This is a genomic window from Botryobacter ruber, from assembly GCF_003347595.2.
Taxonomy (GTDB): domain Bacteria; phylum Bacteroidota; class Bacteroidia; order Cytophagales; family Hymenobacteraceae; genus Pontibacter; species Pontibacter ruber_A.
On the sequence record NZ_QCZK02000047.1, the window covers coordinates 57,672 to 114,781 of the forward strand.

Below are 57,110 nucleotides of genomic sequence, written 5' to 3' on the forward strand. Positions count from 1 at the left end.
CTGGAAACCCGCACCACCTGGGCCTGGCACTCCTTCCCGAACACCGAAAACCTGAAGCTGGAAGACGCCATGAAAGAAAGCGATTTCCATGGACGCAAAATATCCTACGCCAGCCTCCAGCACAGTCCCGCCGGCGAGTATTTCCGCAAAAACCCGCACCCGATACCGATGGGGCAGATCAGCCTGGTAAGGCAGGACGGTTCCGCCCTCACCCTGGACGCCATCAGCCAGATTAATCAGACGCTGGATGTGTGGCAGGGCCTGCTGATCAGCCAGTACAACATCGACGGGCAGCCGGTGACGGTCGAGACGGTGAGTCACCCGGAGCTGAGCCTGGTGGCTGTCAAAATCAAATCGCCGCTGCTCAGGTCAGGCAAACTGAAGGCTGCTTTCCGGTTCCCCTACGCCTACGACCTGGACATCAAAAACAAACCGCCCTTCGACTGGAGCAAACCCGAGCGGCACCAGACCACCATCGTCAGCCAGAGCAAAAACGAAGTGCAGCTGAAACGGGCACTGGACGACAGCCTGTACTATGTGCGGGTGCAGTGGCAGGGCGCGGGGAAATGGGTACAACAGAGGCCGCACCGCTTCCTCCTGGACAGCAAAGGCGCCGACAGCCTCGTGTTTGTCTGCAGTTTCGCCCCCACCCAACAGAAACAAGCGCTGCCAACTTTTGCCGGCACCAAAGCCGCCAGTGCCGCCTCCTGGAAGAACTACTGGACCCAGGGCGGCGCCGTCGACCTGTCGGGCAGCACCGATCCGCGTGCGGCAGAACTGGAGCGGCGCATCGTGCTGTCGCAGTACCTGATGAAGGTTAACTACAGCGGGCATTTTCCGCCGCAGGAAACAGGGCTGGCGCATATCAGCTGGTACGGCAAACACAACTCCGAAGTATACTGGCTGCACGCGGCCCAGTTTTACCAGTGGAACCGCACCGGGCTGCTCGAAAACGGGCTGAAGTGGTATAAAAAAATTCTTCCGGCAGCGCAGGCAGATGCCGCTGAAAGCGGCTTCGAAGGCGCCCGCTGGCCCAAGATGGCAGGTCCTGACGGCCGTCCGACACCAGGAACGATCAACCCTTTCATCATCTGGAACCACCCCAACCCCATTTACCTGTCGGAGCTGGTGTACCGCGCCAAACCGACGGCTGCTACCCTGGAGCAGTACAAAGACCTGGTTTTTGAGTCGGCAAAATTCCTGGCTTCCTATGCTTATTTCGATACCAAAACCGGGCGCTACATTTTAGGTCCTCCGATAAAAAGCGTGAACGAGAGCACCGAAGAAAACACTACCCAAAACCCGACCTTCGAGCTGGTGCAGTGGTACCACGGGCTACAAGTGGCGCAACAATGGCGCGAACGGATGGGCATGAAACGGGACCCGCACTGGGACGATATCCTGCAGAAGCTGGCACGTCCCACCATACAGGATGGGAAATATGTGGAGATTGAAACCGACCCGGAGATGTACAACCGCAAAGGCGGCTTCTCCTCTGCCATGCTCATGGGCCTCGGGTACCTGCCCCAGACGCCCATGATCGACAAAGATGTAATGGAGCGAACGTTCCAGGCCATCCTGCAACGCAACGGGCTGAACAGTTTCGTCAGTTGGAGCATGGGCAAAGGCGCCCTGACAGCAGCCCGGCTCGGCGACCGGGAAACAGCGGTGGCTATAGTCTGCAACGACTTGCCCCAGGCGCATTTCCATAAAAGCGGTTATGTGCAGCGGCCCAAAGAGCCGATGGCCTGCCCGGCCTACCTGCCGGTAAACAGTTCTTTTCTTTCCGCTGTGGCGCTTATGGCAGCCGGTTGGGATGGTGCGCCCGACGGTAACGCACCCGGCTTTCCGCAGGATGGCAGCTGGCAGGTGCGGGTCGAGAACCTGAACAAGCTGCCGTAGTAGGCGCTGCCCCAACACTTGCCAAAGTTTGTTAAAAGTAAGGCTAATTCGCTTATCTGCACCTGCCACCATTGCCTCTGCAGCTCCTGTAGTGTTGCAAGCCCAATTCACACTGACCTGTTTCTGTAGTAGAACTGCAGCGGCTATGGTGGCAGGTACAGCAGAATAAAACAGCATGAAAATGTGCTACAATGCTTTGGCTACCATTACCATTGAATTAAAAGAGCCGTGACTGCGAACAGCACGGCTCTTTCGTTGTAGCCTGAAAGTTAAATTCCAGCCAGAAGCTGAAACATGTTGTTTTTACTTCTCCGAAGGATAGTTTTGCAACAAAGGCTGGCAAGCTTAAACTGCCTTGCCAGCCCTTGTGCATACCAAAGCGATGGCTACTACTTCACCACGATCATCTTCAGGGTTTTGGCAAACGTACCGGCGCTGAGTTTATAAAAGTAAACTCCACTCGGCAGCTGTCCGGAGTCGAAGGACACCTCATAGTTTCCTGCAGCCTGGTTTTCATCAACCAGTACCTTTACCTCTTTTCCCAGTTGGTCATACACCACCAGCTTTACAAGCTGCGCATCAGCAATAGAATAGCTGATAGCAGACAGCTGATGGAAAGGGTTCGGATAATTCTGCTCCAGGTGATACCCTAAAACATCGGCATCAATTTTTAGGGCAAAAGGAACCTGCACACTGCCAGTCATTTTATCCGGGCTGAAGGTTACTGGCGAACACGCCACCTCATACTCTTCCAGGTCATTTTTATCTGTTACCTTAAACTGTATTTCCTTCCCGGCATCCTGGATGTTCCCGTGAATGGTAAAAAAGGTACGGTACAGCTTCAGGTCTGGCAGGTACTCCTGCTGCGCAACACCGCGGCACACGCCATCGATAAAAGCGCCCAGCTGGAAGTTGTCCTGTGCGGGCTCCGTTCCATTTGTGTTAAGCAGGGCGGTTACCGTCATGTTGTACTCGTACTGACCGGGCTGTGTATCGTAACTTCCGGCTACTTTGGCGTTTTGGGTATAACTCAAATTTCCGGTGCTTCCCAGTTTCAACTTATAGCCAGAGCCGGGGTACATGAACTTCAGGCTTCCAATCCAGGCATCTTTGCCTGTGTCGTAGGTCGCAAAGGAGGTCTGGCTTTTGAGTTCGGCGCCACTTGTGGCGGTAAGCGAGGCCAGCGCTTCTTTTACATCGCCACTCTTATTCCGCGGATACCCGATCCAGTTCCAGGTATTTGCCAGGTTAAGCGGCGCAATGGTCACCAGTTTAGCACCTACCACCCGCAGGGTATCCGGCTTGTCGGACAGGTGGATCAGGTAACCGGACTGGTTGTCGAGGGTGCGGAGCGTGCCTTGCCAGCCGGTAGCAGAACTGTACTCTGCATACTTCGTCTGCGATTTAATGGTAACCCGGTTGTTCACTTCAGCGGACAACAGGCTGCTGAGCACATTTTCGCGCGACATGTCACTGCTTTCCACGTTAAACGAAACCCAGTTCCACCCTTTGGCCAGCGGGATAGTCTGCACCACGCCCTCCAGGTGCAGGATGTAAGGATTGCTTGCTGTCCCGAGTTTTCCGTCCGGCACAAAAAGCGTGGTTTCCTTTGCCCCATACTCCACCCCTGTCAGCGCATTCCACATCCTGAAACTGAGGGTTTCCTTTTTAGGGGGAGCTTCGTTGCTGTACACGGTAATAAAGGCTGCATATTTGTTGAGCTCCGGAATAAACACTATCCTGGCTGCGCCACGGGGCGTGCCGTTTACAAATACCCCAATTACGTCCCGGTTATCTTCAGACAATGGCGCATCTGCATCGGTTTGGCTATACTGCGCTACAATGCTCATGCTGTACTCAAAGTCACCGGCTTTAACTGCCCAGCCCGGAGGAATGGCCAGCAGCTCGTACTGCACTGGCATGGCTACTTCTTTTCCGTCTACTGTCGCAATAACGGTTCCGGTGTATACTCCCGGCACCAGGTCCGCCTGTGGTGTAAACCGCATTTCATAAGGCCCTTCAGGCAGCATAGCGCCGGTGGTAGCCGTTGGCGTAAGCCAGGCAGGGTGGCTGGTTATATGGAAGATCTTCGTGATTTTGGAAGCATTCTTCAGGTCGGCACGCAAGTCCTGCTGATTTCCGAACTGGGCGGAGGCCACTAATTCTCCCGGATCCCAGAACACCGGCGTGGCATTCACTTTAAACGTCCATACAACCGGGTACTTCTGTACATTTTTACTCAGGTCCTGCAGGTTACTTACTGTGGCTGTCAGCTCTACCCCTTCCAGCTCGTCGATCAGCGAAAAAGGATCGGTTTTGATGATGAGCGTTTTGCCGGAGCACTGGGTAGTGGTGGGGATAACTTCGCCATTGTCTTTGCGCACCAGCGTTACTACCGGCTGCGAAGCATACTGGCCGTAGGAGTCGAAAACGCAGTTGATGTCCTTGTCGAAGGTCACGCTGATTTCCTCGCCTTTGCGGAGGTAGCCATCGGAAGGCGTAGGTGTACCAAAGGGAGCAAGCGAACTCCTGTCGATAATGCCGCTCTGGATACTGGAGGTTGAAGTGCCTCTCTCGCCGCAGGAGCTTATGGCCCGCAGGTCGTATTCCCCGTCGGGCAGGTTGCTCACATCCCACTGGAAATCAATGAAAGGCTCATCAAAAAGCCCGCTGTTCTCGCCGTTGCGCAGGTACGTAACAGGCCGTGACCAGCCTTCGCCTTTACGCCGGTACTCGAAGCTCACCGACTCCAGGTAGGGGTTGTTTTTGTCGTAGCCGGTTAAGGCCACATTGAGCTTGTTGTCGTTATCCTTGTTCAGGTGCCAGTTCTCGCCGGGCAGCGACAGCGCTACATTGCTGCACTCGCTCTGGAAGGTTACATTGATCAATTCGCTCACGGAAGCGCCGCTGCCTACTTCCTGGCAGGTCGGATACATGAGCAGTTGAATTCCTTCGTACACCGAAGCCAGTGGCCCCCGCTCAATTGTGAGCGTGGCATTCAACACCTGGTTGTACTCGAGCCAGAAAGTTGCCGGGTCGCTGTTGATGATCTGGCCGCCCAGTTTTACAATGGCCCCATCCGGGTTGGTGGTGGAGATTACTTTTACCTGGTATTCCCGGGCTTCGCGGCTCTCGCTCTGGTTGGTAAGGGCCGCCCGCATAACTGCAGGAGAACCCAGCGGCACATTGCTCACCACAGGCGGGAACACCTGGATGCGGGAATTGTCGCGGCGCTGGGTACCTTCTTCGTGCGGACAGCTGGTGGTACCGGATTTAATGCGGAAAGCAGGCACGCTGCGGGCTTTATCCTTCAGCACATCCACGCTCACAAAATCGCCCTTGTCATCGTCCTCCAGGTGGTAGCCAACGGTATAGCTGTTCGTTACATCGTCGCCGGTATGGGTAGCGGTAGACCAGCGGAAACTAGCTGTTACCCCGATCGAGCTGTCGAACCAGGCGCCGCCTTCGTTGTCTATTTTGGCTCCCAGGGCCAGGTCGAGGTTGACAAAACTGTTGTACTCATACGACTCGGAGGTGGTAATATCGGAACTGGTGGTGCGGGTATAAGGGGCGCCGGCGCTGAAGGAAATGTTTTCCTGGAACTCCGCTTTCTCGTTCCGGTTTTCTTCGTTCTTCTTCAGGATATTTTGCCAGGCCAGTATAGCATAAATATTCCGGTTTGCCTCCAGGGTATCGCCGGCAGCAACAAAGGTATCGCGCAGGTCTTCCAGCAAAGGGAGCAACGTTTCCTTGATATGCCGTTCCGTGTAGATAAAGGTAGTGGCAAAGTCGGTCATGTCCATCGAAGCTGTTTCTTTCAGTTCTACCTCACACTCTTGTTCGTGGTAAATCAGCTGCTCGGCAAACGAGAATTCCTGGTTGAAGGCAGCGCCAATATACACATCGCCCTGGTTGCCTACATAATCAAACTCAGAAGAGGTAGCATAATCCTCGTTAAAGGTGATGGTGGTAATCATGCCATCCCGGTTAAAGTTGTCGCGGCCAGCAACGGCTTTAAAGTCGATGGTGGTACCAAAGCCGTGACCCGAAAATGGCGTTTTTACCTTGGCTCCGATCAGCAGGTTGGCATAGGCACCGGCTTCTCCCCCTATCAGCACCTCGGTGGTCTGGAAATGGGTAAAGGTGGAGCCTTTCGAAATAAAGCTGTAGCTGTTGTCGCCTGGCGGGTCGTGCAGAACAAGCATGGGCAGATCGGGTGAGCGGGTTACGAAGGAAGGGGCCAGTACTTTGGCTCCCGTCACCAGTACCCAGCTTTCGTGCGTTACCGGCTCCAGGAAACCAATATCTGCTTTCAGGTAGAGCAGCTTCTGATGGCGGTGCAGCGTGCTGATAGCCGTTTCGGGTTCGCCTGCCTCCAGTTCGTAGTAGGCATAGCCATGCTCGTTAATCTGGAGCGTGATGGGACTTGGCTCATCGCCCACAAAATCATAAATCGTAACGGTGCCCGAGTTGATGGGGCAGCCGGGAATATCGCCTTGTGCCCGCTCGGCAAAATAAAGCGCCAGTTTGTATTTTATTCCTTTTTCCATCAGGGGCACCTGTTCGTTATCGAGGCAGGCCATTTCAGCACCGGCAGCTTCGTAATCGATACTGACAAGGATGGGAGCCCGGTAAATAAACTCAGCTGTTGGCTCTACCACGGTGGTGTAGGTGCTGACGGTGTAGGACGTGTCGGTAGTGGCAGGAATTGTAATGACGGTACCGTTGGGCAGGGTTTCGTTCCTGGCAGGCACATCGGTCACCACCGCAACCGAGTCTTTGGTAACAAGGGTGTCGCGCACACTCAGGTCTACTTTTATCACCTTGTTGGCAAACTGGTGCATGATGTTGGAGTTGGTGCTGCCATTGCCGGTATCGATGCTTTTCACCCGTACCTCATAGGGCCGCGCCGGCAGATCCGGGATGGTGAGTACACCTGTTTCATCCACGGTATGATCAACTTTGTAGCAGATTACCCCTCCGTCGGTGTTGGTAAGTTCAATTACAGCCGATTCGGCAATGGAACGCTCGCATCCACCCTGCACCACCACCTTCAGGTCATCGGTCTGGGTGTCTTTAAAATCAAGCCTTGTGAGATCGCCTGTTACATTCAGTGCATACGAAGCCTGCCCTGTTGCTCCGGACTTTGTCGTTTCAAAGGTGTGGTGCAGGTACTTTGGCGAAATCGTATAGGTGCCTTCGTCCTGCAGCACGAGCTGGTACTTTCCTTCCCTATCGGTCAATATTCCGCGCTTCTCGCCATTCACCAGTATCTCTACTCCCTTTATGCCGCAGGAGCTGGGCCAGCTCACGGTTCCCTGCAGGGTAAAGACGGTTTCATCGGTAAAGTCGATGCCTGTAACCGTGGGCGTGTTCAGGTCGAGCTTCCGGGTGATGGTGCTTTGCGTGAACACATGGTTTGTTTTGGAGGCGACAATATTGAATTCGGCTTCGGTGTAATAGTAGATGTCTTTTATCTCATAATAACCGGTCTGGTCGGTGGTGGTAGTATAGGTGGGCTGGGTGATGCCGGACGACTGGATCGTGTTCTTCAGGCTGGCCGTGACCGTAACACCCGAAACACCCGCGCCGAACTTGGATTTGACATAGCCTTTCACAATACCGTTTGCCTTACGGTAACCATCGCCCTTCGAGGGTTTATAGTCCATGCCATCGGTTAGCGGAAAGATGTAGTAGGAGTATTTAAAACCGGGAATGGCCTCGTAGTCGTTGAAGGAGGTGGCATTTTTATTCAGCACATCCAGTTCTTCCAGCTGGCTGAGCAGCACCGGGTTGCCGGGAGTAACGCCAGGCTTGCTGCGCATGATCTTTATGTTTTCGGCAAAAGCCGACATGTTGGCCCAGGTAATATTGGCGCGGTTCGTAAATGTACCCTGCGACACCACCACGTTGGCAGATTTGGTGGAACCGGTAACAGCAGTTGTCTTTCCGGACTCGTGTGTTCCCCAGTCAGTAGTGTAGGAAGTTATCTGGTAGGTATGTGTTTCACCAGGACTCACGTTGGTGTCGCGCCAGGTCATATCAGCGCCGTTGGCATTTATTTCGGCCACAGGAGTGCTGCCTCCGTCGCGGTAAATCCGGTACTTAAGCCGGCGGGTCTCGTAATTTGGGTTCCAGTTGCCTGTGTAGTAGCTTGGATGGCTAACCTGATCCGGAATGTGCGAGCCTTTTTTCCAGCTTACCTCAATATATTCAAAAGCAGCGGCACTGGAAGCTGTTACGGTGTGGGGCCTGTAGATGGCGTCGGTGGTAAAAGAGTAAGGGCCGTTGTTAAAGATTACATCGTTGCCACAACCGGCTGAGTAATCAGCAACAACATAAAAACTCACAGACCTTCCAGGTCCGATAGGCCAGTAAACGGTGCCACTTGCGGCAGTTCCGATTTCCTGCTGCCACCACTTCAGGTGGTCAGGCTCACTATTCCCGTTCGGCCCTCCAATGATCTCAAACCAATGATAACAGTCGGTGCGCCAGCCATAAAAATCTATTTTGTGGTAGTAATCACTCCTATCCCCTGTTCGGACGATATGGTGGCCGCCATGGTCGGCCAGTGCTCCGTTGGGAAAAAGGGCAGCGAACAGCAGCAGGAGTAGCAGCCACCTGTAGTGACTACTCTTTTGCCTTGGCAATGGGAAAAAGTAGTTGTTTTTCATACTTCATTAAGTTTAAAGTGAAAACTGAGCAACTGGAGCTTTAAATGAAGTTCCAGTAAAAGAAAGGGTAAAGGAAAGCTACAGCAGCAAGAAAGGTTTCTCTGCTTTTGAATTGAACAGTTAGTTTATTTTTCGCCGGAAAGCCAGGTAGTCATACTGCAGCTCATAAAACCGGGAAGCTATTTTCCAGTTCATCAAGGCATTGGCTTTGTCGCCCATAGCGAGGTAGGTGTTGCCGATAAGGTAAGAGGTGCGGGGACAGTGGGAATCAGCCAGCGACAACTCCTGAAGCGCTTTCTCAAACTGCTTTTCTTCCAGTGCCAGCACTCCCTGGAGCAGGTGCGCCTGCTGTAACTCGGCAGCAGCATTACGGCCGGCAGCTTTCTTCTGGTACTCAAGCGCCTTCTTCCAGGCTGTGGCCAGGTCTTTTGTTGCTAAAGCCAACCGGGCTTCCCTCAACAGGTACTCCTGGTTTGCCTGAGTTTTAGCCGCACGCGGGAGCGGCATGGTATCGCAGACCGCCTGCGCCTGCCGGTAACTTGCCAGCGCTGCTGCCGGGTTTCCTGCTTCCAGCCAGATATCTCCTAAAAGATAATGATCGGCAATAAGGAGCTGCGGCACCTTGCTTTTCTGTGCCAGTTCCAGGCGCTTCCGTACTTCTTCTGTGGCTTTTTCAAAATTACCCTCGTCCAGGTAGGCAGCACCGCTTGCGTAGAGGGCCTGCCGCCGAATCTCATCATTTGGAGCCAGATCAAACAACTTTTGCGCCTGCTCCCGGGCTTTGTCTCCTTTCTTCTGAAATAAGTAGCCGGCGCTCAGGCCCAGGTAGGCCTGGTAAAACTCCGGATCAAGGTGAAGGGCCATCTCAAACGCGGCAGCGGCCTTTTGCCATTCCCCCTGCTTCAGCAGCAACTGGCCGGTTGCCACAAAACCATACGGTTCCTCTGGCAGCAGTTCCTGATAAGCGGCCAGCGCCTGTTCGGCATCGCTGAAGCGGCCCGCTGCCACCAGGGCAGCACCCAGCAAAGCATAAAACGGGGGAAAACCGGGCATTTGTGCTACGCCCTTCCGAAGCTCCGCTATGGCTGCCTCCCGGTTCTGTTGCCGCAGGTAAAAAGACGCCAGCGCCAGCCGTGCCTGCCTGTCTTCCGGGAAACGACTTACAAGTTTCATTAACAGTTCCTGCTCTTTTTCCGGCTGCCTCTCCGTTTGAGCCACGGCCGCTTTAATCAGTAGTTGTTCGCCTTCGCTTACGGCGTTTACCAGTGCGGTCGCTTTCTGCAGGTTTTCGGTTTGGGCTGCACTATACGTCGGCGACACCTGCGCCAGGTACAGATAAGCCAGTGCAAAGGAAGTATCCCTGGAGACGGCTTTCACCAAATAAGACTTCGCACGCGCCATATCCTTGTTTTCGGCCCTTTCGCGACCAGCCAGAAAAGCCGCCAGAGCCTCAGGTGAGCGCGTGGTTACCTTCAAACCCGCTGCCAGGGCCGAGGTTGCCAACAACAGTGTACACACAAATGCCAGGAGCAACAACTGAAACTGGCGCGATAATGGGATGGCGATGGGGCGCATAGGATTTCCTTTTAAGTGATAACCAGGAAAAGTACTTGACCGGATTGGGAAGAAAAGTAGTTAACTGACGCAGCAGAAGTTGTGCAGCAGTAAGTATATGGACGGTAGCGGCTCTCATGATGCGTTCTTTACAGGTATAAAAAATGCATGCGCACCAACCGCGAAGGATGCCGGTGTGCAGAAGCTACTCGGATGAAGGGAAGGTAAAGATGAAAAGAAAAAAAAATAGTCGCAGAAACTGTATGAACCGAGATGCTTCTCCGTTTGATGTTGAATTATATTTTCATAAAGAAAACTGTACATATTTAACAGCTAAGCAACAGATAAAATAACGTTACAACATGCAATATATATACTTTTTATTGTATTCCACTGATCATTTAAAAGTATTTTTAAACTTATACAGCAAATAGTGCCAAACCACAATCAATTCCTACCTGGAAGCACGCACTATGTCCTATGACGGAAGCTGCTGCCTGGTCCCCTTCCTGTTCCGCCGTACCTGAAGCACGATGCGTTACAGCTGTTTGTTTTCAAAGCAAAACGTATTCAGTCCCGATGCGTTAGAAAGGTTGAATAACTAAACATGAATATATATGGAAAACGGAGCAGAAGTATTTTTTGGATTAGGAATATTGGGGCTGATACTCGGATTAATCGGTTTAATCCTGTATTTCTGGAGCATTATCTGGGCCTACAAGGATGCTGAACGAAGACGTAGATCCGGTATCCTGATTGCCCTCCTGGTTGCTTTTGTTGCCTGGCCGTTAGGTTTGATCATTTGGCTGCTGATCAGGCCAAGCGTGTTCGAAAGAAATATATAGCCCTCTGATTTAAATTGAACAACAAATAAAAACTTGTTTCAAGAAAAGGCGTTTCAGATTACTAAAGGACATAACCTAACAACTAGAACTATGGACAAATTGGAATTAAAAGGTAACTGGAATGAACTGAAAGGCAAGGTAAAACAAGCCTACGGCGACCTCAGCGACGACGATCTGAAATATGAAGAAGGAAAAGACGATGAGCTACTCGGGCGCCTGCAGCAGAAAACAGGAAAAACCCGCGACGACCTTGTTCGCTGGTTGAGAAGCCTGTAGACAGCTTCAGAGAATTGTTCGAAACATCACTTACATCAAAAAGCCCTTGCTGCGACCGCAGCAAGGGCTTTTTGATGTTTTTGTCTGAATCAGGATTTACAGGATTAGGTTTGTCTGAACACGATTAAGAAGATTTAAGGAATAACAGGATTGGATTTGTCTGTGGTTCGTGCAGGAGACGCGGTGCCCGCGTCTCTACAGCCTTACCCCCAACCTCTCTGCCTTTCTGTTACAGGGTTGAAAATTAAAGGATTAAAAATGTTCAACCCCTACACAATAACTACCTATCTCTTAAAGGGTTGAAGATTTTCAACCCCTACAAATTGTACCTTTCTAACTTTCTAACTCCTAAGCTTTTAACTGCCAATCACAGCGGTTGCTTCACCTCGAAGGTAAAGGTTTTACTGCCCGCCAGGCCCTTTTCGGTAATGCCCTGCACCACCACCAGGTATTTTCCTGCCTGGTCGGATGTATAGAACGCCACGTTGCCCTTACCGTCTGCTTTTGTTTTAACATCGGGTACCCAGTGTAGCAGGTTACGGAAGTCCGGCAAACGGCTTTGTAGTTGTTCGGGAGTAGCATACGCAGGTGCGTAGAACTCCCGCTCCAGTTGCAGTCCTTCGTACTCCAGCAGCAGCGAGCGTGGGTCCAGCTGAAGGCTGCCCAGGTCGCCTTTGTAGGTTGTGAAGCTGACAATGCCGCTGTAGGTCCTGGGGCCAACGAAGTACTTCTGCGTCACGACCTCCAGTTGCTTCACTTTCAGCGGATCAATGGCCATTACCCTGTTCATATCGAACACCGGCACCCCGTCCAGCAGCACCAGCGGGTTATCCGAAAAAATGCCCCTGTTCGGGCGGTCCAGCACCATCAGGTGGTAGCCTCCTTTTCTTTTCCGGGCCTGCACCGGCGTTACATACTCATGCAGCACTTCTTCCATGGTTTTGAAACGGATGTAGTCGTCGAGCAGGTAGCGGTCGTCGGGTTTGCCATAGAAAGCCGTGCTGTCGATGCCGGGTGAGTAGAAAACATCGCGGTACGTTTCGAAATAGGCGTTCTGCACCTGCACTTCCAGGTGGCGCTGCGCGACTTCGGGCTGCAGACTTTTGGCTAAGGCCAGCTCCGGCAGTTTGGTCGCGGCAAACTTTTCCGAAAACGGACTGAACACCCGGAAATGGTAGGTGCTGTCTTTGGTGGTATTGGTCTGCAGGATAATCTCTTTATAGCCGTAAAAATCCTTTACCTCATGCTGCACCATTCCGTTGGCGGCGCTGGTGCCCTGGTAAAAGCGCACATGCTTGCCGGGCGCAGCCAGGTAGGTCGTAATGCCCTGTGCCGGAGTGCCGGTAGCGGCATGCGTCACTTTGCTGCGGACAAGGTGGCCGTTAACTTCCGGCTGATATTCGAACACCTGCGGCCTGTTACGCAGCACCTCTTGCCAGCGGAAGCGGCTCCAGCCATGGGTCAGCATCAGGTTGTCGAGCGCCTGGTCTGCTACTGTGCCTGTGGCTGTTAAGTAGTATTCCGGTTGTTCGATGGTACCTTTCAGGTCGGAGGTCAGCCACAGGTAACTGGCAATGTCCGTAGCTACAGGTCCCTGCAGCGCGTCGAGCCGGTACACGGCCAGCGACAAATCAGCGGGTACGGCAGCGCCTGTGGTGGCTGCAGTAGTCATATCAATCGTAACTTTCTGGCGGGTGCCGTAGCTGTTTTTGTCTGTTGTCGCCGCTATTTCCAGCCTGGCTGCCGGTCGCTTGAAATATAGCCGCTCGCACACCGGCTTCTGCCGGCTGTTGAATACCGTGAGGTGGTTGATGCCGTCTGCCAGTGCCGCTTTGCGAAAGACAAATGTAGCTTTACCGTTTTGCAAGGTGCCAGCCTCAGCCACACCAATCTGCTGCCGCGCATGGCCCAGCAGGTACACCTGTTCAGACTGCAATCCTTTTGCTGCTACTGTCACCATAACCTCTGCGGCACCTTTTTCTTCCACCTGTACCGTGTACCCCTGCTCCTGGATGGCAGGCAGCTGGCGGGTGAGCACCTGCTGGTTTGGAAGCGTGATTTTAGCGGTGTATTTGCTTGCGCGGGAAGGCGTAAAGGTAAAATGCCCGATCCCGAATTTCAGCGGCTCGAACTGCGCCACCACATTCCCCTCCTGGTCCACAATCTCTCCCTGGCACGCAATGCCTTTTCCACTCTTGCTATCAGTTCCTTTAAACGCCACTTTGCAGGTCAGCCCATCCACCAAATTTCCACCTTCGGGGAAGAACTGAATGTCGTAAGCTGCTGCCTCTTTCGCAGGTTTTAAACCGGCATTTTTAAAAGTGTTGATGATCGTAACCGGCTGCTCAAAGTAAAAGTCCGGGCTGAAGTTTTTCATCCAGTTGGTATAGGCCCGCACGGTGTAGTTGCCGGAGCCAAGCGTAGGCGGCAGTACAAAGGAACCCTTTCCTGTACCTGCTTTCAAGGCAAATTTCCCTTGCAGCACCGGCCGCTTCGTCTCATCGAGTACCTCCACATACGCCACCTTGCTCATGTCGAGCGGCTGGTGCTGCGTGCCGTCCAGGTTGTAAAGCTTGAACCACATGGTTTCGCCGCTGGCATACGCAGGACGGTCCAGGTGCAGGAACAGCTTCTCCTGCAAGGTATTGCTCCTGAACTGGTCGAAGCTGCTGCGGATGGCAGCAAAATTGCCTGACTGCCCAACGACAGCACCTCCTGCCGTACTGAGCAGAAGGCACATGAACAGGCAAAGTTTTACGAGCACCTGCTGCCGGTTGTAAGAAGAAGTCTCCCATTGAAGCACATCATACAAGGAGATATTATTTGTACCTGTTACCATTGCTTTTATTCATAAAAGAAAATACTGCTCCAGGTTGGAAACTTGAAGCAGAAATAAATTTATCGCTACAACACGTGTGTCACTTTTACTGCGGCCAGAACTCCGGTTTCACATTGGTGCCGTAAATCCTGCAGTCCACGCAGCCTTTGTACTTTACTTTATAGCCTTCCAGCTTATTCAGTTCGCCATACACGGCGCCTTTTAGGCCCCAGTACGGATCGTTGTTCTTCACATAGCCAATCGCCGTCTCCATCGACACGGTTGCCGAATCGCCCTGGCACAGGGGAGGCGGCATGTACCACTGCTGCGGCAACTCCTGCCTGCCGATAAACAGCCTTTTCTGCTCTACCGAATAGGCGCTCAAAAAGCCTATAACAGGCTCCTGGCTATCGGCCACGCTACGGATATTCCCTTTAAACTGCGACGGCAGCGGATCGAATAAACCGCCTACGCTTTCGGTGGTTTTCTTCAGCGCTTCCCAATATGCATAGGCCTCCTGCGTCTGAGCGTACTGCTTTACCAGGATGCTGTACCCGATGCGCAATTTTTCGGACGACGGCGCCAGCTTTTGCAATGGAAATTTGCTGATGAGATCCTGGTTGTACCTGGAAGAGGTTCCAATTTTGATAGACGTGGAGGGCTCGGTTCGCCAGCACTGGTAAATGTTCTCGCTTTCGGCCGTACGCCTGACAATGGTATCGCCCACCACCTCCCCGGTAGCTCTTTCGGAAGCGGTAAACTCCCAGGTTTCTTCAAAATCCCAGCGATAGTAGCGGGTGTTGTCCTGTGGGTCGTGGGTGCTCACCTGCAGCTGCAGCCCGTCGGGTTCTGCTTCCCAGGTAAGTGCGTCTATAGCAGGCGTCATCTTCACCGGCACAAAATCTGATATGTAGGCCCTGGTTTTGGAGGTTTTGATATGCAGGCGATAGCGTTTGGTTGGATTTACCGGGATGGTATTGATGCTATAAACGCCCGCGCCCGTTTCTTTCAGGCTGAACCTGGCTCCTCCTTCTTCTTCTATAGTTACCGTAGCGCCTGTTTCGTTTCTGGGATTTTCATCGTCGCCCAGGTTCTGCGTGCGGGTCAGCTTAAAGGTGGTTGGGCCGTTGCCGGTATTGATAAACCCGTCGACAACCAGGTAGTTGTTGGGCATCTGGATTACTTCGTGCTGATAAGGCTCTATGCAGCTGCCCAGCATCAATAACAGAACCCAGAAAAAGTGTCTTTTTATAGAGCGTTGCATGTTGCTTAAAATCTGAAGTTATAGGTAATGGTCGGAATCGGGCTGCCGAAAATGGAAAGCTTGTAGCCTTTCACTTTGCCTTCTTCCGATTTAAAATAAACCGAGAACGGGTTATTGCGACCGGTGACGTTATACACGGCAAGGGTCCAGGAACTGTGCGCCAGCTTTTTTGCTTTGTGGTTGCCCTCCAGGTTCATGGCTACATCGAAACGGAAATAGTTCGGCACACGGTACGCGTTGCGGTCGGAATACAGGAGCCGTTGCGTATCGCCAAAGGTGTACTTGGCAATAGGCAGGGTAATAGGTCGACCGGTGCTGTAGGTAAAGTTGAACGAGGTGCTGTAGCGTTTGCTGAACTTGTAGTTGCTGATCAGCGTCAGGTCGTGCGGCTTGTCGAAATTGCTCGGGTAGTAGTTGCCGTTGTTGATCACTTCTCCCCGCTCCGGGTTGTTTACTTTGATAAGCGAACGGGAGTAGGTGTAGCTGATCCAGCCGTTCAGCCTGCCGCTCAGCTTTTTCAGCATGATTTCCATGCCGTAGGCTTTTCCCTCCGCATTGGCCACGTCTGTTTCGATGTGGTGGTTCATGAAAAGCGAAGCGCCGCTTTTGTAGTCCAGGAAGTCGCGCATGGTGCGGTAGTAGCCCTCCACCGACAGCTCAACCGTATTGGCTTTGAAGTTCTGGTAATAACCCAGCGCCACTTGGTTGCCCACCTGCGGACGAATTTTCGAATCGCTCAGTTTCCAGAGATCCGTCGGCGACATCGAAACGGTGTTCGACAGCATGTGAATGTACTGGCGCAGCCTGTTGAAGCCAATTTTCACGGAGGAATGATCGCCCAAGCCATACCGGGCAGAAAAGCGGTACTCCGGTCCGTGGTAATTGGCAAACGGACTGCCGGATTTGTAGAAAGTTGTATCTTCTACTGTATTTTCTGTTCGCGGCATGTTCTCTGCATACGTCAGCACCTCCCGCGGCCCCAGCGCATTGAACAACGAATACCGCAGCCCCGCCTCCACCGACAGGCGCGGTGTTATCTCGAACTGTTCCGAAGCATACACTGCCGTCTCCAGCGCCTGCTCGGACTGCAGCCTGTCCAGCGTTACAATAGACTCGCTGCTGTTGGGCTGGAACGAACCAGGCGAAATGCTGTAGTGGTTGGTACTGACGCCAAAGTTAACGGTATGCTTTGCGGTCGGGTAATAATTGAAATCGGCCTGGAAGTTTGCCTGGTTAATACCGAAATCCAGCGCAAAGGCAGTTACCGGGTTTTTATCACTTTCGACGCCATAGCCGTAGTGGCTGTAAGCGCCGGTGAACTTCCCGAACAGCTTTTCATCGAAGGTATGTTTCCAGCTGATGCTCGCGTTCTGGTTGGAGAAGGTATAGAGGGAGTCGGCGCCCAGCCGGAACTTGTCTTTGCTCAGATAGCCGCTTAGGATAAGCGAATTGTTGTCGTTTATTTTGTGGCTCAGCAGCGCATTTACATCATAAAAAGAAGCGGTGCTTTTGCTGAAAGTCGGGTCCGGAATTTTCTTCAGCAGCCAGTCGGAATAGGTGCTGCGGCCGCCGACAATGAGCGAAGTTTTGTCTTTCACCAGCGGCCCCTCCAGCGTCAGGCGGCTTGTCAGCAGCCCGATGCCACCGGAACCGGCAAACTTCTGCTTATTCCCCTCCCGCGACGTGATCTCCAGCACCGATGATAAGCGCCCGCCGTATTTGGCCGGAATCGCACTCCGGAACAGCTCCGCCGACTCCACCACATCAGGGTTGAAAGCAGAGAAGAAACCAAACAAATGCGAAGGATTGTAAATAGGTGCATTGTTGAAGAGAATTAGGTTCTGATCTGCCGAACCGCCGCGCACGTTCATCCCGGTGCTGCCCTCGCCTGCCGACTTCACGCCCGGCAGCGTCAGGATAACCCGCAGAATATCGGTTTCGCCAAAGGCGGTAGGCACTTGTTTGATAGACCGGATGTCCAGCTTCTCCACCCCCATCAGCAGGCTCGACACGTTTTTATCTTTATCGGCTTCTACGATTACTTCTTTCAGCACCCGCGCATCTTCCTGCAGTTCGATGTCCAGCCTGCCGTTGCCGTAGAGCATCACCTGCCGTTTGGTGGTCTGCATGCCAATGCCCCTGATCCGGAGCTGGTGGTGCCCCACCGGGAGCGAGAGGGTGTAGTAGCCGGACTGGTCGGTAGTGGTGCCGATCAACGGCGACTCGATATAAACAGAAGCCCCGAAAATGGGTTCACCGGTTCCTGCAGCACGCAGGTAGCCCGAAATGGTGGCTTTGCCGCTGGGGTTGTTTCGCCGGTCGCCGATCTCGTACAACTTAATTTCAGAAGCAGCACGCTTACTGCCCTGGTCATCAGACTGTTCTGCTCCTGCCACCATTGCTTCTGCACCTGCCGGTGTGGGCTCAAAGAAGTTCTCCGGCAGGGCCAGCTGCAGTTGTTTGCCTTTGGTGATAAACACCCGCTGCTGTGCATCAATGGCAAACCTGATCCCGGTATTGCGGAACAGCGCTGCCAGCACGTCCTCCAGCGGCTTGTTTGTTACCTGCACCGTTACCCGCACGCTGTCCACAGCAGCAGGATCAAAGTAGAATTTGTAGCCAGACCTTGCCTCCACTTCCCGGACAAATTCTTCGAAGGCCAGGTTGTTGAAGTTTCCGGTTACAGGCGCTCCTTTCGTGTGCTGGGCACTGAGGGAATGGAGGCAGCAAAAGCTGGCCAGGAGTAGCAGCAGGATGCCCCGGTAAAGTGAAGCCATTAGTTTGTTTTCAGATTTGATCTTAATATTGTCTGCCAGGAAACGCTGGTGCGGTTAGCAGGAAGTTATTTTTGAAGGGAAGCATAAAACCTGGCGGCCTCTATGATCGCCTCTTCTTTCTGCTTGTTGAATCTGAGTTTTTTTGCCTGCAGGTGCTTCCGGACCTGTTTCTTCTTATCCTGGAACACGTCGAGCAAGGTGCCTTTGCTGTTTACCTGGTAATAAGTGCCTGCTTTCCAGATGTAGTATTTGTCCGTAACTTCATACTCGCCCGTTACCTGCCCCCGTTCCACGCGCTCCTGCGCCAGCTTACTTCGTTTGGCAATAACGGAAACCGTATCCATGAACAGCAGGTCGTAGTAACCCGTTTGCATGGAGCCGCCGGCCAGGCTGTCTCTTTCGAAGCGGACGAAGGTGTGACCATTTAGTATAAAAGAAGCGAGCTTACCCGGAAGCAGTTTTTGCAGAGCGCCGCCGTTGTCTGTCATCACTTCGTCGGTGATCACGTCGTAGCGGATAGGCACCTGCCGGAACCAGGCGCCATCGTAATACACATCCCCCTCCGTCAGCTTATCCGTCTCGAAAAACGGATGCCCCTGCAGTTGCGGCTTCCGGTACTCCACATACGACGGGCCGTTAAACAAATGTGCCTGCCTGCCGACCGCCTGTTTATATACAGCAACAGCTGCTGATTTGGCACTTTGTAAGAAAGCAGTGTCCGCCTGGACAACCTGTGCCCGGACTGTACCGGCAGCACCCAGGAGCAGCAGGCAAAACAGAACCGGTAGTAGTTTACTTTTTATCATAGAGGTAGTATAAACGGATACTCATCTTACAGGTAACGCATTAACAACCTGTTAATATATGAAGATTTAATTTATTAGCGAACAAACATACGGTAATAATTTTAACTTTTGTTTAAACTTCAAAAAAATTATCTGGTGCTGATTCTCTACAAACAGATTTTGCAGACTAACCTGATAAATAAGCCCTTACAAAAGAAAGCAACATCCCTGTTCCATATTATTTAACCTTGTCCTGTTTCCCCTTCGGAATTGTGGTAGAAACAGCACCTCGCTCAGCTCACAAAGGAAGAGCAGAAGCTGTGGTGGCAGGTACAGCAGAATAAAAAAGGCGGTTTTTCCTCTGAAAATATTCTACTGCTCCTGCCACCACACCCGCTGCACATCATATGCCTATATATAACATATCACTACCACAGAAAACAGCTTAGCTTTAGCTATTGTAATAAATTTTCACCGCTCCTGGGCAACACTATTTGCCAGGTGCACAACTTGACACGCCACCTGTTTGAGGCGTTCAGCCGAGTTTGGAGGGTCTTGATTTTTTTGGTTCTTTTTGTATCAAGACCATAGCCGTCAGGCTAAGAAGTAAAAAGAAGTGATATCTCCTTAAGCTAAGGATGTTACACATGAAATACATTAGGAGAAAAGTCCCCCTTTGAAGGGGATAGGGGGATGATGCGCGTGCTGAAGGAAAAAATTTGTTCGCAGGTGTAAATCATCCCCCAACCCCCTTCAAAGGGGGACAACGGAATCGCTTTACTAAACAGCAGTCTCATCAGTTAAACTGCCTCGAAAGGAAAAATAGCCTGAACCTACTTAGTTTTTTGATTTTACTTCTTAGCCTGACGCCTATGGTCTTGATACAAAAAGAACAAAGACAAGGACAATAAAACAGCTGCTCCTGCTATCAAAGTCAAACTGGAACCTATGCAAACTTGGACAGAAACGCCAATAGCAATGGCTTTTACAACTTTCCCATAAGATCATTTCAGGCGAACAAAAGGTAGATGCCTCTTCGAGTAAACTTCATATATAAATAAAAAATTCAAAAATAAATATTACTTCTAACAAACAGTTGTTATTTTAGCATTTCAGTTTAATTTGCGACCTGAAAAAACGACTTCAGTCTGTCCGAATAACGACACAAAAAAGAGAAAAACAGCCCTGTCAGGGCAACAACTATGGAAAGAATAACAGCCAGATACTTAATCGAAACCCCTATAGCGGTGGAGAAGGCCGCAGCAGTATTAGCCGGAGAGCAGTCTTCGGGCACCTTCGTGGCCGTACCCGGCGAAACCGACGAGCTGAAGCAACGCTTCGCCGCCCGGGTCGAAGCCATCACGCCCATCGAAACCGTTTCGCAACCGGCTATCCCGGGCATTGCGACAGAAAACGGAACCTATCACCGGGCGTTTGTGGAGGTGTCGTGGTCGATCGAGAACTTCGGCTACAACCTGCCGGCCATGATCTCTACGCTGCAGGGCAACCTCTATGAAATCACGCAGTTCACAGGGCTCAAGCTGATGGACCTGGAGGTACCGCCTTCCTTTGCCGACCAGTTTGCAGGTCCGCGCTTTGGCATAGAAGGCTGCCGCAAACTGACGAACGTGTACGACCGCCCGCTCATCGGCACCATCATCAAACCCAGCATCGGCTTGTCGCCGGAGCAAACCGCAGATATGGTGAAAGTGTTGGCCGAAGCCGGTATCGATTTTATCAAGGACGATGAGCTGCTGGTTGCATCGGCCAACTCGCCTTTCGAAAAGCGCCTGGAGGCGGTCATGCGGGTGATTAACAACCACGCCGATAAAACGGGCAAACGCGTGATGTACGCCATCAACATCAGCGACGAAGTGGACAACATGCTGCGGAATTATGAAAAGGTGGTAGCATCGGGTAATACCTGCGCCATGGTCAGCATCAACAGCGTGGGCTTGTCCGGCGTGAAGAAAGTATGTGACCAGGGGCAACTGGCCATCCACGGGCACCGCAACGGCTGGGGCATGCTGAACCGCCACCCGCTGCTGGGCATCGAATTTCCGGCTTACCAGAAAATCTGGCGCCTGGTGGGGGTAGACCAGCTGCACGTAAACGGGATTCAAAATAAATTCTGGGAATCAGACGATTCGGTGGTACGCTCTATCGAATCCTGCCTCAAGCCGATGCTGGGGGGCTATTCCATCTTACCGGTGGTGTCGTCCGGACAATGGGGTGGACAGGCACCCGAAACCTACCGCCGCACCCAGACGACCGATTTGCTGTACATGGCAGGCGGCGGCATCATGGCCCATCCCGATGGTCCGGCCGGCGGCGTGGTAGCCCTGAAACAAGCCTGGGAAGCGGCCGTGGACGGGTTGTCGGTAGAAGAAGCAGCAAATAAATACCCTGAGTTTGCCAATTCAGTTAAAAAATTCGGTTCTAAAAAATGACAGCACAACCACACCGCCTCCTGCTGGCCTACTACGGCGACGACTTCACGGGCTCCACCGATGCGCTGGAATTCCTGAGCCGTGCCGGCGCCCGCACGGTCCTGTTCATGGAACCGCCTATGCCCGAACAGCTCGCACGCTACGAAGGGCTGCAGGCAATAGGCGTGGCCGGCATGACGCGTGCCATGGCGCCCGTTAAAATGGAAGCAGAACTGCGCCCGGCTTTTGCAGCGCTGCAGCGCCTCCAGGTGCCGCACGTGCATTACAAAGTCTGCTCTACCTTCGACTCCTCTCCCACCGTCGGGAGCATCGGTAAGGCAATGGAGGTAGGTGCAGAACTCTTTCAGGCGCCTTATATTCCCTTAGTGGTAGCAGCACCTGCCTTGGGACGTTACTGCGTGTTCGGCAACCTGTTTGCGCGCATGGGTATCGGCAGCCAGGGCAGCATCTACCGCCTCGACCGGCACCCGTCCATGAGCCGCCACCCGGTTACTCCCGCCCACGAAAGCGACCTGCGCCTGCACCTGGCAAAGCAAACATCAAAACAGTCGGGGCTGCTGGATATTTTACAACTGGAACGACCGGAAGCGGAGTCGCTTGGTGTTCTGAAAAAAATGATTGCCGAAGGCGCCGAAGTGGTGCTGTTCGACGGGCTGTACCCGGAGCAGATGAAGACGATTGGCTTCCTTGTGGACAACACTGCCGAAGCTGGAAAGACCTTGTTCTCGGTAGGTTCGTCCGGCGTGGAAATGGCCCTGGGCAGTTACTGGACACAGCAGGGACTCCTGCAGCCACCGTCGGAATGGCCTGATCCGGGAGAAGCAAAACCGCTGCTGGTGGCCTCTGGAAGCTGCTCCCCCGTCACTTCCGGACAAATAAACTGGGCGCTTGCAAACGGTTTTGCCGAGATAGCCCTCGACACGACGGCCATTGCACAGGCTGCTGATGATGCCGCTTCACTGCTGGAAAATTATGTCGTAGAAGCCGTCACGCAGGTAAACGAAGGCCGCAGCGTCATCCTCCACACCAGCCGTGGCGCTGACGACGAACGGGTAGGCAAATCCACATCCCTGTTAGCCGGGAAAGAAACCTCCACATCGCAACTTTACGGCACTGCGCTCGGCCGCATCGTGCGGGAAGTGCTGGCGCAAACCGAGGTGCAGCGCATCGTAATAGCCGGTGGCGATACCTCCAGCTTTGCCGCCCGCGCCCTGGGCATAGAAGCGGTCGAGATGATTGCCCCCTTAGCTCCCGGTGCACCGCTCTGCATAGCGCATGCTCCCGGCTCTCCGGTAGATGGCCGGGAAGTTAACTTCAAAGGTGGCCAGGTGGGGCGCGAAGATTATTTTGGCATGGTAGCCAACGGAAAAGAAATTCAACTAAACGTGTTATAAACAAACGAACATATGAAACCGAAAACCTTAGGACTCATTCATACATCTGCCACGCTGGTACCCGTTTTCCAGCAACTGTGCCAGCAAATGCTGCCCGGCGTAAACGTATTCAACATCGTGGACGACAGCCTGATCAAGGATGTCATCAGTAAAGGCGAACTGACCTCGCAAACTGCCCGTCGCGTAGTGGATTACGTGGGCTCTGCCGAAGCTGCCGGTGCCGACCATATCCTGGTTACCTGCTCCTCCATTGGAGCAGCCGTAGAAGCGGCAGCCAATTTAACCAGCGTACCGGTCCTGCGCGTGGACCAGCCCATGGCCGACCTGGCCGTACAGACCGGTAAAAGAATTGGCGTTGTAGCGACCTTGCCCACCACCCTGGAACCAACCAGCGACCTGGTAAAACGCCGTGCTGCCGCTGCCGGAAAAGAAATAGAGCTAACCTCCCGCCTCTGCGAAGGCGCCTTCGAAGCCCTGATGAGCGGCGACGCCGCCCGCCACGACCAGATGGTAGCCGACGCCCTGCGTGAGCTGTCGAAGCAGGTAGATGTGATTCTGCTGGCGCAAGCATCCATGGCCCGCGTGGTAGATACTTTAGACGAAGCCGACAAACGTGTTCCGATCCTGGCCAGTCCGCCGCAGGCCATCAAGCACCTGGCGGAGGTGATGGGGTAGGAAGAAATTTTCTACCGCCCCGAATGCCTTCGGCATGGTTGTTATTCCGGAAAGCTTTCAGCTTTCGTTGCTGCATTATCCAGCTTTCTAACGTTCGTAGGCTGAAAGCTTTCTAAAGTATCTGGACTGAAGTAGTTTAAACTATACTCTTTTTTTGTCATCCTGGAAGGATCTTGTGGGCAAGCTGCAGAAACGCTCCCTACCAGCTACCTTCCAGAATAACAGGAAATAAACTAATTTAAACTGCTTCTGTCCTCATACTTAATACCAAACTATAAAAGTTGCTTCCATTTCAAAACCTCTGGTCGCTGGCTTAAGTGCAGCTTGCCCACAAGATCCCTTCGGGATGACAGGAGTGAGGAAATATTTTGGAAGTGTGTAAACTAGATGGTTTAACTAGCTCCGGGTTTAAAACCTGAAACAGTGAATTTTTCCCTAAAATTGCACCTAAAATTAACAAACATTCATAAGTAACAAGCAAAACAAAAGAGACGGGTATGGAAACAATACGGAAAATTAGTGTAGGATTGGCTGGTCTTTGCCTGCTCCTTTTGCTTTTTGGCATCATTACCGGCCAGGCTATATTCTGGCAACCTGCAGCAGTCGGACTGGCTGTGTTTACTGCCATCGGCCTGGCAGCCTTTCCTGCGCTGAAAGGCTACCAATACACCGCCTGGATAGTAACTGCCGTAGTAGCCGGTATGATTTATCCTTCTGCCTTTCTGCGATGGGGCGAATTTGACCTGCGGAACAAGTGGCTGATCATGATCGTGGTGCAGCTGGTGATGTTTGGCATGGGTATCCAGATGAGCCTCCGCGATTTCTCGGGACTGGCCTCTACCTGGCGGGGTGTGCTGGTTGGCTTATTAAGCCAGTTTTCCATTATGCCGATCATGGGCTTTATCCTGATTAAAATTTTCCAGTTCGAACCGGAAATTGCCGCTGGTGTCATTCTCATCGGCTCCTGTTCCAGCGGACTTGCCTCCAACGTGATGGTGTACATTGCCCGTGCCAACCTGGTGTTGTCCGTCACCCTGACGGCCATTGCTACCCTGGTTGCACCCTTTATGACGCCTCTGTTAATGAAGCTCCTGGCCGGTACCTTAATTGAAATTCGCTTCGTGGACATGATGATGGAAATCATCAAGATCGTCCTGGTGCCTATCGGCGCTGCTTTGCTGCACGATTACCTGAAAAAAGCATCCGCGCAGGGCTGGCGCAATGTCCTGTTTATCGCGAGTATCAGTATGCTGTGGCTGGTGGCGCTTGCGCTGGGTTCGTGGCAGGTGCTGCAACAACTGGTGCCTTCTGCCTTGCTGCCTTCAGTCGAAATGCTTGGCTTCTTTGCAGGTGCCGTTTTGGCTGGAATAGCCTATCATGGCATTACCAGGTGGTTCCCCCGCCTCGACTCATACATGCCCTATTTCTCCATGTTCGGCATTATTTACTTTACCACCGTTACCACCGCCGCCGGTCGCGATAACCTGCTGCAGGTAGGCTTCCTGTTGTTTGTAGCTGCCGTTATACACAATGCTGCCGGTTACTTCTTCGGCTACTGGTTAAGCCGCGCCTTCGGCATGGACCGGAACTCGGCCCGCACCGTGGCGCTGGAAGTAGGGCTGCAAAATGGCGGCATGGCTTCGGGACTGGCAGGTACGATGGGCAAACTAGGCACAGTAGGTCTTGCCTCCGCCGTCTTCAGCCCCTGGATGAACATTTCAGGTTCTATTCTGGCGAATTATTGGCGACGGAAGCAACTACAGCTGGATGAAAAAAAGCAGGAACCGGTTCAGGAGAAAGCAGCTGCCTGAGCCGTTGAGGGAGGTGATTCGTCTCTAAATAAAATTCTCCTTTTGTACCCAAAATCACCTGCCTAAAGACCTCGCAGTGTGCGCAGCTCCTGCGAGTGTCTGACGGTAGATTCCAACGGTAAACGGGGATCAGGAGATCCCCAGCAGTTTGCATTCGGATGAAAACATCCGAATGAGCAAGGAAGGAAACATTCCTTCACACCCATCCTTCCCTCACTCCCAGCAACGGTCCTGACAAAAAACAGCAAAGCCTCTCCGTTTCCGAAGAGGCTTTGCTGTTTTATCATTTAAGCTGCTATTACACCAGGATACGAACCGGGTTCTCGAGCAGGTTTTTGAATGTTTGCAGGAAAGCGGAACCTACTGCGCCGTCCACTACGCGGTGGTCGCAGCTCAGGGTTACTTTCATTACATTGCCAATCTGGATCTGGCCGTTTTTCACAACAGGCACCTGCGAAATACCACCTACTGCCAGGATACAGGCATTTGGCGGGTTGATGATCGCGGTGAATTCATCGATACCGAACATACCCAGGTTAGAGATGGAGAACGTGCTGCCTTCCATCTCTGCAGGCTGCAGTTTCTTGCTCTTCGCTTTGCCACCCAGTTCTTTCACTTCAGCAGAAAGCGCAGAAAGCGACTTAAAGTCGGCATTGCGCACCACCGGTACCAGCAGGCCTTCTTCTACCGCTACAGCAACACCAATGTTCACGTGCTTGTTGTAACGGATTTTGTCGCCCAACCAGGCTGAGTTCACCGCCGGGTGCTGACGAAGCGCTACAGCAGCAGCTTTGATCACCAGGTCGTTGAATGATATTTTAACCGGAGAAATCTCGTTCATGGAAACGCGGGCTTCCATTGCCTTGTCCATATCGATGGACATGGTCAGGAAGAAGTGCGGCGATGTGAACAAGCTTTCGGACAGGCGACGGGCAATTACCTTACGCATCTGCGATACGTTCACCTCTTCATACGATTCGGCTGGCGCACCTGTAAAGGCTGCAGCTGCAGGTTGAGCGGCTGCTTTGGCAGCAGGAGCCTGTTGCGGTGCAGCAGATGGCTTATAATTTTCGATATCGCGAAGTACGATGCGGCCACCTTCGCCCGATCCTTTTACTGAACCAAGGTTGATGCCTTTGTCTTTTGCAAGCTTTTTGGCAAGCGGAGAAGCTTTAATACGTCCGTTTCCGGTTCCTTCGGCAGCAACAGCTGTTTCCTGCTGCTGTTCGGCAGCTACCGGTTCTGTTTCGGTGCTTTCTTCCGCTTCGGCGGTTTCTGCACCAGCCTCCCCGGCTTCTGCAGCACTTAACAGGGTTTTGTAATCAGCACCTTCTTCGCCGATAACGGCTATTACCGCATTTACCGGCACGGCATCGCCTTCTTTCACGCCTATATAAAGAAGTGTTCCGTCTTCGTAGGCTTCCAGTTCCATGGTGGCTTTGTCGGTTTCCACCTCCGCCAGCACATCACCGGACTGCACTTTGTCGCCTTCTTTTTTCAGCCACGAAACAAGCACACCCTCAGTCATGGTATCGCTCATTTTTGGCATGCGGATGACATTCGCCTTAATATTAGAAGTATCTACAGTGGCTTTTGGAGCAGCAGCTTCCTTTTTAGCCGGTGCAGCTTTTTCTGCTTCGGGCTTTGCTTCAGCTTCGGCTGCGGGTGCACCGCCACCATTTATCTGAGCAAGCAGACCAGAGATGTCTTCGCCTTCTTTGCCTAAGATAGCAATAACAGCATCCACAGGAACAGCATCCCCTTGCTTGGGACCAATGTAGAGCAGTGTTCCGTCTTCGTAAGACTCCAGCTCCATGGTAGCTTTATCTGTCTCTACTTCTGCCAGTATGTCGCCGGAGCTTACGCTATCGCCAACCTTTTTCAGCCAAGATGCAATCACCCCCTCAGTCATTGTGTCACTCATCTTGGGCATTTTTATAACTTCAGCCATATTCTAATATCGTGTTGTTTTATTCGCCCAAAGGTTCTTTTTAATCAGCTCAAAATTAGATTTAAAAATATTTTATTCAAACTATACGTTACAATTTTGTTGCTGCAATCTTAAAACTACTGTTTCAGCGTCTCCACCTGCTCCAAATTTACCCCTGCATCTACTCCTTTTGCTATTGAAGTCCGCTTACCTGATGCGCGGAAATCACTCAGCAGGCTCCTGCAGGTGCGCCACATCGCAGAACCGCTTCACGACAAACATGCTGCCGGTGTACTCCAGCTCGTAGAGGCACAGGTTCTCGTGCACGAACTGGTCCATGCACTTGAGCGGGTAGTTTAGCAGGGTGCTCAGCAAGATACGCATCGCCCGCCCGTGCATGCAAATTAAAACGGTCTCTTCTTCGGGCCTGCTCAGCATCAGGTCGATAAACGGCATTTGTCTTGCCGCCACCAGCTCGGGGCTCTCTCCACCTTCTATACAAAGAGCGGTTTCGCCGTCGCACCAGCGGCTCAGCGTGTCGTGGTAATAGGCATCTTCTTCCGGCGTAATGAGGGTGCCTTCACGGGTACCCCAGCATATTTCGTTTAACCCGGCGTGCTGTTCGTGCGGGATGCCCAGGTCAATAAACCCCTGCACCGACTGAATGCTTCGCTGCAGGACCGAGGTATATACTTTCTGGAAAGCCACATGCTTGTACTTCTCAAAAAAACGGGCCGCCTGCCGGCGTCCGGTTTCGTTGAGTGCTGCGTCCACGCCACTGCCCTGCACGATGCCCTTCAGGTTAAAATCTGTCTGGCCGTGGCGGATGAGGTAAATTTTCTTAATACTCAAAATTCTTTACTTTTGCCTTACATTAAATACGGGTGCTAAATATAGGAAACGTTCGCTATGCATGAAAGTGATAATACGTTGAAAAGGCTGAATGAGTGGGGAAAAAATACCATGCTGGCGCATTTGGGCATCGAGATAACCGACTGTGGCGAGAAGTACCTGTGCGGCAAAATGCCCGTAGACCACCGCACCCACCAGCCCATGGGCCTGCTGCATGGCGGCGCCTCCGTGGCCCTTGCCGAAACGCTGGGCAGTATCGGCGCTGCGCTGCAGGTCGACTTGGAAAAACAGGCTTGTGTCGGGCTGGAGATAAATGCCAACCATGTGCGCGGCGTGCGCGAAGGCTGGGTATATGGCAAAGCTACCGCCATCCACGTGGGCCGCTCTACGCAGATCTGGGAAATTAAGATTACAAACGAAGCGGGAGACCTGGTGTGCATTAGCCGCATGACGGTTGCCGTTATCGATAAAAAATAAATTATGACAAAGGCATTTGATGCCACGGTTAGCGCAGCTTCCGGCACGGAGCCTGTAGCTGCTACCTTATCAGCTATACTAACTGCTGCCGTTAAACTGGGCTTTGCGGTGGCAGCATGGCGTTTACCTGAAACTTCGGACATTAACATTGCTGTTTCGCTGCGGCAGCAGCATGCCATCGCGCAGCCTGTCCTCGAAAACAGCCCGTTTGGCTTTTTGTTCTGCCCCTTCCAGGCAAATGAGGCACATGGCAATCTGTTTATCAAAGCGGATATTTTTTACAATTCAGCAGCAGAGACTGTGGTGGCTGCAGCAGACGCCCCGCCAGCATCCGTTGCGGCTTATTACGAGGTCCTGGAGCATGTAAAAAACAGCGGAGAAGTAAAATGGCATGTGGCTAAACGCGCAGGCCAGGAGCTGGAACAACCTGAAACGGCTTTTAAAGACGCTGTAAAAGCGGCAGTAGCGGCCATTGAGGCGGAGGAGATGGAGAAAGTCGTGTTGTCAAGGAAGGATTGTATGGCTTTGCCGGAAACGTTCTCTCCTGCCGCTGCCTTCTTAGCCATGGCAGAAGCTTATCCGCGGGCCTTTGTATCGCTGGTGTCTGTGCCCGAAACCGGCACCTGGCTGGGCGCCTCCCCGGAGATCCTGGTCAGCATCGATCAGCAGCAGATTTTCCGGACGGTGGCGCTGGCGGGTACGCAGCCTTTAAACAATGCCACCACGACCGCCAATGCCATCTGGCGCCAGAAAGAAATTGAAGAGCAGTCGCTGGTGGAGCGGTACGTGATCAACTGCTTTAAAAAGATCCGGCTGCGCGAATACATGGAATCCGGCCCTAAAACTGTGATTGCCGGTAACCTGATGCACCTGCGCACCGATTTTAAGGTGGACATGAAAGAGCAGCCCTTCCCTACCCTCGGAAGCGATATGCTGCACCTGCTGCACCCTACTTCTGCCGTGTGTGGCATGCCCAAAGAGCCTGCCCTCAGTTTTATCCTGGAACACGAAGGCTACGACCGCTGCTTTTTCAGTGGCTTCCTGGGGCCTGTCAGCAGCGCTCAAGGCACGCACATTTACGTAAACCTGCGCTGTACAAAGCTCCTGCAGCAACAAGCCATCATCTACGCCGGTGCTGGCATCACGGCAGAATCATCGCCCGAAAAAGAGTGGGTGGAAACAAAATACAAAATGCTGACCGTAAGCCGGGTACTGGAAAGTTTGGGAGTTTAGGAGTTTAAGAGTTAGAGAGTTTAGGAGTTTAGGAGTTTGGGAAGTAGAAAGGTAAAATTATCTGTAGAGACGCGAGCATCGCGTCTCCTGTACGAACCACATACAAATCCAATCAATCCTGCTATTCCTTAAATCTTCTTAATCTTGTTCAGACAAATAATCCTGAAAATTCTAATATTCTGTAAATCCTGATTTCCTGTATCTGATTCAGAATTTCAACTCTCTAACTCCCAAACTCTCTAACTCCCAAACTTTCTAACTCTCTAACTTTCTAACTCTCTAACTCCTAAACTCTCTAACTTCCCATGCTTCTTCAACCTGTAGTCAACATCGCCGAGATTTGTGCCCGCAAGGGCGTGGAAAATGTGGTGCTTTCGCCCGGATCGCGTTGTGCACCCATCACCATTGCCTTTGCCCGTCACCCAAAGCTAAACGTGCGGACGGTCAGCGATGAGCGTGCAGCTGCATTTATCGGGCTGGGGATGGCCCTGACGACAGGGAAGCCAACGGTGCTGGTGTGTACTTCCGGGACGGCAGCGCTGAACTATGCACCTGCGGTTGCCGAAGCTTATTTTCAGCAGGTGCCGCTGCTGGTGCTCACGGCTGATCGTCCGCCGGAGTGGATCGACCAGCTCGACGGGCAGACCATCCGGCAGCAGCAGGTATATGGGCAGCATGTAAAGAACAGCTATACCTTTCCGGTGGATCTGTCACATAAAGATGCGGTATGGCATACGGAGCGTATGGTGTCGGAAGCGCTTAACGAGACCATGGCTTTTCCTGCCGGACCGGTGCATATCAACGTGCCGCTGCGGGAACCGTTTTATCCTGCTCCGGGTGAAGAACTGAAATTTGATGCGGGTGTGAAGGTAATCGAGGAAGTGCAGAATCTGTTTGCACCAGCCCCACAACAGGCAGCTGCCTGGCAGCAGGAACTGAAATCCTTCAGCCGCATCCTGTTGGTAGCCGGGCAGGACAACTATGACGCGGAGCTATTGCAAAGCCTGGAGGCGTTTACAGCTGCCTCCGGCAGTGTGCTCGTGGGCGATGTTATTTCCAACATGCACCGCCTTCCGGGTGCCATCCGCCACCAGGACGCGATCCTCGCCTGTCCGGACGAAGAGAAGATGCACTCCCTGCAGCCCGACCTGCTCCTTACCTTCGGGAAATCGGTTATCTCCAAAAGCCTGAAACTGTACCTGCGCAAGTATAATCCCAAAGTACACTGGCACATCCAACCCGCCGGAGCAGTCGCCGACACCTTTCAATGTCTGACCAGGATTATCCGCTGTGCGCCTTCACAATTTTTCAATGTCATAGCTTCCGGAAGCACTTCTGCACCTGCCACTACAGCCTTTGCTGCTGCCTGGGCCGGGTTCGAGGAAAAAGCAGCGAGTTTTCTGCAAGCCTATACCGCCGAAGCCGAATACAGCGAGCTGACGGTGCTGGCACGGGTACTACAACAACTGCCGCAGCCCGGCAACCTGCACCTGGCCAACAGCATGGCCGTGCGCTACGCCAATATCCTGGCGCTGCCACCGCAGCAACAGGTGGAGGTATATGCCAACCGCGGCACCAGCGGCATCGACGGCAGCACCAGTACCGCTGTTGGTTGCGCCCTCAGCAGTTCCGCCATCACCACGCTCCTCACCGGCGACCTGGCCTTCTTCTACGATCGCAACGGTCTGTGGCACAACTACCTGCCCCACAACCTGCGCATCGTGCTGCTCAACAACCACGCTGGTGGCATTTTCCGGCTGATAGACGGACCAAAGCAACAGCCCGAACTGGAGCCCTTCTTCGAAACGCACCAGGCCCTGAACGCCGAAAACACCGCCCGCGACTTTGGGTTAAACTACACCTCCTGCCGCTCGCTGGAAGAACTGGAACAGGTACTGCCAGGTTTCTTCTCTGTAGAAGCCGGTCCGGGTATCCTGGAGATCTTCACGGAGAGCCCTGCCAACGCTGCGGCTTTTGCACAATATAAGGCCGCATTGCTGAAGAGTTTTTAGCAGGTCAAAAGGTGATTGTAGTTTTGCGCTGAAGAACACGATAATAGGAAAATATTTATTTACTTTATCATATTTTGTTATTATCTTTCAACACTGCTCACTATTACTCTGACAAAACCTATGAAAACCTTTGTTAAAGTCCTCACCTGTGTTGCCTTCCTGTTTTTCTCTTCTAACAACAGTTATGCTCAGGCACAAGCAGAAGCATTTACAAACAAAAATGCGGTATATCTTGAGGCTTTAGGCAACGGTGGTGTAGTTTCTGTAAATTATGACCGAATTTTTTATAGCAAAAGTTTTCTTAAGCTAAGCAGCAGAATCGGGTTTGGTGTACTGCCTGTTCTAAAAATAAGAGAGTCTCACGTTTATGAGATCAATGAAACAAACCGGAAAATAAATCCTACTTTAGTAACTGAAGTTACAGGTATGCTTGGTAGAAGTAATCACAATCTGGAGATTGGTCTTGGTTACACCTATAGGAACTACACTGAACCAGGATTCGAAAGAGTAACTGTGGGAACTGCTATTCCGATTAAAGTTAATTACAGAACTTCTCAAGATCATTACATCTTCTCCCGTGTTGGCTACCGCTATCAAAAACCAACCGGCGGTTTCCTCTTTAGGGCTGGCTTTACTCCAGTTTTGCTTAGCCTAAAAACCTACCATCGAACTTCTTTCTTTGAACTAAATGCCGGTCTCTCCTTCGGCTGGAGTTTCTAATTTTAAATACCAATATCAATTAACTCCTGCAACACCCAAATTATTTCCCCATCACCCTAGTTTGTCCCATAGCAGAAGAAAAGGCTAATATTCATCCTGTTTTAGTTAAATTCCGTTAAATTATTATAAACCAATAGTTTAACCATTAACCGATACAGCCATGAATCTTACACATGATATGCACCGCGTAGAACGATGGGCAGATGCACACCATCCGGTTTGGGTCGATTTTCTGCGTGTTGCCTTAGGAATTTTTCTATTTATCAAGGGCATTATGTTTATCCAGGACACCGCTGCTCTTCAAGACATCTTAAACAACAGCCAGTTCAGGTGGGTATCGTTTGGTATTGCGCATTACGTAGCCTTCGCCCACCTGGTAGGCGGACTGTTCATTGCCATGGGGTTAATTACCCGCATCTCAGTTTTGTTCCAGCTGCCCATCCTGCTGGGAGCTGTGTTTTTCGTGAATCCTGAACGGGGCTTCTATTCCGAAAACACCGAATTCTGGACCTCTCTGATTACACTGTTATTACTTATTTTCTTCCTGATATTTGGCTCAGGCCGCTTTTCTGCAGATTATATGATGCGGGAGCGTAAACGGGAACGAGAATATTAAATCAACTTTCGGCACAAACCAAACTGGCCAGGCGCAGTCAATTAGGAAGCAAATCTTACGTAGTTGACTGCGCTTTTTTATAACTCATGTTTCGCATTGCATTTATAACTCCTTCGCTTCAGCAGCGCCTGTGGTGGCCGGTGCAGCAGCATTACCCGGAACCGGTACAGCTTAAAAACGGCTCCTCATTTTAAACAATAGCCAGAATGTTGTACTTTTACCAACCGTACAACTTACGCTGCAACGCAAGCAGGCGGCGTAGCTCACTTTGTTTAAAAGATAAAATATTGATGGAAAGCAAGTATAACTGGACTACCCTTAAAGAATACAAGGAGATTCTTTTTCAGTATTACAACGGCATCGCCAAGATTAGCATCAACCGGCCGCAGGTGCACAATGCCTTTACCCCGCTTACCGTTATGGAAATGAGCGAGGCCATGGAACTGGCGCGCCAGAACCAGGAGGTAGGTGTGATTATCCTGACCGGCGAAGGGGGCAAAGCCTTCTGCAGCGGCGGCGACCAGAGTGTGCGCGGCCATGGCGGCTATATTGGCGAAGATGCCGTTCCACGCCTGAACGTGCTGGACCTGCAGATGCAGATCCGCCGCATCCCCAAACCGGTAATTGCCATGGTGGCAGGCTGGGCCATTGGGGGCGGCCATGTACTGCACGTGGTGTGCGACCTGACCATTGCCGCTGAGAATGCCCGCTTCGGCCAGACTGGTCCGAAAGTTGGTTCTTTTGACGGTGGCTTTGGCGCTTCTTACCTGGCCCGTATTGTTGGTCAGAAAAAGGCCCGCGAAATCTGGTTCCTCTGCGACCAGTACGATGCACACGAGGCCCTGGACATGGGACTTGTGAACAAAGTAGTACCGCTGATGGACCTGGAAGAAACAACCGTAGCCTGGTGCGAAAAAATACTGGAGAAAAGCCCGCTGGCGCTCCGCATGCTCAAAGCTTCATTCAACGCCGAACTGGACGGGCAGGCAGGCATCCAGCAACTGGCTGGCGACGCCACACTGCTCTACTACCTTTCAGACGAAGCCAAAGAAGGCAAGAACTCGTTCCTGGAGAAGCGCAAACCCGATTTCTCGAAATACCCGAAATTCCCGTAACCAGGTGCTGTGGCAATGGTGGCAGCACCAGCAGAACTAATTTTACACTGAAAAGAGCAGCTGAAGCAGCCTGAACGGCTTTCTTTGGCTGCTCTTCCTGTTGAGCCAGGCAAAAACAGGAGCAAAAGCTGAATTTTAACGTAATTATTCTTCAGCTGCTACCACCATAGCCACTGCTGCTGTTTAAGCTTAACTTCACACGTTACACAAGGTGATGCTTTGTTCCCCTTTGAAGCTAATCTTGTAGGGAAAAAGAAAAGGTGCTTTAGCAAAGTTTATTTTTGCTGGTGCGAGCTTGTAGCTCGTACTTACATGCCACGATGTAAAGCATTAAGTCTTGTTTTGTAAAGCTGATTTAGGTAGAAATACAGCTATTTAGCCTGGGAAATGAAAGTACGAGCTACAAGCTCGCACCAGCGCACCCGTTTAAGCTTGTTCCCTACAAGATTAGCCCTTGAGGGGGACTTTTTCTGCTCGTGTATTTTTAGCGTAATATCATTTAATTTATATGATTATGCCAGATTCGCTCCTGCTCAACGGAAAGAAATTCTACTACGATGAAATCCGGGACTACTCCTTCCGCAACAGCATCCCCATCGACGGCTACGAAGCCAAAACGCTGGAATTTTGCCGCGACTGGCTCAACGGGGTGCAGGAGTTTCCTATCCTGACCTCCGGCTCTACCGGCACTCCCAAAAAAATAAACCTGACGCGCCAACAACTTGAAGCAAGCGCCAACAAAACCATCCGGCTCCTGCACCTGCAGCCCGGCGACACCACCCTCATCTGCCTGAACACCGAATACATTGCCGGTATGATGATGCTGGTACGGGGTTTCCTGGCGGAGCTGGAGATGGTTGTTGTAGAGCCTGTGAGCAATCCGCTGGCCCTGCTGCCGGAAAACGTGCAGCCTGATTTTGCCTCTTTTGTGCCCCTGCAGTTGCAGACCATGCTGCAGCAAACGCCTGCTGCTGTAGCAGTGCTCAACCACATGAAAGGCATCCTGGTAGGTGGCGCGCCTGTCTCTCCTGCCCTGCAGCAGGAGTTGCAGCAGCTGAAGGTGCCGGTTTACCACACCTATGGCATGACCGAAACAGCCTCGCATGTAGCGGTGCGCCTGCTTAATGGGCCTGAAGCTGCAGCTTATTATGAAGCGCTGCCAGGCGTAGAAATCAGCCAGGACAGCCGCGGCTGCCTGACCATCAAAGCAGATGTCACCAACAACGAACCCATTGTCACCAACGACCTGGTGGAACTGCTGAGTTCTACCCGCTTCCGGTGGATAGGTCGTGCCGGTAATACCGTGAATACAGGCGGCGTGAAAGTACAGCTGGAGAAAGTAGAATTAGCCGTTGCCCGTGCGCTTGCAGCCCTTGAGATGAATCCACGATACTTTGTAGCTGCACTACCCGATGAACGCCTGGGCCAGAAACTGGTGCTTGTGCTGGAAGGCGGGCCACTTGCTGCGGACGAGGAAGAGGAACTGCAAAGTCAACTGCGTCAGCTGCTTCAGAAGTATGAACTACCACGCGCAATTTATTACAGCGCTTCCTTTTCAGAGACGGCAACCGGCAAAATTTCAAAACAAGACACGCTGCAAAAGCTTGGTCTTAAATCAGACCGGAGCAGCTGATTTCTAACTGTTCGCTTTTTAATTCCGTAAACGGCCTTAAACCAAACTAACATAACATGCGAACCACATTCTACAGTTTTCTGACTGCCATTATTCTTTTTGCAGCTACCGGTTGTAGCAGGCTTTTCACCAGCAAACCACCTGTTACGCTAACTCAAGCCTGGGCAAGCGAAAACTCTTTAAAAACCCCTGAATCGGTTGTGTTCGATCCGCAACGCAATGTGCTTTACGTAACCAACTTAAACCAGAAAGGCAATGGCCGCAAAGACGGTGACGGCTTTATTTCCATCCTGACGCCGCAAGGCACTATACAAGAGCTTTTCTGGGCTACCGGTCTGAACGACCCCAAAGGAATTGCCCTGCACAACAACGTGCTCTACGTGGCCGACATGGACGAAATAGTAGCTATCGCCACTCAATCCGGTGCAGTACTGGGTAAATACAAAGCCGAAAATGCGCAGGATCTGAACGACGTAACGGTTGATCAGAGCGGCAATGTCTTTGTTTCGGACTCCGAGGCAAAACGCATTTACATGTTGAGCAACGGGCGCGTAAGCACCTGGCTGGATAATACCAACGGCGAAAAACCAAACGGACTGCTGCGCGAAGAAAACCGGATGATTGTAGCCCTGATGAGCAACGGAACCGTTCATTTCCTGGACCCGGAGCGGAAGAAGTTTAACAAATGGGTGGATGAGATTCCGCACGCCGACGGCATAGCGGCAGACGGCAGAGGCGGTTATTTTATCTCCAGCTGGAACGGCGAGTTGTATTTCGTAGATCAGAACAACAAAAAATTTCAGCTCCTCGACTCCAAAGAGCAAAAGATGAACACCGCCGACATCTTCTACTCTCCACAGCAGCAACTGCTCTTCGTACCCACCTTCTACGATAACCGGGTAGTGGCGTACAGGGTTGGCTACTAACAACCCTGCTTTACATAATAACCAAACTGCAACCATTTACCGCTGCAAAATGAGTGAACTGTAAGCCGGCAGCAGCACCTTGCTTCTGGCTAATGCTGCACCGTTGTGCTGAAACCGGGCTATCCTGTAATCCTGCAGGTTTACAGGAAGCGCCAGGGTTATTTCGGCACCCGACAGGTTATGCAGCACCAGGAGCGACTCGTGTTGGTGTATTCTTTCAAAAGCACTGATTTCCGGGTTGTTGAGCTGTACAGGCTTCAGTTCGCCATACGTCAACGCGTTGCTGTTATTGCGCAGCCGGATGAAGGTCTTGTAGTGGTTGAGCATCGAATTTTCCTGCTGTGCCTGCACTGTTGCAGGTGCCACCACTGCCTCTGTACTGAATGTTGGGGTAATCCAGGTGGCGCGGCACTGGTCCTTCTCTTTCACGTCCCACAGGAAGGGCTCCCGTATTAGTTCGTCGGGCTTTTTGCCGCTCATGCCAATTTCTTCGCCGTAGTAAATGTACGGGGAGCCCGGTAGCGTGAAAAGCAGGGCGGCCGCCATTTTGGCTTTCTTCTCATCGCCATTCACTTCGCTCATGATGCGGTTTTGGTCGTGGTTGCTCAGGATGGTGGCGTCAATAAATTCTGGATTCTCTTTTTTATAGAAATCCATAATTCCGGCATGTTTGATGGCGAGTGAATTGCCCTTGCCGCTGTTCAGGGCATCCAGGATAGCCCAGCTCATTTCAAAGTTGAAGAGTGCAGGCAGCCCTTTGGTGTAAGGAGCAACCACATCGGCTGGCGCCCATACCTCCCCTACCAGGTACACATCCGGCTTCACTTTCTGCATTTCTTTTTTGAACTCCACCCACCACTGGTGGTTGTCTTCCGGGCGGTCGTCGGGGAAAATATGGCGGGCAGCATCCAGCCGGAAGCCGTCTACGCCCACTTCCTTTAGCCAATACCTACCTATTTTAAATACTTCTTCCTTCAGCGCAGCATTATCGAAGTTCAGGTCGGGCATGCCACCGTAGAAGTAGCCGTAGTACAGGTAGTCGCTGCCCTGCACTTTGTGCCAGCGGTTTACGTTGTCGGAGTCGCCTGCTATAATCTTGCCTTCTTCTTTTGTCTGCGGGTCGTTTTGGTGCGCCCACACGTAATAGTCGCGGTACGGGCTGTTCTTATCTTTCATAGCTTCCTGGAACCAGGGATGGTCGACGCCGGAGTGGTTGAGCACCATGTCCATCACCACTTTGATGTTGCGGCTGTGCGCCTGCCGGATAAATTCTTTGAAGTCCTCCATGGTGCCGTAGTCGGGATGGATGCCGTAGTAGTCGGTTACGTCGTACTTGTGGTAAGAGGGCGACGGGTTCATGGGCATCAGCCAGATGCCTTCCACCCCCAGGTCCTGCAGGTAATCCAATTTGGAAGTCATGCCTTTAATGTCGCCGATGCCGTTGCCGTCGGAGTCGCAGAAGGATTGCACAAATATTTCGTAGGTCACGCCCCGTGGCCAGCTGCTGGCTTTTGCAGGTGCTGTGCTGACGGTGGCGGTGTTGCTGCAGCTGCTGAGGTAGCTCAGCAGGAGCAGCAGGAAGGGGTATAGGTAGATTGTTTTCTTCATGATTTTTTTAAGTAAGGTGGTCAAGATTCCCTCCTCTTCCAGGACTAATCTTGTATGGGAAAACCTGAAACGGGTGTGCTGGTGCGAGCTTTTAGCTCGTACCAACCTAATCCGGAATAACTGCTGCATTTTTTATTCTCCTACAGTAGCTATTCAATGCTACACAGAAATATAATCGTGGTATGGAGGTACGAGCTACAAGCTCGCACCAGCAAAGTTTTCTACTCCGCCGATGGCTGGTTTTACTGTAAAATGAATTCTGCACCAGCCACCATTGCCACTGCTGTTGCAAAAAGCCCTCGCAGTGTACGCAGCTCCTTCGAGTGTCTGGCCAGCAGCAAAAAGACACTCGCAGGTCTGGAAGACGTTGCGAGGTCAGGTTAAATTTTACAGCTTAATGGTAAATTTGTCGCTGTCGTTTTTCACCACCAGACTCTGCACTTCGTAGCCTTCCCGTGGGTTGGCGTCGCCTTGCGGGTCGAAGCGGGAGATGGGGTCGAGGAAGCTGGCGAAGTCTTTGTTCGCTTGCTGCGATTTGCCGTTCACTTTTACTTTGCTGCCTCCAAAGCCATGCATCACTACTTTGATGTTGTTGAAGTTGGACTTGTAGCTGCCTTCGGCTTTATCGAAAGTGAGCGTACTGCGCTTAGGGTCGTAGCTGATGGTGCGTTTGTAGTAGCCGCCTTTTTCGTAGTTGTAGGTGTCGCCGTCGTCTTCGTAGTACACAAAGGAATTGCGCACATCGCCTTTGTACACGTGCACCGTCAGGGTATCGGTTGGCTTCTGGCCGGTGTGCTGCACCAGCGACTGCATCGGGATAATGCTGCTCTCTTTAATGTAGATGGGCAGTTTATTGTATTCGATGCCGATGATTTTCTCCTGTCCCCCCTGCTCTACCTGGCCGGTGAACATGTTGTACCATTTGCCTTTTGGAAAGTACACTTTTCCATAGTTCTTGCCGCTCTCGAAGGGCATTATCAGGAAAGCCTTCCCGAACTGGTACTGCGAATCGAACTCACCCTTGTACACGTTCGGGTCGTGGGTGTAGTCGATGGCGAGGGTGCGCATGAGCGGCTCCCCGGTTTGGGAGGCCTGGTAGAAGTTGGAGTAAATGTAAGGCAGCAGCTTGTAGCGCAGGCTGATGAAGTTACGCGCTATCTCGGTCACTTCCTCGCCATAAGCCCAGGGCTCCGACGACTTGGTATTCACGGCGGTGTGGTTCCGGAAGTAGGGAGTGAAAGCGCCCAGTTGAATCCAGCGGGCGTAGAGGCCCACGCTCGGGTTTCCGGTGAAGCCGCCAATATCCATAGCCGAAAAGGCCACGCCGCTCACGCCCATGCTGTTCATTAACCGGATACCCAGCAGCATGTGGTCGTCTTCGGAACGGTTGTCGCCGGTCCAGATGGCGGTGTAGCGTTGCGAACCGGAGTAGCCGGCGCGCGACAGCAGGAACGTGCGCTTGTTGGGGTTGTGCTGGCGGGCGCCTTCGTAACTGGCGCGGGCCATCTGCATGCCGTACACATTGTGGCCTTCCTTGTGGGTGGTGGTGTGGCCATCGTAATCGAAGAGCACGTTGTTCGGCATTTTCTGGCCCCAGGTGGCAATCTCGTTCATGTCGTTCCAGAAGCCGTCGACGCCGGTGTCGGAGAAGAACTTGATTTCTTTTTTCCACCAGTCGCGGCCTTTCGGGCTGGTGAAGTCGGGGAAGTGAGTCCAGCCGGGCCATACCTGGCCGGAGTAGTTTTTCCCGTCCACGTACTTGATAAACACATCTTCCTTCAGGCCACGCTCATACGCGCCGTAGCCCTCTTCCACTTTAATGCCCGGGTCTACAATCACGGTGGTTTTAAAGCCCATGTCCTTCAGCTTTTTGTTCATCGCCATCGGGTCGCCAAAACGGTTTTTGTCCCAGGTGAAGAGCTTGTAAGCGTCCATGTAATGGATGTCCAGCGTGATGCCGTCGGCGGGTATCTTTTTCTCGCGTAGCGTCTGGGCAATGCGGAATACTTCGGTTTCGGGATAGTAGGAATAGCGGTTCTGCTGGTAACCCAGGCTCCAGAGCGGCGGCATGTCCATACGGCCCGTCAGGTCGGTGTAGGACCGGATAATATCGGCTACTTTGGTGTGGTAAATGAAGTAGTAATCCATTTCGCCGCCCTGTGCCCCGAACGAGGAGAAGCGGTCGTTGCTGGCGCCAAAGTTAAAGTCGCTCTGGTAGCTGTTATCGAAGAAGATGCCGTAGTTAACGCCGCTGTGGATGCCAATATAGAACGGGATGGTCGTGTAGAGCGGGTCCTGCCCGGTACGGTAGCCAAAGGCGTCGGTGTTCCAGTTCGTAAAGCCGCTGCCCCTGCGGTCGAGTCCGCCGGTTTTTTCACCCAGCCCGATAAAGCGTTCCCCCTCCTGCATGTGCTTGTAGGTGGTTACCTCCTCTCCTATCCAGGAAGTTGTCAGCCCCTGCTCGTCCTGGTTTATTACTTTACCAGCTTTGGTAAAGAAAGCCACGGCAAATGGGTTCTTGCTGATGCGGGCGGTAAGCGAGTCGGTAGTAATGGTGATGTCGGTGTTGTTCTGCGTGATGCTGGCTTTCATCTGCTGCGGCTTTGCTATCACGGCATAAGAAAAATCGTCAGTCAAGGGCTGCTTGTCCATGCGCACCCGTACCACGGTGGGGCTATACACGCTTACCCGGATGTGGGCGTTCTGGTCGGTTGTTAATGTTACCTGCTGCCCTTCGATGCTGGCATTGGTCACGCTACCCACCGGCATAACAGGGCTGTTCTGCCCCCACACCGTTAGACTGCACACCGAGGCTACCACGAAGGCAAGAACTGGTTTTATAATTTTCATCTCTGTATTGATTTTTTGTGTTGCTATTAGGTGCGCTGCCCGGACACAACATGGCCGGGCAGCTGCTGGTTTGGCTGCAAACAGGCTGCCATTAGTTCAGGAAAAGCGGTTGTACTGCCCGGCAGGCCTACTGCGCCAGCCTCCACAGCCTCTGCTGCTATTTTTTGGGATAGCCGTCATTCTGGTCGAGGTTCGGGTTAGCGGTTACATCTGTTGTTGGTAGCGGGAACAGGCGGCGGGTCTCCGCTACGGCCTGACCGGCTTTTACGCCACCTTTCCAGGGCCAGAGGTAGGCGTTGGTGGTAAACTTATTGAACCGGATGAGGTCGGTACGGCGGTGACCTTCCCAGTACAGCTCACGGGCACGCTCCTCCAGGATAAAGTCCGTAGTTAGTTCGCTTTGCTGCACGTTGCCGCTTGTTCCGTTATAGGCACGGGTGCGCAGCATGTTCACGTAGGCGAGTGCCTGCTGCACACTGCCACCTGTTCCGCCGCGTAACACGGCTTCGGCATACATCAGGTACACATCGGCCAGGCGGAACATCGGGTAATCGGTGTCCGGGTGGTTGCCGGTTGGGTCTGATCCTACCGCGCCTGTGGAGCTCACGTTGCGGTATTTAGCAATGGCATAGCCATCTTTAAAGGAGAACATATCGTTAATTTCGAGGTTCTGCCCGCTCGCGTAAAAGTTAGCCCTGTCGTCGGCGCTGGACGTTGGGTTCGGGAATTTGTTCACAAAAGCCGATGTGGTACGCAAACCGCCCCAGCCACCATTGATGCCAAATTCGGCCGGGCTCATGGTGCCCCCCACCGGTGCATGCACCAGGAAAGTCATGCCGCCCCAGCTGTTCGTCCGGATGCCATCAAACGTAATCGGGAAAATGATTTCGCGCGATTTAAAGTTGTCGGTCAGGAAGAGGTGGTCGTAATCGGCTTCGAGGGCATAACCGGCATCAATCACTTTTTTGGCGTAGGTAATGGCGTCGGTGTAGCGGGGGGTGCCGGTGTAGACTTCGGCATTCAGGTACAACTTGGCCAGCAGCGTCCAGGCTGCGGCCTGGTTGGCTCGGCCGTAGTTGGCCAGGTTACCGGGCGCGGGCGGCATCAGGTTGTTCTGCAGGTCCAGCAGTTCCGACTCCAGGTAGGCGAACAAATCGGCACGTGCTACCTGCTTCGGAAAGAAAGAACCTACTTCGTCCTGCTCGGTTACAAAAGGTACGTTCCCGTAGAGGTCCATGGCGTGCCAGTAGCTCAGCGCCCGCAGGAACCTCGCTTCGGCACGGAAGGTTTTTGCCTGCTCCAGGTTAGCGCCTGTTACGCCGCGGCTGCTGAGTTTGGCATCGGTGGTTTCCCGGATAAACTCGTTTGTGAGCGACACCTGGTAGTACACGCGGTTGTAGAGCGCCCGCAGGAATTCGTTGGCCGGTGTCCAGTCCATTTCGTGCAGGTCGCGCAGGTTACCGTCGTTCCAGGCAATAATGGCTTCGTCGGTGGTCAGCTCCTGTGCCTGCCAGTACTGCCGCAGGTAGCTGGAAAAACCTTCGTCGATACCGCCAATGTCCTGCCGCCCTGCCGGGCCCTGCTGTCCCGTTACGGCATAGCCGGCGTACAGCTTCGCCAGTACCTGTTTGTAGTTGCTAAAGTCTTCGTACACGTTTTCGGCAATCACATCATACTTAGGTTCGATGTCGAGGCTCTGGTCGCAGGCAGCAGCCGTTACCGATACAAGGCCTGCCAATACTATATTTTTTATGAATCTGGTATTCATGATTTTTTCCATTTAAAAATTAAAGTTCGAAGTTCAGGCCAACGGTATAAATGCGCGGACGTGGGTAGAAATTGCGGTCGATACCGCCACCAGGGTTCACATCGGTTGGAAGGCTGCCATGCGAAAACTGAGTTTCGGGGTCAGCACCACGGTAGCCGGTTATCACAAAGGCATTCTGCACGCTGGCACTCAGGCGCAGCCCTACTTTTTTGTTAAGGATTTTACCGAAGTTGTAGCCCAGGTTGATGTTGTCCATGCGCACAAACGAGGCATTCTCAACATAGTAATCCGAGAATAACTGATAGTCTTCGAAGTTCGTCTCCAGCACGTTGCTCGACACGTTGGTCAGGTAGTTCGAGAACGAGAAGGCACGGTAGGCGCCATTGTTCGAGAACATGTTGTTGTAGAGGTAGTTGCCAAAGCTGCCGCGCATCACGAAGCTGAAGTTCCAGTTGCCGTAGTTGAGCTGCGAGTTAAAGCCAAGCTGCACTTTCGGGTCTGGGCTCTTGTAACGGTATTTGTCTGCTTCGTTAAATTCACCGTCACCGTTCAGGTCTTCGTACTCGCCTTCAATTGGCTTTCCGTTTTCGTCATACACCTGCTTGTACACATAGAAGGAATAAGGCGAGTAGCCAACGGTGTTAATCTGCACGGTGTTACCGGTACCGCCTGCAATACTGCCCACCTGGTAGCCAAGGAAAGTTTCATCGTTCACCCGGCTCAGGTTGGTGATTTTACGTGTGGTGTAGGTGCTGTTAATCCCGATATCCCAGGTAAGCTTGTCGTTGTTGATGGCGTTGAAATTCAGGGCTGCTTCTACGCCTCTTGTCTCCAGGCTGCCCACGTTCGTGGTCAGTTCGTTTGTCAGGTTCGTTCCGGCCGGAAGCGCAATGGTGGCCAGCAGGTCCTTCGTGTCTTTAAAGTAATAGTCGAGGCTACCGGAGATGCGGTTGTTCAGGAAGCCGAAATCCAGGCCGGCGTTGTAGGTTTTTGTTTCTTCCCACTTAATGTCCTTGTCGTACCCTTCGGGGCGTAGCGTGTTCACGTAAATCGGGTTGCCCTGCGCATCAAATCCAAACTGGTACTGGGCCGTGTTGTCGCCTTGGGTGTAACGTGGCAGGTACGGGAACACATCGCGGCTACCAGCGCCAATGTCCTGCTGACCTGTCAGGCCGTAGCCCACGCGCAGTTTCAGGTCGGAGAAAATACGGGAGTCTTTCAGGAAATCTTCGTCGATAATGCGCCAGGCAAAAGCCAGTGCCGGGAAAGTACCCCAGCGGTTTTTCTCGCTGAACCTGGAAGAACCGTCGCGACGGATGGTGGCGGTTAACAGGTATTTGTCTTTGAAAGCATAGTTCACCCTTCCGAAGTAAGACTTCAGGCGGTAGTACGGCTGGGCCGGATTGGCCGCTGCTTCTATGGTGTCGCCCGCTACATTTACAATCGGAAACTTCGGATCTTTGGTCACAAACTCCTGGAACGAGTAACCGGCCATCACATCTACGCGGCTTTTCAGGCTGTTCAGCTCCTTTACATAGTTCAGGTAGAAATCGGCCAGGGTATTGGTTTTGGACTGCTCGTAGCGGGAAATCCGGCCACCTTCAGCAGCATTCGGCGCAAAGGTAGCGGGGAATTTGGTGGCACCTTCGCTGTCGGTTACATCATAGCCCAGGTTCAGGTTAGCGTGCAGTTCCGGCAGGAAGTGGAATTTATAATCCAGCTGGATGTTGCCGATGCTGCGCTTCACTTCGCCGCGGTCGTCACGCTGCTCGAGCTGGCTGAGCGGGTTGCGGGTAGCCAGGGTGTTAAAATTGCCGTTCACGTCGGTCCACTGGAAGTAGCCACCGAACCTGTTGTTGGCATATACCGGCTGTGTCGGGTCGAACGCAACGGCCGAGCCGATAGCACCGGGGTCGGCAAAACGGCTGTTGGTGAGGGCACCTTTCAGGTTCAGGTTGACTTTCAGGTGGTCGTCCAGGAACGTGGGATTCAGACTGATAGCACCGGAAGTACGTTCAAACGCAGACGTTTTAAGCACACCATCCTGGTTCAGGTAGCCAATGGAAACGCGGTAAGGCAGTTTTTTGATGGAACCGGTAAGGCTCAGGTTGTTGTCGGTGGTGTAGGCGTCTTTAAATATCAGGTCCTGCCAATCGGTGCTGGCGTTGCCGAGCAGGGCAACCTGCGCTTCCGTTCCTTCTCTTCTTACCACGTCGCGATACGCGTCGGCAGACAGTACATCTGCTGTTTTGGTAACGGTAGCCAACGAGTGTTGGGTGCTGAAATTTACCTTCAGGGCATCGCCGGCCTTGCCTTTTTTGGTCGTGATGATGATGACCCCGTTGGAAGCACGAGAACCGTAAATGGCAGTAGCAGAGGCATCTTTGAGGATGTTAAAGCTGGCGATATCGTCGGGGTTGATAAAATTAAGCGGGTTACCGGCGCCGGCTACATTGTTATTATCCACCGGCACCCCGTCTATAACGATAAGCGGGTCGTTGCTGGCGTTGAGCGAGGAGCCACCCCGTATGCGGATGCGGCTACCGGAGCCGGGAGCGCCACCGTTGGAGGTAATCTGCACCCCGGCCACTTTACCGGTTATAAGCTGTTCCGGTGTGGTTACCTGCCCCTTCACGAAATCTTCTTCCGAAACAGAGGCAACAGAACCGGTCACGTCGCTTTTCTTCTGGGTACCATAGCCCACTACCACCACTTCGTCGAGCGCTTTGGCGTCGGCACCCATGGTAACCGGGATGGTGGTGCGGTTGTTTATCGGCACTTCCTGTGTCTGGAAGCCGATGTAGGAAAACACCAGGGTGCCGGTGCCATCGGGTGCCGTAATCGAGTAGTTGCCATCAATATCGGTTGGAGCAGCAATAGAAGTACCTTTCAGCAGCACGGTTACGCCCGGTATGGGAGCGCCACTGGCTTCTTTTACGGTGCCGGTTATGGAGTGCTTCTGCTGCGCCACAGCAGGCAGGGCAAACTGCAGCAAGGCCAGCAGTAGCAGGAAAGGGATGTAATTTTTTCGCGTAGCCTGTCCTTGCGGAGCAGACGGACACATGTAGCGTATATTTGCTGCGGTGTATCTGTATAAGTTATTCTGCATTTTTATGGGGCTAATTAATTCTTCCTTGTTTCTGAATCATAAATTCTTCTCGCTTTGTGGCGATGCCTGCTGTAGCGCCGGCTTCTGTGTCATTCGGCCTCGGCCACTGTTGTTCCGTGTAGGGTTGTTGCCAATGGGCTCCTGGTGCTGGTATTAGATGTATACTATAAGTTGGCGCTTCAGGTACAACCTATGTTACAACTACATTACCAAGCCAGGCGGCAAAGGCCTTTTAGAGGCTTTAAGTTTCCGGCAATACTTCAAAGGGACGAGCCGGTTTTAGTGTAAAAATCTTTTTCATAACATAGCGGCTTTTGCTGTTGCAAATTTCTTTAACTGAACCAGGGCTGTTGCTTCTGCTCTGCAGCGCTTTCTGCAAGTCCCTTTTTCATTCCTGCTTTTGAACTGACTTCCGATAGAAACCAACTTCCAACAGGCGCATCAAACGAACAGTAGTTTGTTATTACAAATTTGCAAGGCTTTGCAAGCAAGCTCAATTAGTAGAGATAAAATGTAGAAAATAGTTGCCTTTATAAAACTTTAATGATCTGTAAATCAATACAATATACAATAATCACAACCTGGAAAAAGTAACCTGAAAGTTGGTGATTTTTTGCTATTTTATGCACAAAAAAGCGTCAAATCGAACCTGTCATTTAGACGGTTATTCGGCAACTGGGGCAAGGGAAGAAAATGTGGGAGCAAGCGGGACATGCTGCTGAAGCGAAGCGAAGCAGCCGGGAAGGTAATCCGAACCTCTAGCTTCAATTGGCAGCAGCAGCGGGAATGGTGGCAGGTGGAGCAGAACTGGTAGGAAAGCTACAGGCAACGGAGGCAGTGGAGGCAGGTGTGGCGCAGATGAGGCAGATGTAGCTTGTGTTTGACCAATGTGATTCTTAGAATAAATTTTCCATTTATGTAAAGAATATCTACTCAATTCATTTGTCATTTCGAGGGGTTACACTTTTTCAAAGTGCTTAAAGTTTAACATAACAGCGTTAAATGTTTCTTACTCTTAGTATATGTTCATTTGTATCTTCTTGCTCCCTTTTTCATAGTTAACTTTCGCGCTCCTCGGCTGGGGAAGGGGCCCTATTTAAGCGCGGCCGCGTTTTCGCATCCGTCGCTGTCTACGTGAACCTGCTCTTCGCTGTGCTGCGGGCTGCTGAGCAGAGCTCAGCACCGAAACACGTAGAAGGCTCCTCCTGCGAAAACTGGAAAGGTTTTCTCTTCGAGCCAACTGTTGCAAAATCTGTCATTGGTAACGCAGGGAGAGATCTGCTACATTGATATATTCATTCTTCATCAGATCTCTTTTGCTAGTGCGAGCTTGTAGCTCGTACTTACTTGCCACACTGCAAGGCATGATACATTGTTTCGTTATGCTGATGTAGGTAGAACTGCTGTAGTTTAGTCCGGGAATTAAAAGTACGAGCTACAAGCTCGCACCAGCGCACCCGTTGCAGATGTTTCCCTACAAGATTAGCTTCAAAGGGGGAAAAATTCAGCTGTTCCTTCAGCTGACGCTATTGGGGCGCGACCTGTCCCTACTAAACCTGAAAAAAGTTCGGACAGAAACGGATTCCGGGCTACCGAAAAATCTAAAAGGCTTTTATCTCCATCACCCGCTTTTCAAATTCCTCGTTGGGCAGCAGGGACCTGTTTTTTGCTTTGGTTTTGTAGTTGTAGATGGTGCTGACGGAGTATTCCAGGATCCGGGCAATCTGTTCGTGGTCTTTTATCCCGATGCGGAGAAGGGCGAAAATACGCTGTTCTATTGTCAGCGCCTGGTCGTCTTTCGAAACCACGCGGTTTTCTTCGTCAAACAGGGAGTTGAAAGCAGCAATGAAATTAGGGAAAAGCTTCAGGAAAATCCGGTCGAAACTCAGGTACAGCGCCTCCCGCTCCTTTTTCAGGTTCAGCGACTTCATAACGTGGTTTATCTCGTCGTACTTTTTGGCCATCAATTTTTTGTCCAGCGCCTTCTTGAACTTCTCCATCTTGTCGATGTACTCGGAGTACATGTTAAAGGAGTAGCCGATGTATTCTTCCTTTATCCGGTTCGCTTCTACCAGGCTCTCGTTTACTTCCTGCAGTTGGGTGTTGGCTTCGGTAACGGTGCGTTTGGCCTGCCGCAGCTGCTTTAACTGCCGGAAAATGATAAAGGCAAAGACAAGCACCAGCACCGAGAGCAATGTTACCACCAAGGCATAGACCACCAGGCGGGTCCGCTGCCCCTCTACCGTTATCAGCCGCTCCCCTTCTATAATGGGCAGGATAGCAGCCACCTGTATTTTGCGCTGGCGGGCACCGTAGAAGGTGGCATCTTCCAGGGCCTGTTTTATGTATTCGTAGGCCCTGCTTTCGTCGCCGGTGTTGTATAACAGCTCCGCCAGGTTCATCAGGGCAATGGCTTCGGTGGTAGCGGATTTAATGTCGGCAATGGACGCAATGGCCAGGTAACGAATCGCTTTTTCTTTTTCGCCCATGTCTTTGTAAATCAGCCCCAGCAGGGCAGCTGCGATGGCCTGGTCGTGGTACGACTGCCTGAAATTTTTGAGCAGGTAGGCCACATCCTTTTCAGCTGCTTCCAGGTTGCCGGTTTTGTAATTTTTGAAAGCGCTGGTGGAGTAGTAAGCTGCTGTTCCCGTATCCTGCAGCGCTAAAACTGAATCGATGTAGCGGTTGCCCTGCGCGGTGTGGACATCCGAATAATAAAAATCGCTGTTATAATCTGCCAGGTCGTAGTACGCCCGGGCCATCAGAGAAAAGTACCGGGCTTTGATGCTGTCGGGCATCTGGCTGACGTTAATCGTCTTCAGCGAATCAAGCGACTCCTTAAACATACCCGACGACACCAGGATAAAGCCGAGCTTGGTTTTGGCATAGACGGGCAGCACCGGGTCTTCCAGCGCACGGGCCTGCGCCTGCAGCTTGCGGGCATAGGTAAAGGCAGAGTCATATTTAAAGGCAGCATACTCGTCGGTCAGCTTGTTGTACAGCTCAAAGCGTTGGAGTGCTGAAATATTTCTTTTTTGCAGCCTGTCCTTTAGTTGCCCGATACGTTCCAGCTTCTGACTATGATAGCTTTCGGTATGTTCGATCGTATTGCTCAGTTCGTTAAGCACACTATCGGTATCGGGTTGCGCGAATGCGTACGTAGTAAGAAAGAGGAAGATGAAAGAAAAGAATGCAGCGCTGTAGTTCATATTTGTCCGGTGCAGGTGTAGCGATATTGCCTGTAAGATAAGGCTACTTACACTATTCTCAAAGTACAAAGCAGCAGCTAAGGCCATGGTGGCAGGTGCAGTAATCTTTTTATGGCACAACGGCAGCTAACCGGCTGCCCCCGGAAAGCGTCCGGTAGTACTCAACGGCTTACATGGTCAAAATACCGTACCTGCACGCTTCCCGGCACCAGCTTCAGCCCGTGTGGTATTCCTTTGTGCGACTCCTGGTACTGGTGGCTTTTGTACCAGACCTTAAAGCTTTCTTCATCGGTCCAGAAGGTCATAAGCCAGATTTCGTTCGGGTTGTCGCGCGGGGAGAGCACCTCCAGTTTTTCAAACCCAGGGGCATCGTCCACGAGGTGTGGTCTGTTCAGGAAGGCCTCTTTTACGTCAGGGGCAGTATCGTTGGCAATGGTAAAGGTACTTAAGGCGATAAACATAAGCTGATTTGTTGGTTCAGGAGCAACGGATATTGCAGTTGTTTCGGCTAAGGTACGTAAAAACCCAAACAAAGCCGCAGCCACTGCTGACGGGCATCACTTAGCCAGGTCCCTGTTTGCGCCAGCATTTCCTTCTTTTGCTACAGGATGAAGCTACTTATTGTATCTTTGCGGCATGTACCGGCGCCTTCTTCTTTCACTCTTACTGCTTTACTGCCTGCTGCTGCCTTACACAGGATGGGCACAACAGCAACCCGACTCCACCGCTGCAGCTCCCGACAAGAAAAAGCTGGTGCTGCTGGGCAGTGGGTTTACGGCAGGCTATTCGGCCATGCTCATCTCCCTGAACAAGGCCTGGTACCAGGACCAGGAACGCACTCCTTTCCATTTTTTTAACGACAACAGCCAGTGGCGGCAGATGGACAAGGCAGGTCATTTCTGGGGCTCCTTCCACGAGAGCCGTGCCGGGATTGACGTGCTCCGCTGGGCAGGCGTGCCCGATAAAAAAGCCATTGTATTTGGCGGCCTGCTGGGCGTGGTGCTGCAAACGCCCATCGAAGTGTTTGATGGTTACCAGGCAGACTATGGGGCTTCGGTGGGTGACCTGGTAGCCAATACCGCTGGTTCTGCCGCTGTCATGGCGCAGGAGCTGGCCTGGCATGAGGTGCGTATCATGCCGAAATACTCCTTCAGCACCTCCCCTTATGCGGCGAAACGGCCCAATGTGCTGGGGCATTCGCTGGCGGAGCAGGCGCTGAAAGACTATAACGGGCAAACATACTGGCTGTCGGTGAACATCGGCTCTTTTCTTAAACCTGAAAGCCGTTATCCAAAATGGCTGAGCCTGGCGGTGGGGTATGGCGCCGAAGAAATGGTCTTTAACCACCTCCCCAGCAACCTGGCCGCAGGCTTCGATACACACCGGCAGTTCTACCTGAGTCCAGACCTGAACCTGCTGCACTTCAAAGGCAAAAACAAAGTCCTGAACACGGCCCTCTACATCCTTAGTATTGTGAAGGTGCCGGCACCGGCGCTGGAGTATAACCGAAAAGAAGGGCTGAAACTACATGCCCTCCATTTCTGAATCACGGATTTAATGGATTACACGGATGGCACGGATCTTTGGTTTAGGAGGACTACCCGCCACCTTCCGGCACAAATAATTGCGTACCTTTGTGCTGAAACGGGCAACGCAGGATGCGTCCTTCACCGGAATTCACGCATTTCCCCACTAACTAATAACAAATAACCAATAACTATGAATGTAGGCGACCGTGTCCGGCTGATGTCCGGCAGAGAAGAAGGCATCATCACCCGGATTTTAGATAATAATATTGTAGAAGTAGCCATCGACAACGACTTTACCATTCCGGTGGCACGACGTGAAATTGTGGTGATTGCGCCCGAGGAAGCGAAGTTTTTAAAGAACGAGGAACCGGTCGTAAAACCAAGTGCCCGCAGAGAACCTGCTGCGCCTGTTTTATCAGCAAAGGGAATTTACCTGGCTATGGTGCACCAGTCGGATGAGCTGCTGGCGGCAACCATCCTCAACAACACCGATTACGATGTGCTGTTTACGAGCGGCGAAGACCGGAACAACCGCTACCGGGGCCTGCAAAACGATAAACTGGCGCCAAAAGCAACACGCGTTATCGCCCATTACCACCTGAAAGATTTTGAGCAATGGCCAGCACTCATCGTGCAGTTCCTGCAGCACCGCAATGGCGCCCCTTCCCTATTTGAGCCTGTTACCAAACGTGTTCAGTTTAAGGCTGCTTCGTTTTATAAAAGCAAAAAAACCGCGCCCGTCCTGAACAAAGAAGGCTACGTGTTCCAGCTCGATCATAAACCGGTAACAGTTAACACTGACAAATTGCAGGAGCAGCTCGCCGAAAAGCCAGCCCAGCAGGAAAACTTTAAACTACAGGCGCCCGAGCACGAAGTGGACCTGCACATCGAAAAGCTGACCGATGATTTCGCGGGCATGAGCAACAGCGCCATGCTGAAGCTGCAGCTGGAAAAATTTCAGGATGCACTGGAGCGGGCCATGGCTACCAACATGCACGAAATCATCTTTATACATGGTTCCGGGAACGGTGTGCTGCGCAAGGAGATCCAGAAAATACTCAGCCGCACTCCTGGCATCAAATTTTTTGAAGATGCCCGCAAAGAAAAGTTCGGTTATGGCGCTACGCTGGTCAGAATTAAGTAAGCTCGACGAACAAATAAAACAAAATCAAGAGCAGGCAACAAAGAAATATAGCAATTCCTATACGCCGTTTTTTCGCAGGTTTATTATCCTGTTAATTAACAATTTAACCATTAAACAATTAAACCATTTAAACACCTAAAACTGTTACATTTGTAGTTTAAAGAATTAGCAGCAAGCCGTCTTATCGCTGCTTCCGTTCAGGAAGGAGAGGAAAGTCCGGGCAACACAGAGCATCCTACTTCCTAACGGGAAGGGTTCTGAAATTTTTCGGGATACAGCCAGTGCCACAGAAAATTACCGCCCCGTGCAAGCGGGGTAAGGGTGAAAAGGTGCGGTAAGAGCGCACCAGTGGGCGGGTGACCGTTCCAGCTGGGTAAACCTTAGGAGTTGAAAGACCAAATAGGCTGACAGCGCCCTGCTTCGGCAGGGCTAAGGGCTGCTCGTCCGATGTCAGTGGGTAGGTCGATGGAGCCTGTGCGTGAGTGCAGGCCTAGATAAATGATAAGACGTCTGGTATACCAGGCGACAGAACCCGGCTTACAGGCTTGCTGCTGCTTCTTTTCTCTTCTCTTTTCGTATTCTGATTTTTTCCGGCGATAATACAGAGGTGTAGAGGCTGTGGTGGCTGCTGCAGTAAACTAATTTTGTCTGAACCTTTGATTTTTGTGATTTTAGTGATTTAATTGATTTTTTGTCTGAATTTGGATTCGTCAGATGATTGGATTAACAGGATGAGGTTTCTTTGTGGTTCGTGCAGGAGACGCGAGCACCGCATCTCTACAGCCGTACCCTTAACCTTTCTAACTCTCTGTCACAGGGTTGAAAATCTTCAACCCCTACAAAAATTCCAAAATTCCAAAATTTTTAATTTTCTACCTCTCTACCTCTTAAACTTTCTAACTCCCAAACTCTCTAACTCCTAAACTCCCAAACTTTCTAACTTCCGCATGGCAGAGCTTACCTTATACGACCCCTTTGAAAAGATGCAGTTCAGCGACTCGAACTGTTTTTTGTGCGGCACTACGATCACGACCGAACAACGCACGCCTGTGTTTGCAAGCTGGCTGCAGCAGCAGTACAACCTGCAGCAGAAAGAACTGCTCCTGCTCGACAAAAGCGTTACTACCTTCGGCGACCTCACCATCCCCTGCTGCGATCACTGCCACCTGCACCACGTGCTGCCCCTGGAGCAGGAAGTGGAACAAGCTGCTACCGCCGGCCTGGATGGACTAAAAGCGCTGGACAAGCAGAAGCTGTTCCAGTGGATTGGCAAGATGTACTACGGCACGCTGGTAACCGAACTGATAAAGGAAGCCAACCCGCTCATCATGCCGACGTATGCGCTAAGCGAAAACCCGCAGATGCTGGGCAAATTCCGGTCTTTTTTTAAGGTGCTGCAGTCGCTGCGGGTGCCTGCCGTGTTCCATGATTTTCTGCCCTGTTCGCTGTTCCTGGTAGAGGTCAGCCCGACAGAAGACGACCTGCCTTTCGAGTACCAGGACGAACTCACGACCATGGCCTTCAGCATTAAACTGGGCTCCGTTGCCATTGTGTGTACGCTGCTGGACAACGGCATCATCCAAAGGGCACTGGGCAGGCTTTACCGGCTGATAGAAGACAAACCACTCCACCCGATCCAACTGGCCGAGCTGAAAGCGCGGGTGTTTTATGCCGCCTATATTTTAAACGTGGTACCCGAATACTTCGAGCGGCCCGTTAAGCACGGCGATACCCACCTGGTGCTCGACACGCTGATAGACGATGTGACGAAAGAAATTTTTAATCCCTGGGAAATGACGGCCTATGCCCACATGCTGGAAGAGATGCTGAAGCCCTGGAGCATCCGGGAGCAGCAGATTCTGAGGCCCAACAACCAGGTACTCAGTTTCCTGGCCGACGAATCCGGGAATTTTAAAACGATAGAACGCTTCAATAAGTCGATGCTGGAGGAGTGAGTTGTCGGAACAGGGATTCACCTGATTTGTGGATTACGCAGATTTTTCCAGGGATTTTAAAGTATAAAATTATCCGAACCCGGCCATTCCATATTCATCCGACGCTGTTGCAGATATGCTACGCCGGCTTCTATCGGGTGTATGACAAAAAGTGCACAAAAAATAAATTTGCTCTTTCGGACATCCGTGTCCCCGTTTGCCGTTATTCGCCACTCACGCGGACGAGGACGTCCGCAGCAGAGGGAATTCCGGACAAGGATGTCCGGAACAGCATATATTTTTGTGCACTTTGTCATACACCCCCTCTATCCTCCAAACAAAAAGAGGCTGTCCTGGTATACAAGACAGCCTCTTCACTACTATTGCCCGATCTGATGACTCCCTTAAGCAAGTGAATCCCGGTTCAGACGATATTCTACTCTACAATATAAAAGCTAATATTAACATTGGAAGTAACTACCACTTCGCCACCGGCGATAGAAGGATCGCCTCCGCTTTGGTCCATGGCTGCTTCCCGCATCATGGCTTTTCCGTAATACGGCTGCGGTCCGCCGCCATAGGTGTTTTCGCTTATTGAATAGGCACGTCCTGTTTTCACACCCAGTTCCGAGGTTAAGGCATTGGCTTTCTGCTTGGCATCGGCAACAGCTTTTTTCCTGGCTTCTGCTTTGTGCTTTTCAATATCCGACACTTTAAAGGAAATATTTTCCACCCGGTTCACTCCCGCCTCATATAGACCGGCAATTACGCTGTCAAAATTATTCAGCTTTTTGAGCACGAAGGTCATAGTTTTGTTTGCCATGTAAAAGTCAGGGGTAGTTCTGCCATATTCGGCGCCGGGGCTGGAATAAACCGGCTGCACGTGCATATACGTCGTCTGGATGTCTTTGGCGTCAACACCTTGTTTTTTCAGATAAGAAATGATGGCGGCGGCTTTGGCATCGGTTTGTTTGCGAACCTGCTCCAGGCTTTTATCGCGCATTTCCACGCCCAGGGTTACCACTACCTCGTTGGGTTGCACTTTTACTTCGCCCACGCCGGTTACACTAATGAGCGGGGGCATCACCTGCTGGGCTTTTACCTGAAAGCCCAGGAAGAGAAAAAGAAGGGTTAAAAATAAGCTGGCTTTTTTCATAATTTTAAAAAAGAATTTAAGTGATTTGGTTAAGGGCGCAAAGCATAGTGTTTTGCTATATTGCTTTCACCTTATCAAAAGCTGTACCACTTCCGCCTCAGGCAGGCTGGCATAACAAAAGAGGCCTTCAGCTACGCAAGCTAAAGGCCTCTTTTGTTGCTATTTACAATCCCGATTATTCTTCAAAATCGAAATCCATGTCTCCTGCATAATGTGCTACCAGGATAGCGCCAACTGTTACGGCACCGGCAGTAAGAATTAGCTGCGTGGTGGACATGCGCTTTGCTGCCTGCAACACCAGTGTTCCCACATCGTGTAACAGGTCAGGCAGCTTCTCACGACGGCCCTGTATCACGTGCATGGCCGACTCTACTGTTTTAGACATATCGTGCGGCTGAAGCAACTTTAAGGCTCCCTCAGAAGAAGCGTTTTTCTTTTTCTGGCCCTGATCAGTAGTACCCCCTTGGTTCTGATTTTTGTCGTTTTCCATAGTTATTATTTGCTATATCACTTGATGCAATTTATTTAATATCATACGGCAACTGGAGCCCGAAGGCTTCAATTAGCTCAGGCTTGTTGTGGTCTGCCCCCGTACTGCACAATCATCTCATCCATCCGCGCCACCAGCTTATCGGCACTTATCATCATGCTCGCCGGGAAACCAACCGACAGGTCGTTGATATGCAAGGCCTGTGCCGCCGGGTCATAGTTGTAGTTAGCCGACACGCCTTTCTCCTTTATACTGCCACTGTCGCCCTGTAAGTGTAGCCCCATGGATTGCAGTTTGTCCTTTAGCTGGTTATATACCTCTGGCGTTACACCGGTATAATGCGCATTTTTTGCCATTGTAGTTCTGATTTTTTGTAGTGCTTATGTATAACGTAAGTTTACCTGAAGGGTTTTTGCTGTCCGGCGTTAAGCCCCGGACAATATTTTTCCGGCTAAAGCTCAGCCACATACAACTTTCATCTGATTTTTTTCAGCCTCTCATTTTGCAAAAATAAAACAGCCTTTTATATTTGCACCATCAAACAACAAGACGGTCCGTTCGTCTAGGGGTTAGGACTTCAGATTTTCATTCTGGCAACAGGGGTTCGATTCCCCTACGGACTACTGGTTATCATGCCAAACTTAGCTAAAAGCCTGCAAATAAAGCATTTGCAGGCTTTTTCTTTTTCCGGCACCAGCGATTTATTCGGTTTCTCCCAAAGAATAGGAGCGTAATTCGGTGCGTCATTTTTGCCACGCTCCCTGACTCACCGAATTTTGCTTAACTCACTGACACGCAAGCTGTACAGCCTTTGTACATCTTGATTCTGTTTTGCTGCAAGGCTAACTTGTTCAACCGTTAAGCAGCAAAGCCATGCGCCAATGTATCAAAATCATCTTCTACCTCAAAAAGCCACGGCACTACCAGACAGGCCCGGCGCCTGTTTATCTTCGCATCACCATCGCCGGAAAAAGAGCAGAAATCTCCACCGGAAGAAACTGCGAGCCCCGCCGCTGGAACTCCTCTGCCGGGAGAGCATCCGGCACGAAAGAAGCCGTTGTTTCCCTCAATGCTTACCTGGACACACTCCAGGCCCGGGTACAGGAGGCACACCGCCAACTGCTAGAGGCAGGCCAGGAAGTTACGGCTGAAAAAGTTAAAGTCAGGTTCTCAGGCAAGCAGGAGAAGGTACGAACGCTCCTGGAAGAGCTCACCGAGCACAACCGCAGGATGGAAGCCTTAGTGGGAGCCGAATACTCTTCCGCCACCCTCAAAGGCTACAGAACATCCCTCGGCCACACCGAAAGCTTCATCCAGTGGAAGTACGGTACCAGGGATATCCCCCTGCGCCAGGTGGACCACGCCTTCGTTACCGACTACGGCTTCTACCTCAGGAGCGTATGCAGGTGCTCCGCCAACTCTGCGGCTAAATACCTCAAGCATTTAAAGAAAGTCACCCGCGCCTGCCTGGCACACGGCTGGATAGAGCGCGACCCCTTCCTGCACTACAAGGCAAAGGTAAAGCCAAAGGAACGGGTGTTTCTTTCAGAGGAGGAACTGGAGAAGATAGCAGC

The 57,110-nt window shown here is 51.9% G+C and carries 36 protein-coding genes, 1 tRNA gene and 1 other RNA gene (1 of these 38 only partly in view); 21 read left to right on the forward strand and 17 right to left on the reverse strand.

What is annotated here, in order from left to right:
• Positions 1-1,902: the 3' portion of a hypothetical protein gene (locus DCW36_RS15245; RefSeq protein WP_125185400.1), read on the forward strand. Its footprint begins 255 nt before the window's first position; the window shows 1,902 of its 2,157 coding nt (coding positions 256-2,157); the start codon falls outside the window, past its left edge; the stop codon is at positions 1,900-1,902.
• A gap of 389 nt (positions 1,903-2,291) precedes the next feature.
• On the opposite strand, the gene DCW36_RS15250 is transcribed toward DCW36_RS15245, so the two are convergent.
• Together DCW36_RS15250 and DCW36_RS15255 are read right to left on the reverse strand one after the other, a co-directional pair.
• Positions 2,292-8,576 carry a T9SS type A sorting domain-containing protein gene (locus DCW36_RS15250; protein WP_114782419.1) on the reverse strand — a complete coding sequence of 2,095 codons (6,285 nt, stop codon included), beginning with the start codon at positions 8,574-8,576 and terminating at the stop codon, positions 2,292-2,294.
• A 120-nt stretch (positions 8,577-8,696) separates the two neighbouring features.
• Positions 8,697-10,151, reverse strand: coding sequence for a tetratricopeptide repeat protein (locus tag DCW36_RS15255; protein WP_114782420.1), 1,455 nt, complete (start codon positions 10,149-10,151; stop codon positions 8,697-8,699).
• Positions 10,152-10,747: 596 nt separating this feature from the next.
• Here DCW36_RS15255 and DCW36_RS15260 point away from each other — a divergent pair.
• Positions 10,748-10,975, forward strand: coding sequence for a hypothetical protein (locus DCW36_RS15260; protein WP_114782421.1), 228 nt, complete (start codon positions 10,748-10,750; stop codon positions 10,973-10,975).
• 90 nt (positions 10,976-11,065) lie between these two features.
• Positions 11,066-11,251: a CsbD family protein gene (locus tag DCW36_RS15265; protein WP_114782422.1), complete on the forward strand. Its 186-nt coding sequence runs from the start codon at positions 11,066-11,068 to the stop codon at positions 11,249-11,251.
• 367 nt (positions 11,252-11,618) lie between these two features.
• Here DCW36_RS15265 and DCW36_RS15270 read toward each other — a convergent pair whose 3' ends face one another.
• The 4 genes from DCW36_RS15270 to DCW36_RS15285 form a co-directional block, all read right to left on the reverse strand.
• Positions 11,619-14,090, reverse strand: a complete 2,472-nt coding sequence (locus DCW36_RS15270; RefSeq protein WP_125185401.1) for an alpha-2-macroglobulin family protein — start codon at positions 14,088-14,090, stop codon at positions 11,619-11,621.
• Between the two features lie 85 nt (positions 14,091-14,175).
• Positions 14,176-15,333, reverse strand: coding sequence for a DUF4249 domain-containing protein (locus DCW36_RS15275; RefSeq protein WP_114782424.1), 1,158 nt, complete (start codon positions 15,331-15,333; stop codon positions 14,176-14,178).
• Between the two features lie 5 nt (positions 15,334-15,338).
• Positions 15,339-18,110 carry a TonB-dependent receptor gene (locus DCW36_RS15280; protein ID WP_114782425.1) on the reverse strand — a complete coding sequence of 924 codons (2,772 nt, stop codon included), beginning with the start codon at positions 18,108-18,110 and terminating at the stop codon, positions 15,339-15,341.
• A 65-nt stretch (positions 18,111-18,175) separates the two neighbouring features.
• Positions 18,176-18,916, reverse strand: coding sequence for a hypothetical protein (locus DCW36_RS15285; protein ID WP_125185402.1), 741 nt, complete (start codon positions 18,914-18,916; stop codon positions 18,176-18,178).
• Positions 18,917-20,097: 1,181 nt separating this feature from the next.
• Between DCW36_RS15285 and DCW36_RS15290 the strand changes: the two genes are divergently transcribed.
• The 4 genes from DCW36_RS15290 (at position 20,098) to DCW36_RS15305 (ending at position 25,225) form a co-directional block, all read left to right on the forward strand.
• Complete coding sequence (locus DCW36_RS15290; protein WP_114782427.1) at positions 20,098-21,345, forward strand: ribulose-bisphosphate carboxylase large subunit family protein; 1,248 nt, start codon at positions 20,098-20,100, stop codon at positions 21,343-21,345.
• Positions 21,342-22,739, forward strand: a complete 1,398-nt coding sequence (locus DCW36_RS15295) for a four-carbon acid sugar kinase family protein (protein ID WP_114782428.1) — start codon at positions 21,342-21,344, stop codon at positions 22,737-22,739. Before DCW36_RS15290 ends, DCW36_RS15295 begins: the two co-directional genes overlap by 4 nt.
• Positions 22,740-22,751: 12 nt before the next feature.
• On the forward strand, positions 22,752-23,414 hold the full coding sequence (locus DCW36_RS15300) for an aspartate/glutamate racemase family protein (protein ID WP_114782429.1): 663 nt from the start codon (positions 22,752-22,754) through the stop codon (positions 23,412-23,414).
• 497 nt (positions 23,415-23,911) lie between these two features.
• Entirely contained in the window at positions 23,912-25,225 is a 1,314-nt protein-coding gene (locus tag DCW36_RS15305; RefSeq protein WP_114782430.1) for a bile acid:sodium symporter family protein, read from the forward strand.
• Between the two features lie 298 nt (positions 25,226-25,523).
• On the opposite strand, the gene DCW36_RS15310 is transcribed toward DCW36_RS15305, so the two are convergent.
• Together DCW36_RS15310 and DCW36_RS15315 are read right to left on the reverse strand one after the other, a co-directional pair.
• A complete protein-coding gene (locus tag DCW36_RS15310; RefSeq protein ID WP_114782431.1) occupies positions 25,524-27,176 on the reverse strand; it encodes a pyruvate dehydrogenase complex dihydrolipoamide acetyltransferase in 1,653 nt (550 codons plus the stop codon).
• Positions 27,177-27,380: 204 nt separating this feature from the next.
• A complete protein-coding gene (locus DCW36_RS15315) occupies positions 27,381-28,007 on the reverse strand; it encodes a histidine phosphatase family protein (RefSeq protein ID WP_114782432.1) in 627 nt (208 codons plus the stop codon).
• A gap of 57 nt (positions 28,008-28,064) precedes the next feature.
• Here DCW36_RS15315 and DCW36_RS15320 point away from each other — a divergent pair, with 57 nt between their 5' ends.
• The 8 genes from DCW36_RS15320 (at position 28,065) to DCW36_RS15355 (ending at position 36,739) form a co-directional block, all read left to right on the forward strand.
• A complete protein-coding gene (locus DCW36_RS15320) occupies positions 28,065-28,484 on the forward strand; it encodes a hotdog fold thioesterase (protein ID WP_114782433.1) in 420 nt (139 codons plus the stop codon).
• Positions 28,485-28,487: 3 nt separating this feature from the next.
• Positions 28,488-29,717: a chorismate-binding protein gene (locus DCW36_RS15325; RefSeq protein ID WP_114782434.1), complete on the forward strand. Its 1,230-nt coding sequence runs from the start codon at positions 28,488-28,490 to the stop codon at positions 29,715-29,717.
• Positions 29,718-30,022: 305 nt separating this feature from the next.
• Entirely contained in the window at positions 30,023-31,729 is a 1,707-nt protein-coding gene (menD, locus tag DCW36_RS15330) for a 2-succinyl-5-enolpyruvyl-6-hydroxy-3-cyclohexene-1-carboxylic-acid synthase (RefSeq protein WP_114782435.1), read from the forward strand.
• A gap of 120 nt (positions 31,730-31,849) precedes the next feature.
• Positions 31,850-32,449, forward strand: coding sequence for a hypothetical protein (locus tag DCW36_RS15335; protein WP_125185403.1), 600 nt, complete (start codon positions 31,850-31,852; stop codon positions 32,447-32,449).
• 160 nt (positions 32,450-32,609) lie between these two features.
• Entirely contained in the window at positions 32,610-33,065 is a 456-nt protein-coding gene (locus tag DCW36_RS15340; protein WP_114782436.1) for a DoxX family protein, read from the forward strand.
• Between the two features lie 290 nt (positions 33,066-33,355).
• On the forward strand, positions 33,356-34,180 hold the full coding sequence (menB, locus tag DCW36_RS15345) for a 1,4-dihydroxy-2-naphthoyl-CoA synthase (protein ID WP_114782448.1): 825 nt from the start codon (positions 33,356-33,358) through the stop codon (positions 34,178-34,180).
• Positions 34,181-34,694: 514 nt separating this feature from the next.
• On the forward strand, positions 34,695-35,813 hold the full coding sequence (locus DCW36_RS15350; protein WP_114782449.1) for an AMP-binding protein: 1,119 nt from the start codon (positions 34,695-34,697) through the stop codon (positions 35,811-35,813).
• A gap of 56 nt (positions 35,814-35,869) precedes the next feature.
• Complete coding sequence (locus tag DCW36_RS15355) at positions 35,870-36,739, forward strand: SMP-30/gluconolactonase/LRE family protein (protein ID WP_114782437.1); 870 nt, start codon at positions 35,870-35,872, stop codon at positions 36,737-36,739.
• A 36-nt stretch (positions 36,740-36,775) separates the two neighbouring features.
• Here the strand turns inward: DCW36_RS15355 and DCW36_RS15360 are convergent, their stop codons facing one another.
• The 6 genes from DCW36_RS15360 to DCW36_RS15385 form a co-directional block, all read right to left on the reverse strand.
• Positions 36,776-38,347 carry an alpha-amylase family glycosyl hydrolase gene (locus DCW36_RS15360; protein ID WP_114782450.1) on the reverse strand — a complete coding sequence of 524 codons (1,572 nt, stop codon included), beginning with the start codon at positions 38,345-38,347 and terminating at the stop codon, positions 36,776-36,778.
• Between the two features lie 387 nt (positions 38,348-38,734).
• The gene (locus DCW36_RS15365; protein ID WP_114782438.1) at positions 38,735-41,197 is read right to left on the reverse strand and encodes a glycoside hydrolase family 31 protein; all 2,463 of its coding nucleotides are present in this window, start codon (positions 41,195-41,197) and stop codon (positions 38,735-38,737) included.
• 157 nt (positions 41,198-41,354) lie between these two features.
• Positions 41,355-42,965: a RagB/SusD family nutrient uptake outer membrane protein gene (locus tag DCW36_RS15370; RefSeq protein ID WP_114782451.1), complete on the reverse strand. Its 1,611-nt coding sequence runs from the start codon at positions 42,963-42,965 to the stop codon at positions 41,355-41,357.
• A 19-nt stretch (positions 42,966-42,984) separates the two neighbouring features.
• Positions 42,985-46,074, reverse strand: coding sequence for a SusC/RagA family TonB-linked outer membrane protein (locus DCW36_RS15375; protein WP_114782439.1), 3,090 nt, complete (start codon positions 46,072-46,074; stop codon positions 42,985-42,987).
• Positions 46,075-47,675: 1,601 nt separating this feature from the next.
• Positions 47,676-49,283, reverse strand: a complete 1,608-nt coding sequence (locus DCW36_RS15380) for a DUF6377 domain-containing protein (RefSeq protein WP_114782440.1) — start codon at positions 49,281-49,283, stop codon at positions 47,676-47,678.
• Positions 49,284-49,444: 161 nt separating this feature from the next.
• On the reverse strand, positions 49,445-49,744 hold the full coding sequence (locus DCW36_RS15385) for an antibiotic biosynthesis monooxygenase family protein (protein ID WP_114782441.1): 300 nt from the start codon (positions 49,742-49,744) through the stop codon (positions 49,445-49,447).
• A gap of 175 nt (positions 49,745-49,919) precedes the next feature.
• Between DCW36_RS15385 and DCW36_RS15390 the strand changes: the two genes are divergently transcribed.
• The 4 genes from DCW36_RS15390 to DCW36_RS15405 all read left to right on the forward strand — a co-directional run bounded on the left by DCW36_RS15390 (position 49,920) and on the right by DCW36_RS15405 (position 53,911).
• The gene (locus DCW36_RS15390) at positions 49,920-50,828 is read left to right on the forward strand and encodes a DUF2279 domain-containing protein (protein WP_114782442.1); all 909 of its coding nucleotides are present in this window, start codon (positions 49,920-49,922) and stop codon (positions 50,826-50,828) included.
• 174 nt (positions 50,829-51,002) lie between these two features.
• A complete protein-coding gene (locus DCW36_RS15395; protein WP_114782443.1) occupies positions 51,003-51,956 on the forward strand; it encodes a DUF2027 domain-containing protein in 954 nt (317 codons plus the stop codon).
• A gap of 168 nt (positions 51,957-52,124) precedes the next feature.
• Positions 52,125-52,512: RNase P RNA component class A (rnpB, locus tag DCW36_RS15400), an RNA gene on the forward strand.
• 391 nt (positions 52,513-52,903) lie between these two features.
• Positions 52,904-53,911 (forward strand): hypothetical protein, encoded by a 1,008-nt coding sequence (locus DCW36_RS15405; protein WP_240676196.1) that lies wholly within the window; start codon positions 52,904-52,906, stop codon positions 53,909-53,911.
• 415 nt (positions 53,912-54,326) lie between these two features.
• Here the strand turns inward: DCW36_RS15405 and DCW36_RS15410 are convergent, their stop codons facing one another.
• From DCW36_RS15410 to DCW36_RS15420, 3 genes are all read right to left on the reverse strand, one after another.
• Positions 54,327-55,046, reverse strand: coding sequence for an SIMPL domain-containing protein (locus DCW36_RS15410; protein WP_114782444.1), 720 nt, complete (start codon positions 55,044-55,046; stop codon positions 54,327-54,329).
• 175 nt (positions 55,047-55,221) lie between these two features.
• Positions 55,222-55,536, reverse strand: a complete 315-nt coding sequence (locus DCW36_RS15415) for a hypothetical protein (RefSeq protein ID WP_114782445.1) — start codon at positions 55,534-55,536, stop codon at positions 55,222-55,224.
• A 77-nt stretch (positions 55,537-55,613) separates the two neighbouring features.
• A complete protein-coding gene (locus DCW36_RS15420; protein ID WP_114782446.1) occupies positions 55,614-55,892 on the reverse strand; it encodes a hypothetical protein in 279 nt (92 codons plus the stop codon).
• A gap of 195 nt (positions 55,893-56,087) precedes the next feature.
• Here DCW36_RS15420 and DCW36_RS15425 point away from each other — a divergent pair.
• Together DCW36_RS15425 and DCW36_RS15430 are read left to right on the forward strand one after the other, a co-directional pair.
• A tRNA-Glu gene (locus DCW36_RS15425) sits at positions 56,088-56,159 on the forward strand.
• A gap of 250 nt (positions 56,160-56,409) precedes the next feature.
• Positions 56,410-57,110 (forward strand): phage integrase SAM-like domain and Arm DNA-binding domain-containing protein (locus tag DCW36_RS15430; RefSeq protein WP_170312518.1); only part of this gene is annotated, 701 nt, incomplete at its 3' end.

Bases quoted from the DNA above. Each gene is read 5' to 3' on its own strand.
- DCW36_RS15300 (WP_114782429.1), top strand. From the start codon at position 22,752: ATGAAACCGAAAACCTTAGGACTCATTCATACATCTGCCACGCTGGTA.
- DCW36_RS15375 (WP_114782439.1), bottom strand. From the start codon at position 46,074: ATGCAGAATAACTTATACAGATACACCGCAGCAAATATACGCTACATG.
- DCW36_RS15295 (WP_114782428.1), top strand. From the start codon at position 21,342: ATGACAGCACAACCACACCGCCTCCTGCTGGCCTACTACGGCGACGAC.
- DCW36_RS15310 (WP_114782431.1), bottom strand. From the start codon at position 27,176: ATGGCTGAAGTTATAAAAATGCCCAAGATGAGTGACACAATGACTGAG.
- DCW36_RS15350 (WP_114782449.1), top strand. From the start codon at position 34,695: ATGCCAGATTCGCTCCTGCTCAACGGAAAGAAATTCTACTACGATGAA.
- DCW36_RS15385 (WP_114782441.1), bottom strand. From the start codon at position 49,744: ATGTTTATCGCCTTAAGTACCTTTACCATTGCCAACGATACTGCCCCT.
- DCW36_RS15340 (WP_114782436.1), top strand. From the start codon at position 32,610: ATGAATCTTACACATGATATGCACCGCGTAGAACGATGGGCAGATGCA.
- DCW36_RS15290 (WP_114782427.1), top strand. From the start codon at position 20,098: ATGGAAAGAATAACAGCCAGATACTTAATCGAAACCCCTATAGCGGTG.
- DCW36_RS15305 (WP_114782430.1), top strand. From the start codon at position 23,912: ATGGAAACAATACGGAAAATTAGTGTAGGATTGGCTGGTCTTTGCCTG.
- DCW36_RS15360 (WP_114782450.1), bottom strand. From the start codon at position 38,347: ATGAAGAAAACAATCTACCTATACCCCTTCCTGCTGCTCCTGCTGAGC.
- DCW36_RS15395 (WP_114782443.1), top strand. From the start codon at position 51,003: ATGAATGTAGGCGACCGTGTCCGGCTGATGTCCGGCAGAGAAGAAGGC.
- DCW36_RS15320 (WP_114782433.1), top strand. From the start codon at position 28,065: ATGCATGAAAGTGATAATACGTTGAAAAGGCTGAATGAGTGGGGAAAA.
- DCW36_RS15265 (WP_114782422.1), top strand. From the start codon at position 11,066: ATGGACAAATTGGAATTAAAAGGTAACTGGAATGAACTGAAAGGCAAG.
- DCW36_RS15405 (WP_240676196.1), top strand. From the start codon at position 52,904: ATGGCAGAGCTTACCTTATACGACCCCTTTGAAAAGATGCAGTTCAGC.
- DCW36_RS15420 (WP_114782446.1), bottom strand. From the start codon at position 55,892: ATGGCAAAAAATGCGCATTATACCGGTGTAACGCCAGAGGTATATAAC.
- DCW36_RS15415 (WP_114782445.1), bottom strand. From the start codon at position 55,536: ATGGAAAACGACAAAAATCAGAACCAAGGGGGTACTACTGATCAGGGC.
- DCW36_RS15365 (WP_114782438.1), bottom strand. From the start codon at position 41,197: ATGAAAATTATAAAACCAGTTCTTGCCTTCGTGGTAGCCTCGGTGTGC.
- DCW36_RS15370 (WP_114782451.1), bottom strand. From the start codon at position 42,965: ATGAATACCAGATTCATAAAAAATATAGTATTGGCAGGCCTTGTATCG.
- DCW36_RS15325 (WP_114782434.1), top strand. From the start codon at position 28,488: ATGACAAAGGCATTTGATGCCACGGTTAGCGCAGCTTCCGGCACGGAG.
- DCW36_RS15285 (WP_125185402.1), bottom strand. From the start codon at position 18,916: ATGATAAAAAGTAAACTACTACCGGTTCTGTTTTGCCTGCTGCTCCTG.
- DCW36_RS15250 (WP_114782419.1), bottom strand. From the start codon at position 8,576: ATGAAAAACAACTACTTTTTCCCATTGCCAAGGCAAAAGAGTAGTCAC.
- DCW36_RS15355 (WP_114782437.1), top strand. From the start codon at position 35,870: ATGCGAACCACATTCTACAGTTTTCTGACTGCCATTATTCTTTTTGCA.
- DCW36_RS15335 (WP_125185403.1), top strand. From the start codon at position 31,850: ATGAAAACCTTTGTTAAAGTCCTCACCTGTGTTGCCTTCCTGTTTTTC.
- DCW36_RS15275 (WP_114782424.1), bottom strand. From the start codon at position 15,333: ATGCAACGCTCTATAAAAAGACACTTTTTCTGGGTTCTGTTATTGATG.
- menB (WP_114782448.1), top strand. From the start codon at position 33,356: ATGGAAAGCAAGTATAACTGGACTACCCTTAAAGAATACAAGGAGATT.
- DCW36_RS15255 (WP_114782420.1), bottom strand. From the start codon at position 10,151: ATGCGCCCCATCGCCATCCCATTATCGCGCCAGTTTCAGTTGTTGCTC.
- DCW36_RS15270 (WP_125185401.1), bottom strand. From the start codon at position 14,090: ATGGTAACAGGTACAAATAATATCTCCTTGTATGATGTGCTTCAATGG.
- DCW36_RS15390 (WP_114782442.1), top strand. From the start codon at position 49,920: ATGTACCGGCGCCTTCTTCTTTCACTCTTACTGCTTTACTGCCTGCTG.
- DCW36_RS15380 (WP_114782440.1), bottom strand. From the start codon at position 49,283: ATGAACTACAGCGCTGCATTCTTTTCTTTCATCTTCCTCTTTCTTACT.
- DCW36_RS15280 (WP_114782425.1), bottom strand. From the start codon at position 18,110: ATGGCTTCACTTTACCGGGGCATCCTGCTGCTACTCCTGGCCAGCTTT.
- DCW36_RS15260 (WP_114782421.1), top strand. From the start codon at position 10,748: ATGGAAAACGGAGCAGAAGTATTTTTTGGATTAGGAATATTGGGGCTG.
- menD (WP_114782435.1), top strand. From the start codon at position 30,023: ATGCTTCTTCAACCTGTAGTCAACATCGCCGAGATTTGTGCCCGCAAG.
- DCW36_RS15410 (WP_114782444.1), bottom strand. From the start codon at position 55,046: ATGAAAAAAGCCAGCTTATTTTTAACCCTTCTTTTTCTCTTCCTGGGC.